The following is a 55,059-nucleotide window of genomic DNA, read 5'->3' as shown; positions in this document are numbered from 1 at the left end:
AGCCGTCGCGGCCGCCGTCGTTGCCGCGGCGCAGGGCCGCGTCCGGGTCGGAGATGCCGGGACCCGCGTCCGAGACCAGCACGATGACGGCGTCGCCCGCGTCGTGGACGTCCACCGAGAAGGGGGTGCCCTCGGGGGTGTGCCGGAAGACGTTGCCGAGCATGGCGTCGAGGGCGGCGGCGAGTTCGGGCCGCGCCACGGGGATCCGTACGGTGCGGTCCACGCCCGCGAGGCGCACCTCGCGTCCCTCGTCCTCCGCGAGCGCCGACCAGAAGGCCATCCGGTCGCGGATCACCTCGGAGGCGTCGCAGCCCGCGCCCGCCCCGGCCCCGGGGCCGGTGGCCGGTCGCTGCTCGCGGGCGGTACGGATGATCGTGTCGACCTCGCGCTCCAGCTGTTCCACGGCGGCGCGGGTCTGTTCGGCGGCCGGACCGTCGCCGAGGGAGGCCGTGTTGAGCCTGAGCACCGTCAGCGGGGTCCGCAGCCGGTGCGAGAGGTCGGCGGCCAGTTCCCGCTCGTTGGCGAGGAGTTCGACGACCTGGTCCGCCATCGCGTTGAACGCGGCGGCCGCCGACCGGAGTTCCTTCGGCCCGTCCTCGGGCACCCGGGCGCCGAGCCTGCCCTCGCCGAGCTGGTGGGCCGCGTCCGCGAGCCGTTCGGCGGGCCGGACCAGCCGGGCGCCGAGCCGGTCGGCGACCCCGACCGAGCCGATGATCAGGGCCAGCCCGACGCCCGCGAGCACCAGCCAGGCGGTCGCGACGCCGTTGCTGACCTCGCTCTCCGGTACGAAGATCTCCACCACGGCGATGTCCCCGGAGCCCAGCGCGGTCGGCTGGAGCAGTGCCGAGCCGCCGCCCGCCACCGATGCGGTCGTGCCCCGTCCCATCCGCTGGGTCTCCGCGACGGCGCGCTCCCCGGCCCGGCCCTGGCCGATGTCCACCGGCGGGCTGTCACCGATCGCGGGCACGTGGACGGCCATCCGCCGGGCGGCGCCCATCTGGGTGGACTCCACCGCCTTGCGCAGCTGCACGGGGTCGGTGGTGATGGACAGCGTCGGCCCGATGCTGGCGGCCTGCCGTTCGGCGTTGGAGAAGGCCCGGTCGCTGGCCATCTCCTGGACGACGAGGCCCAGCGGTACGGCGAAGGCCACGACCACCATGGCCGTGACCGCGAGGCACACCTTGACGAGCGCCCATCTCATCTCGCGCTCACCGGGGCGGCTCCAGCTTGACCCCGACCCCCCGCAGCGTGTGCAGGTAGCGCGGCCGGGCGGCGGTCTCGCCGAGTTTGCGGCGCAGCCAGGACAGGTGGACGTCGATGGTCTGGTCGTCGCCGTACGACTGCTGCCAGACCTCGGCGAGCAGTTCGCGCCGGGCCACGACCACCCCGGGCCGGCCGGCGAGGAAGGCCAGCAGGTCGAACTCCCGGCGGGTGAGGTCCAGTACGGCCCCGTCCAGCTCGGCCTGGCGGCGCAGCGGGTCGATGGCGAGCCCGCCGACGCGCAGGACGCGCGAGGGCGGTTCGGCCCCGGCGGCGGCCCGGGCGCGGCGCAGGACGGCGGACATCCGGGCGGAGAGGTGCTCCACGGAGAAAGGTTTGGTCAGGTAGTCGTCGGCGCCGTCGTTGAGCAGCCGGACGATCTCCGCCTCGTCGTCGCGCGCGGTGGCGATGATCACGGGGACGTCGGTGATGCCGCGCAGCATCTTGAGCGCCTCGGACCCGTCCAGGTCGGGCAGTCCGAGGTCGAGGATGACCACGTCGAAGCGGTGGTGCGCGACCTCGCGCAGGGCCTCCAGGGCCGTGCCGACGCTGCGCACGGTGTGCGAGGCCTCGGTCAGGTGCCGGATGAGGGCGGAACGTACGAACTGGTCGTCCTCGACCACGAGCACACTTGCCATGGCCCGCACCGTAGTCCATCCGGGCGACCCGGCGGGGTGTCGGGCCACTCTTGTGGCGGGTGGTGCAGTATGTGCCCTGATGCGACGAGGACTTCTTCATGCGATGGCCTGGATGCTGGCGACCGGCGCGGCGGTGACGCTGTCGTGGTGGGGCGTGCACACCGTCATGTCGGGAACGGCCTACGATCCGCCGCTCGCGGTACCCCTGACCAACCGTCCGCTGTCCTCGTCGACGCACGGCGCGCAGGCGTCCCCGTCCCCCTCGGAGTCCGGGTCCCCCTCGCCCTCCGGGTCACCCACCCCGGAAGCGTCGCCGACCGCCGGGGCCTCCGCGGAGAAGTCCCCGGAGCCGTCGGCCACCCCCGGCCCGTACCAGCGGACGGAGGGCCAGGACGCGGGCAAGGTGCAGGCCTATCCCGTGTCCGGCGGCCGGGTCGTCTTCTCCCTGGGCGCGTCCTCCGCGGAGCTGGTCTCGGCCACCCCGGCGGCCGACTGGCGGATGCAGGTGTGGAAGCAGGACTTCTGGATCCGGGTCACCTTCACCAAGGACGGCCGCGAGGTGTCGGTCTTCTGCACCTGGCACGACCACCCGCCGATGGTCGAGATCGTCGACCCCTGAGACGGCCCCTTGCGCGGCCCCGGCCCGATCCGGAAGGGCCGGGAGCGTTCAGCGGAAGACGGAGGGCGGCGGCGGCGGCGAGGCCACCGCGGAGGCGTCCGCGACCGGGGCCGCGCCGCCCGCGAAGTCGGCCAGGGCCCGGCCGTGCTCGACCCGGCCCGGGTGCGGGTCGCTCGCCACCCGGCGGGTGAATTCCGCGACGGGCAGTTCACGGTCGGCCGCCACCAGGACGGCGTTGCCGAACCGTTTCCCCCGCCACACCACCGGATCGGCGGCCAGCGCCAGCTCCGTGAACCGGGACGCGGCCGTCGCGATCTGGCTCCGCAGATGGGTCAGCGGCGGACCGTCCGCCAGATTGGCCACGTACCACCCGGTGGGCGCGAGGGCACGGCGTACGTCGTCCAGGAACTCGGCGCTCGTCAGGTGCGCCGGGGTGCGCGCCCCGCTGAACACGTCCGCGATCACCAGGTCCGCCCAGCCGTCCGGGACCTTGGCCAGGCCCGCCCGCGCGTCCACGGCCCGGACCCGTACCCGCGCCTGCGGATCCAGCGGCAGGTGTTCCCGTACGAAGGCCACCAGGGCGGCGTCGATCTCCACGACCTGCTGGGTGGAACGGGGGCGGGAGGCGGCGGTGTAGCGGGCGAGGGTGAAGGCGCCGCCGCCCAGGTGCACCACGTTCAGGGGCTGCCGGGCGGGCGCGACGAGGTCGATCAGGTGACCGATCCGCCGCTGGTACGCGAAGTCCAGGTACCCGGGATCGTCCAGGTCCACGTGCGACTGCGGGGCCCCGTCGATCAGCAGGGTCCAGGCGCCGGCCCGCTCCCGGTCCGGCTCCAGCTCCGCCAGGCCGCCGTCCACCTGCCCGACGACCGCCTCGGCGCCGCCGCGTCCGCGCTGCTTGCCCTTGTTCCTGTCCTTGCCTGCCACCACCCCATTGTGACGGGCGGCAGCCGGGGAGGGCTCAGCGGCAGTTGTCCGCGGCCTCGATCAGCCGGGCCGCCTCGCCGAGCGCCGCCCGCAGCACGTCCGGATCGGTGACCGGCCCGACGGCCTCCGGCGGGAGCAGCCAGCCGGTGGCACCCGCGGCGGGCGAGGCGGCGTCGCCGAAGCGCATGCCGCGCCCGTTGGTCTGCGTACACGCACTGCCCGGCAGGTCCCACGCGTCGGCCGTGCCGGACGGCACGAGGAAGCCGAGGGTGTCGCCGGATCCGTCGTGCAGGACGGGTCCCACCCCGCCGGCCTGGCTGGCGGCGCGGCGGATGATGTCCACCGCCTCCAGCCCCTGCCGGGTGGGAACGGTCACCAGGTCCAGGTCCGGGGCCGCGCCGGGCTCGGACGCGGTATTCGTTCCAGTGCTCTCCATGCCGCCCTCCAACAAGGGAACCCCTCCTCGATCCGTATCCGCATGGGTTCAACGCACGGGAACGTCAACGGGTGCGGCGGCAAGACGCCGCAAAGGATGGCAGTTCATGGCGGATCGCGGGTGAGATATCCGTTTTGTAGCCAAACATCGCATGAACACCCCCTCGCTGGCGGTACGTTCATGCGCGCCGGACCCCCAGTCACAGCACCGGTGCTGCGTTCCTTGCCAGAGAGGTCACGTCCATGGCGGCGTCCCCCCACTCACCCAACTCCACGTTCCGGCGGCTGCGCGGGCAGCACTCCCCGGCCGAGTTCGCGGCCCTGGTACGCCGAGCCGCGAAGGAGATCGGAGAAACGGTTTCCTGCGACGCGCGCTACATCGGCCGGGTCGAGTCCGGCGAGATCCGCTGCCCCAACTACGCCTACGAGCGGGTCTTCCTCCACATGTTCCCCGGCCGCGCCCTGGCCGATCTGGGCTTCTCCCCCCGCGAGAGCGTCCGCGGCCGCTCGGCCCAGCGCGATCCCCTCTCCGTCCCCTTCCACCGTTCCCCTTCCAGTGCCAAGGAGAGCGACGTGCTGCGTCGCGCGTTCATGGCGGGCGGCTCCGCGACCGTGGCGGCCGCGACGCTCAGCCTCACCCTGCTCGGCGACACCCGCCGGCTCCCCTCCCGCGCCGGCGAGTCCGAGGCCGCCGCCGTCGAGGACGCGGTACGCCAGATCCGCCTGCTGGACGACCGGCACGGCGCCGACGCCCTGTACCGGCGGGCCGCCGAACCCCTGCGCACCGCCTACGCGCTGCTCGACGCGGGAGCCACCCGGCAGTCCACCGAGGACCGGCTGCACTCGGGCGCCGGTGAACTGGCCGTCTCCGTCGGCTGGCTGGCCCACGACTCGGGCCGCTTCGACGACGCCCGCTCGCACTACGCGGAGGCCCTGGCGACGGCCCGGGTCGCGCGGGACGCGGGCCTGGAGGCGCACGCCTTCAGCAACATGGCCTTCCTGGCCCGGGACTGCGGCCGCTCCCGCGAGGCGGTACGGGCCGCCCAGGCGGGCCGCCGCGCCGCCCGCTCCCTCGGTTCCCCGCGCCTGCTGTCCCTGCTCGCACTGCGGGAGGCGGGCGGCTGGGCGGGGCTGGCCGACCGCAAGGCCTGCGAGGAGGCGCTGACCCGGGCGCACACGGAGTTCTCCCGCGGCGAGTCGGACGCCGACCCCGAGTGGATGTCCTTCTTCGGGCAGGCGGAGCTGGAGTCCCTGGAGGCGCGCTGCTGGTCGGCCCTCGGCGAACACGCCCGCGCGGCCCGGCACGCCCGCCGCGCCGCCGACCTCCAGGACCCGCACTTCGCCCGGAACGTGGCCCTCTACACCGCCGAGCTGGCCGGCGACCTGGCCCGCGCGGGGGCCCCGGACGAGGCCGCGTGGGCGGGGGGCCGCGTGCTGGACCTCCTGGCGGAGGTCCAGTCGACGCGGGTCCGCTCGATGCTCACGGAAACGGCCGGCACCCTGGTCCCCCACCAGCGCTCCCCCCGGGTGGGCGCCTTCCTGACGAGGCACGCGTCGCTCTGAGCCCGGGTGCTCGGCGGTGCACGGCGGGTCCGGATCCACGCCGGGCCCCTGCGGTCGGCTCGACGGTGTGGCTTCCCTGCCGTGGTGGGTCGCCTCAATCGCCGGCGGGGCCGGTGCCCGGCGGTCGGCTCGGCGGTGTGGCTTCCGTGCCGTGGTGGGTCGCCTCAAACGCCGGCGGGGCTGGGTGGTGTGGGGCGGTGCCCCGCACGAGGGTCTCCTCGGCTCGCGCCAGGCGGCCGTGGTTCTGCCAGACGGCCCGGGTTGCGCGCTCGTCCTGCGGGGACCCTCCTGCGTGTCCCCGCCCCACGGCAGGGCTCCGACAGCGACGCGCCATGCCCCTCCTGCGGGCGTCCGCAGCTGAGGGGTGGGGGGACGGGGCGGGGTGTCCCCGCAGGACGAGCGCGCGACCACCGGGTACAGCCGAGACATGCCCGCACGCGCCGAGCCGAGGAGACACCCCGCCCCGGCCCCCCACCCCGCCCCTGCCGACAGGCCCGCCACCTCCAGCCCCGCCGGCGATTGAGGCGCGGGTCCGGGCAGCGCCCGGCAGACGGCCCGGGCCGAAGCACACCGCCGAGCCGCCCGCAGGGTCCGGGCAGCGCCCGGCAGACGGCCCGCACCGCACACCGCCGAGCACCCCGCAGGGGTACCGCTACGCGAGGTGACCCGTGTCGTTCCAGCGTTCCAGCGCCGGCGCCCCGTACGCCCAGCCCAGCACCGAGAGGGACGTCGGCTCCAGCCGGATGCGGGCACCGAAGGAGGCTTCGAAGCCCAGCCAGCGCGCGGCCAGCGTCCGCAGGATGTGCCCGTGCGCGAAGACCAGGACGTCGCGCTCCGCCGCACGGGCCCAGGCCACCACCTCGTCCGCGCGGGCCGCCACATCGGCGACGGACTCACCGCCCGGGACCCCGTCGCGCCAGATCAGCCAGCCCGGCCGGACGGCCTGGATCTCGGCCGGGGTCATGCCCTCGTAGTCGCCGTAGTCCCACTCCATCAGCGCGTCCCACGGCTCGGCCCGGGCGCCGAAGCCCGCCAGGTCGCAGCTCTCGCTCGCGCGCACGAGCGGGCTGGTGCGAACCTCCACGCCCGGCAGCCCCCGCCACGGGTCACGGGCCAGCCGCTCGCCGAGCAGCTTCGCGCCCAGCTTGCCCTCCTCCAGCATCGGCACGTCCGTGCGTCCGGTGTGCTTGCCGAGCTGGGACCACGCCGTCTGGCCGTGGCGGGCCAGCAGGATGCGGGGGGCCATGTGAATTCTCCCGGTTCGTTCGAGGTCCGTCCATCATCCATCACCCGCCTCCACGGCCGGTTTCCGCACTAGGTCCACGATTGTCAGTGGCGGATGGGACACTTCCGCGGGTGAGCTCCTACCCGCCCAGCAGCCCCGCGCAGCCGACGACTCTGCGGCAGCGGCTCGCCGGTCTGCGCGGCCCCGCCGTGCCGCCCCGTCCGCTCGACGCCCGGGCACTGGCGGCCCTCGCCGCCAATCCCGGCTGCGGCAGACGCGCCCTGCTCGACGGCGCGGGCGTGGACAAGACCGCCCTCGCCTCGGCGCTCGGCTCGCCCGCCTCCTTCGGGCAGTCGCAGTTCGCCATAGTCCGCGGGAACTCCTTCGAGGCCAAGGTCAAGGGCGACGGCGGAGCCGAGCTGCTGCGGCTGGTGCACGCGCACCTCGCGCCCACCGCCGAGCCTCCCGGGTCCCCCGGGGCCGGTGCCCGCGTCCCCGACCTGACCGCCGCCGGCCCCGAGGGCCGCGCCGCCCGGACCGCGCTCGCCCTGCGCGAGGCGACCGCCGCCGGCCGGGACAGCGGGTCCTGGACGCTGCTGGACCACCCGATGCTCGCCCTGGAGGTGGCCGGCTCCCCCGCCTACCTGGAGCCCGACGCCGTCGTCGTCCACCCCGACGGCCGCTGGACGGTCGTGGAGATCAAGTCGTTCCCGATGATCGACGGCGCCGCCGACGCCGCGAAGGTGGGCGCCGCCGCCCGGCAGGCCGCCGTCTACGTCCTGGCCCTGGAGAAGACCGCCGGGAAACTGCCCGGCGCCGAGGTCGGGCACACCGTGCTGCTGGTCTGCCCCAAGGACTTCTCCAACCTGCCCACCGCCTCCCCCGTCGACATCCGCCGCGAGCGCTCCGTGACCCGGCGCCAGCTGGACCGGCTGACCCGTGTCGAGGAGCTGGCCGCCGCCCTGCCCGAGGGCCTCAGCTTCGACCCGGCGACGCGGACCGCCGAGGAGCTCGCCCTGGCGGTGTCCGCGGTCGACGCCGCCTACGCCCCCGAGTGCCTGGCCGCCTGCGAGCTCGCCTTCCACTGCCGTGACCGGGCCCGCGCCGCCGACCAGGTCACCGCGCTGGGCCGGTCGGTACGGGGTGAGCTGGGCACGCTGACCACCGTCGAGGCCGCCCTCGCGGCGGCCGCCGGGGCCGGCTGCGCCGAGGATCCGACCGCCGCCGCGCTGCACCGCGCCGCCCGGCTGCGCGCCGAGGCCCTGGAACTGGCCGCCGCCCGTCCGCCGCACCCCGTCCCGGAGACCCCCGCATGCCCCTGCTGAGCACCCTGGCCCGGCTGGAGGCCGTACGCGCGGGCCGCGCCCAGCCGCTCGCGACCGTGCGGCACCGCCACCTGAGCGAGCGCCCGATGGTCTTCGTGCCGCTGACCACGGCCGGTGAGGCGGGCGCCCCGCTCGGCGCCATGGTCGGCACCGACCGGCACGAGCCGCGGGTGTTCGTGATACCCCAGCCGCGCGACCGCGACCGGCGCTGGGCCTTCCTCGCGGACCTCGCCGTACAGGTGCTGGCCCACATCGACGCGTACGCGGACGCCGTGGAGCCGGCCGAGCGCAGCGAGACCGACCCGGAGACGGGCAAGCGGGTCAAGGTCGAGACGGAGCTGTGCGTGGACGCGCCGCAGCTGATCGTGCCGAGCCGGGCGGGCATCGAGTACGTACGGCTGCTGGGGCGCTCGATGCGGTTCCGGCGCACCGCCGAGGAGGACCCGGACAATCCGTATCCGGCGCCCTCGCAGGTGCCGATGCTCGGCCGCTGGTTCACCCACCTCGCCGAGCGCTCGCGGGTGCCCGGCTCCTCGATGCTGCTGTCGGCCACGGACCTGCTGTCCCGGCACTGGGCGACCGGCCAGAGCAATCTGGAGGACCAGCACCTGGGCGCGCTCCTGGGCTGGATCGACCCGCCCGAGGGCCGGTCGGGCGTCGAGGAGGCCCACCGGGCCGAGCTGGGCCGTGACAAGGACGGTCAGCTGCTGTGCCCGCCCGCCGGTCCGGCCACCGACCCGGCTTTCGACAACAAGCTGCTGGCTCCCGCCATCGCCCGCTACGACGCCGCGCGCACGGCCCTGGCGGCCGGGCCCGGCGACGACGACCGCCATGTCCGGGCGGCCGAGCAGGAGGTGCACCGGCTGGTCGAATCCCAGCTGTCGGGCACCTGGTCGAAGACGTGGGAGGCGATCGACCTGCTGCGCGCCCTGCCGCCGGGCGAGCGTGCGGAGGAACGCTGGACGCGCGACCGCTGGTCCTACACCGGCCACCGGGACCGCGTACGGGCGGGCGAGCCGCCGCAGCCGCGCCGCGACGATGCGGTGACGGCGGCCCAGAAGCTGGCCACGCGGGAGACCGAACAGGTGCGGCTCGACGCCCAGGAGGCCCTGGACGACCCGCTGGTGATGGCGGGCCGGCGGCTGGCGGGCGAGGCTTTCGCCGGTGAGGTCACCGAGGTGGTGATGGAGTGGACGGAGTCGAAGCGGCCGAGTCCGCGCCCGCTGGTGACCGTGGTGACGGAGGACCGGCCGCAGCTCGCCGACGAGGGCGGCGGAAAGGTGTTCCGTTCGCTGGACGGGCGCCCGCAGAGCGCACAGTTCGTCCGCTTCGAGGAGGACGGGCGGCTGGTGCTGCGGCTCCTCGACAAGATGGGCCGCGGCCGGGACCCCGAACCGGGGACAGTCCCGGAGAAGGGCGACCGGCTCTGCTGGACGCTCTTCGAGCACGACGCGCGCGGCGGCCCGAAGCTGCCGGAGCCCGAGCAGACCCCGTGGACGCACGGCGGCCCGCCGGGATCGGCGGGCGCCCTTCCCCTGCCCGACTCCGTGACCGACGAGGACCTGCTGTGACCACGACCGCTCCCTTCGACCCGGGCGCGGCGGCCGCCCGGGCGACCGCCGCGATCCTGGCCGACACCCTGCACGGGACCGAGCGGGGCGTGGTCGTCGACTCCCCGCCCGGTGCCGGCAAGTCCACGCTCGTGGTCCGGGCGGCCCGGGAGCTGGCCGCGGCCGGACGCCGGCTGATGGTGGTGGCGCAGACCAACGCGCAGGTCGATGACCTGGTGCTGCGCCTCGCCGACAAGGACCCGGAGCTGAAGGTGGGCCGGCTGCACAGCAGTGACGGGGACGCCTACGACCCGGCGCTGCGCGAGCTGCCCTCGGTCACCCTCTCGGCGAAGCCGAAGGACCTGGCGGAGCTGCCGATCACCATCTCCACGGCGGCGAAGTGGGCCTTCGTCAAGGATGTGGAGCCCTGGCAGCACGCCATCGTCGACGAGGCGTACCAGATGCGCTCGGACGCGCTGCTGGCCGTGGCCGGGCTGTTCGAGCGGGCGCTGTTCGTGGGCGATCCGGGGCAGTTGGACCCGTTCAGCGTGGTGGGCGCGGAGCAGTGGGCGGGCCTGTCCTACGACCCCTCCGCCTCGGCGGTGAGCACCCTGCTGGCGCACAACCCGCAACTGCCGCAGCACCGGCTGCCGGTGTCCTGGCGGCTCCCGGCGACGGCGGCGCCGCTGGTCTCCCGTGCCTTCTACCCGTACACGCAGTTCCGCAGCGGTACGGGCCCGGGCGAGCGGCGGCTGTCGTACGGGGTGGCCTCGGACGGGTCGGGCCCGGACCGGGTGCTGGACGAGGCGGCCGAGGCGGGCTGGGGCCTGCTGGAGCTGCCCGCGCGGCACACCCCGCGCACCGACCCGGAGGCGGTGCGGGCGGTGGCCCTGGTGGTCCGCCGGGCGCTGGACCGCGGGGCGGTGACCTCGGACGAGCAGTCCCCGGACCCGGCCCCGCTGACGGCGGACCGGATCGCGGTCGGCACGGCCCACCGCGACCAGGCGGCCGCGGTCCGGGCGGCGCTGGCCTCGCTCGGGGTCACGGGGGTCACGGTGGACACCGCGAACCGGCTCCAGGGCCGCGAGTACGACCTCACGGTGGTCCTCCACCCGCTGTCGGGCCGCCCGGACGCGACGGCCTTCCACCTGGAGACGGGCCGCCTGTGCGTGCTGGCTTCCCGGCACCGGCACGCGTGCGTGGTGGTGGCCCGGGCGGGCATAGCGGAGCTGCTGGACGACCATCCGTCGACGGAGCCGGTCCAGCTGGGCGTGACGGTCAAATTCCCGGACGGCTGGGAGGCGAACCACTCGGTGCTGGCCCATCTGGCCGAGCACCGCGTCCCCTGGCGGCCTTAGGGAAGGCCCTCAGGGCGCGGTCACTTCGTCCAGGAGCATCCGCGGCGTAGCCGGGACTGAGCGCCCTGGCCGTGGTGCGTCTCAGCGGTCGCCGGTTGCGTCGCCCTGGAGTTCGGCGACGGACCCTGGCCGTGCCGGTCCGCCCGGCTGGGAGGGTGGATTCGGAGATCCGCCCATTCGGGCGCTTGATCCCGAATGCACTCAAGGTGAGACTCTCCTGGCATGAAACTCACGGAAACCTGGCGTCAGGAGTGGACGCCGGGGTGGACCTCGTTCGTCCGCGTCCAGGTGAGCGATGTGTTGTACCTGCTGTCACACAAGGGCGAGTCGGGCGACGCCGCCCTGGACCGCATCACCGCCTGAGGCGACACCCGCGGCTCACGGTGTCCCGGAAACACCCCTTGCTTGGCCGTCAGCCCCTCGGCCGACGGCGCCGGCCTCCGTATCCCGTCCAGCAGTGCGCGAGACAGCGCCGATACGACCCGGCGCTCCTGAGCAATTGACGAAAGGGTGGCGAACGTCCATGACCATTTCCGAGGACGTTTCCCGTGAGGCCGGTGCACAATTCGACTTCGTGCGCAGCTTCATCCACGGCGACGTCCAACAACAGAGGCTTCACTATCACCTCCTGCGGCTGACCACTGCCGGCCTTACCCAGGAGGAGGTGGAGGACCTGCGTGAGCTCGCTCGCCTCGCCTTCGAGGATGCCGATGTCACGGAGCAGTCAACCAAGATCAAGCAGCGGGCCGGCGCCAGCGCCCTCGCGGTGGCACTCGTGGACATCGTCGAGCGAGGCGACCCCCGACCACAGGTGATGGTTGGCGCAGTTCTCGGCGCATACGCAGGTCTCCGCAGCGTTCCGGGCATGGACGACTCGACCGTGGCTGTTCTCGGGGCAATCGGTGGTGCAATCTCCGGAGCAATCAGTCCCATCGTCTTCGAAAGAATCGAAGCAGTGGGCTGGGAGCGTTACCTCAGCGCGCCGCACTGATACTGCGCCCCGCATGGATCGCCGGCGACTTCCGGTCGAAGGATCGCGCACATTCGTCCAGGGTCCGTAGCCGCACTCCAGGGCTGATGGTGCATCCTCGCTCGATGAGCAGGGGTCGCACCTCACCGATGACCCGGGTCGACATGACGGGGCTCTTCCACTGCACCCGGACAGCGCTGCCCCATCCGGTCGAGGCCGCGACCCGAGGCGCTGCCCCGGGTCGCGGATGCCGTGAACATCGGCCCAGTCTCGGGACGGTCACGCCTTCCGGCGGGCGCCCAGGCGTTCGCGGAGCACCTCGCCGACCTCGGCCAGGGTGCGCAGCTGGTCCGGTGTCAGCGCGTCGATCAGGTGGCGGCGGACGGATTCCACGTGGAGCGGGGCCGCCTCCGTGATCAGGGTGACGCCGGCGCCGGTGAGGACCACCTCCGCCCCGCGGCCGTCGGTGGCCACCTCCTCGCGGCGGACGGCGCCGCGCTGCTCCATGCGGGTGAGCTGATGGGACAGCCGGCTGCGGGACCAGCGCATCAGCTCGGCCAGGGCGCTGATGCGCATACGGTGGCCGTTCGTGGAGCCGAGTACCGACAGGACGTCGTAGTCGGCCTCGGAGAGTCCGCTGTCCTGCGTGAGGTCGCGCGCGATCTCGGCGTTGACCAGCGGGAACATCCGCCGCCACGCGTACCAGGCGTCCTGTTCGGACTCGGTGAGCCAGCGGGGCCCGGGCTCCGGTGCGGGGGTCATGTCCGCCACTCTAGCCAGGTCGGTGACACATCACTTATCTGGTTGACATGTCATTCAGATCCTGGGTTTCATTAGGTGACACATCAACAACTGCACCGAACGGGAAGTCCTGACCATGACCCGCCTGCACGTCATCTCCGCCGCCACCCGCCCCACCTCCGCCGGCCGCCCGCTCGCCCGCTGGGTCACCGAGCAGGCCCGCGAGCGCGGCGGCTTCGACGTCACCTCCGTCGACCTCGCCGAGATCGCCCTGCCCTTCCTCGACGAGCCCGAATACGCCTCCACCGGCAACTACGCGCATCAGCACACCCGCGACTGGAGCGCCCTGGTCGACTCGGCCGACGCCTTCCTCTTCGTCCTGCCGATGTACAACGGCGGCTTCACCGCCCCCTTCAAGAACGCCATCGACTTCCTCTACAACGAGTGGAAGGGCAAGCCGGTCGGCATCGTCAGCTACAGCGCCGGCCCCACGGGCGGCGCTCCGGCCTCCGAGATGCTGCTGCCGGTCCTCACCCGCCTCGGCATGCTGCCCGCCGAGCGCTCCATCGCGATCCCGGGCATCCCCAAGCTGCTCGGCCCCGAGGGCTTCCAGGCCCCGGAGACGCTCGCGGGCGAGCTCGCCGGGGTCCTGGACGACGTGGCCGAACTGGCGGCGCGCCGCGCCGCCGAGGCCGTCACGGTGTGAGCAGACTCCCCACCAGGTGGTCGTACGCGGCGTGCGCGTGCAGCCGTACGCCGGTGAGCAGCGCGTCGGCGGCGGCGTAGAAGGCGGGGTGGTGGTTGCCCACCACCCCGCACCCGCCCCGGCACCGCGACGGGCTCGCCGGCCGCCGGGTCCAGGGCGGTGTCCTGGACGTCGAGCATCACGTACAGCCCGCCGAAACGGGAGACCGGCTCCGAGACGTCGTCGTAGCCGAGGGTGCCGCCCATCCCCACCACCCGGTCCGCGCCCGCGACCCGGGTGAGGGTGAGGAGGTGTGCGACTGACGGCCGGTCAGCGCAATGAAGCTCGGGCTTGCGGTGCAGATGCCGGCGCCAGCCGATCACCTGTGCGACTCCCTCGCCACTGAGCCTGTCGATCTGCTCGTGCGTCTCATCGGCCGTACGGGTGTTCCAGCCCATCGCGCAGGGGTCTTGCGCGGCGTTGGACAATGGACGGTGGCCCGGAATCACTTCGCACGCGCAGCAGGAGGACACGCATGGCAGAGCCCGAGCGGACCGAGCGGCGGCTGCGGCCGGCGCCTCTGCTCTTCGAGCCCTCGGAGGCCGTGGCGGACCCGGAGCACTTCTTCGACCTGGAGTCGATCGAGGACCCGCGGGAGCTGCTGGCCCGTGCGACCGAGCTGACGCTGGCCTTCCGGGCCGCGCAGGAGCGGGCGGTGGAGTTCCAGGCGCTGGCGGCGGCTCAGCTGGCGGATCCCCGCCGGTTCGACCGGCTCTCGCCGGCCCTGATCGCCGAGCAGGCGGAGTGGACCGAGGACTACGCCCGCAAGATGATCGAATTCGGCGAAAGCCTCCAGCGCGGCGCGGGTACGCCGTAGACCCCGGAGGGGCTGGACATCCAGCCCCGCCCGGCGTGCGAGGAGCGCACCATACTCCGGTGACAGCCCTGCCGTCCCCGTTTTCGGTAACTCGCGGATACTGCTTCGCTACGGCGGGTAGACAGTGGCATATGACGACGCTGACGAAGGCTCCCGGCTGCACCGCCCTCCACGCGCGCGGCGAGCGCACCCGCACCGCACCCGCCACCCACGTCACGCCTCAGGGCGCCGCCTGGCTCACCTCCGCGGCCTCCCACCCCCGGCGCACCCTCGCGGTGTGGGAGGCGCGGCCCGGGCTGCCCGCCACGCTGCCCTGCGGCGACCCCTTCGATGTCGTCAACGTCCCGCTCGTCCTCGGGCGCCGCATCCTCGACCTGCTGTGGGCCGAGGGCCCCGGCTCCGGGCCGGTCGCCGTGCACCGCGGCCGGATGCTGCTCTTCGCCGCCCCCGGCACCGCGCACCGGCTGCCCGCCCTGCTGGCGTGGGAGGAGTGGGGCGGCTCCCGCACCGCCCCAGCGCCGCTGTGCCACGGCCGCGGCGACGCCGTCACCGTGCCGCCGCTGGCCGCCACGCCCGGGCAGTCCCGGTGGCTGGTGGCCCCTGACGCGCGCGAGCCCTGGCTTCCCGGGCCCGAGGCCCTGCTCTGGGCCTTCGTACGGGCGGCCCGCAGCCCCGCACCGACGGGACCTGGGGATATCGATTTTTCGTTCCGCGGATCCTCCTGCTAATGTCTTCCTCGTCAGCAAGCGCCGCTAGCTCAGTTGGTTAGAGCAGCTGACTCTTAATCAGCGGGTCCGGGGTTCGAGTCCCTGGCGGCGCACAGCGAGGCAAACGTCAGAGGCCGCTCTTCCTTCGGGAAGGGCGGCCTTCGGCGTTCCTGCGGCCGTTGCCGGCGAGAGGCCGTGGCCGACCTTCAGGAGCCCGCATGGTCGGATCGGGTTGTGGTCTACGTTGTACGGGTCGCGCGCACCAACCGAGGAAGCACTCATGACTGGCAAGAGCGATCTGTGGGAAGCCCTGGCCGGTGAGCATGCGGCCGCTCTTCGAAACCTTGGCGTCCAGGTCCGGTACGCGGCAGGAGACGTGATCCTGCGCGAGCACGAGCCGTCGTCGCACGCGGTCCTGCTGCAGGAGGGCATCGCCAAGATCGTGGTCACCGCGGAGACCGGCCACGAGGTCATCCTGGGGCTCCGCGAAGGCCCCGACATCGTGGGCGAGATGGCGGCGCTGGACGGCCAGCCGCGGTCCGCCTCGGTGATCGCGAAGACCGACGTCACGACGACCATCGTCACCGCCGCCCAGCTCAACGGCTTCCTGGAGACGCACCCGGAGGTCCTGCGCACCTTGGTGCGCATCCTGATGACCCGTCTGCGCCAGTCGGACCAGGCCCGCTTGGACATGGCGTCCCAGAACGTCCTGCAGCGGATCGCAACGCAGCTCGTCACCCTCGCCGAGCAGCTCGGTACGCCCTCGGGCGGCCCGGATTCCCCGTCGCTGACCTTGCCCGTGACCCAGAGCGAACTGGCGGCGATGATCGGGGCGTCCCGCGAGGCCGTCGCCAAGGCCCTGAACCTGCTGCGCAACCAGGACCTGGTCACCACCAGCCGCGGCCGGATCGCCGTCATCGACCTTCCGGCCCTGCAGGTCCTGGCCGACGACAACTGACCGGACTGGTAATTTTCACACTTCTTCCGTGTAGGACTGACAGTGTGTTAGCGTAACCGTATGCACATGCCCGTGCGCAAGACCTTCCTGGGCCTCGACATCGTGGGCTTCACCCGATCCGATCGCACCGACAGCGCCTGTCTGGCGATGCGGCGGGTCCTGTACGACGCCCTGGCCACCGGACTCCGGAAGGCAGACATTCCACCTGCGGCCTGCGAGATGCTCGACCGCGGGGACGGCATCATGAGCCTTCTCGATGCCGTCGTCGAACCCGGCCTCGTCGTCGACACCGTCGTGCCGGCGCTGGCCGCAGCGCTCCACGACCACAACGCGGCGGCCGTACGCCAGGAACAGATACAGCTGCGCGCCGTCCTGCACACGGGAATGACGCTCCAGGACGAGAGGGGCCACGTCGGCAGGGACATCAGCCATGCCTTCCGGCTCCTGGACGCTCCCGAGCTCCGGCTCGCCCTGGCCGGCGGCCGCGGCGAACTCGTCCTGGCGGTGACCGATGCGACCTGGCTCCGGCTGGGGCCGGATCAGCACCGCCTGCCCCTCGGCCCGTTCCGTCGCACTCTGCTCAGCACGAAGGAAGCCGCCGTTCAGGCCTGGGTGGCGATCGTGTCGCCCGGCCCGCTTCCGGCCGGCTGACCGCTCTCCGCTCTCCGCTCTCCGACCGTTCCGCACGGCGGGTGTGCTGCGCCCCGGCCAAGGAAACGCAGCCCACCTCACCGCTCAGTCACGCCCAGAGATGAGGACACGACGTCATGGACACTACCCCGACCTGGCCTGACGGCCGGCCCCACGACGAGCAGCAGCCCGAGCCGCAGTCCGCCTGGCGGATCGCCAACCTGCCCGTACCGCTTCCCCGCAACGCGACGAAGGCCGTCGCCCATTACCGGGGCATGGCACCCGCCGGCCTCGCCGTCTACATCCCGTTCGGCGATGTCCACGGTGAGAACCTCTGGGCGCTGGTGATCGTGATCGCCATCCTGGTGGTGGCGGACATCGCCGTCACCTGGCGACGCGCCGCCCCCGCATAGCCCCCTGGGGACCGCGCACGGACGGCGAAGAAGGCCCCCACGCGTGTGGGGGCCTTCTTCGCCGTCCCGCGGAGCGCCCGGCAGAGCGCTCCGCGGTCACGTCGTGATCTTCACCGTGTACGCGCCCGACCGGGTGCGGTCCGCCACCTCGATGGTGATCCGCTCCCCCGGCACGGTGTACGTCTCGCCCACCTCCAGCGGCGCGTCCGCCAGCGGCGGGTACACCGAGCGGTCCCAGCACGCCTCCGTCGACGGGTGCGCGTCCAGCACCTCGATCGGGCCGCCGCCCGACGAGGCCTCGTTGCGCACCCGGTAGACCAGGACGCCTTCCGTGCAGGTGTCCCCGTCGTTGCCGGCGGAGCCCCGCGCCTCGACGGCGATCGCACTGCCGGGGCCCGTACGGATCACCGCGAGCCGGGTGCCGCCCGTTCCGCCGCTCGGCGGGGCCTGGGCCAGCGGCTGCAGGGTGTGCAGCGAGGAGCCCGACTGCACGCAGTCGACCTGGGAGGCGTCCAGCCAGCCCAGCTTCCACTTGTGCCAGGCGAAGAGGTCCGGGGCCATGCCGAACTGGCTGCCCATGACGTCCCAGTCCCCGACGTACGTGTCCCAGTCACCCTTGCCGTCCGTGGGCCGGTGGTAGAGGTCGGGCAGGTCGAAGACGTGCCCGGTCTCGTGGGCCAGCACGTTCCGGTCCGGCGGGTGGCGCTCGAAGACGGTGACGATCCGCCGCAGTTCCGTGCCGTCCGCGACGATCGGGTTCTCGAAGTTGACGACCTTCGTGGCGTCGGAGTCCACGCCGGGCGCGTCCGGGTCGGCGACGAAGTAGACGACGTCGTACTTGCGGAAGTCCACCTGGGCGTCGGCGGTGGCGACCGCGTCCCGCAGGTAGGAAGCCCGGTCCCCGGCGGCCCAGTCCCGCTTTATCCCGTACGCGGTGGACGGCTTGGGCATCTGGATCCACTGCTTCTGCGGGTGCGGGACCAGCCGGAACCTCCCGTACGAGGCCTGCTCGAAGAAGTCGCTGGTGGCGGGGAAGTAGTCGCCGACGATCTCCTCGGTCTTCAGGGCGCTGCGGTGGTCGGGGAAGGAGAGGAAGACCATGACGGCGTTGAGTGTGCGCTCGGGTTTGGGGTAGGCGCCGTTCCAGGTGTCCAGGCCGAGGGAGTGGTGCGCCGAGGTACGGGTCAGCGCACAGGGTGCGGATCCCGAGTCGGCCACCGCGGGACCGGCGACGAGCGACATGGCGGCGAGCGCCGTCAGGGAGGTGAGCGCCGCGGCGGTACTTCTGATGGAGCGTTCCACTCCCCCGGGTGTCTGCTGTCGCGCCACATCGACCTCCGGTGGTGGATTCGTGCCTGTTCATCCACCTTGAGGCGATTGTCTTACTAATGCCCTGTTCCGCTGCCCCACACGGGTGAGTAATACGGCAAGTCGGTGACCCTCGAACTTCACGCCTCTGCCTACAGAACGTCACGACCGATCACCTGAGATCAGCAGGGGCCCCCTCATGCTCAGAGCCGTGCAGAAACGATCGCCCGGTCTTGCGCCACCGATCCGTCATCACGCCGAACTGAACCGTCTCAACCGGTGGCGCCGCTGGATAGGGCCTCCCGGCAGCCTCTATGATCGGCACACTTTCCTGCGCGGACACTCACGAACACTGCGGGAGCCAACGGTGAGCGGAACCTCAGAAGGAACCGGTTCGGCGGCCGACAGCAACCGATCGGCCATTACGGAGCGTCACCCGGCAGTGCCGGCAGTGCCGTCGGCATCGGCCACCCAGGCCGCGCCGGCGTCGTCGTACCGCGCCGACTCCGACCTGCGCGACTACCGGGCCGCGTTCAACGCGGCCCACCTCGCCATGGCCGTCGTCGACCGCGAGGGCTACGTGGTCGCCGCCAACCAGGCCTTCGCCGGGCTGCTCGGCAGCGAACCCCACGCGCTCGTCCACCGGTCCGCCGCCGACCTGGTCGACCTGGCCGCGGAGGCCCGCACCTGGGCCGCGTACCAGGAGGTGCTCCGCGGCCGGCAGGCCCGGCTGCGCTGCACCCGCCGCCTCAAGCACCCCGACGGGCACTCGCTCTGGACCGAGGTCACGCTCGGACCCGTCCCCGGCACCGGGGACGTCCTGCTGTCGGTGGCCGACATCAGCGACCGCCGCGACCTCCAGGCCCGCCTGCGCCACCTCCAGATGCACGACCCGGTCACGCGCCTGCCGAACCGCGCCCTGTTCTTCGAGCGGCTCTCCTCCGCCCTGGAGGCCGCCTCGTACGAACACGGCGGCGGCACCGGCCGGATCGGGCTGTGCTACCTGGACCTCGACGGGTTCAAGGCCGTCAACGACACCCTCGGCCACCGGGTCGGCGACCGGCTGCTGACCGCCGTCGCCGCCCGGCTCACCCAGTGCGCCGACCAGTCCGGCTACGGGCGCACCGGCGGGCACCTGGTCGCGCGCCTCGGCGGTGACGAGTTCGCCCTGCTGGTCGAGGACTCCACCGGCACCGAACAGCTCGCCGACCTGGCGCGGAGCGTTCTCGCCGCCGTACAGGAACCTTTCGACCTGGCCGGGCAGCGGCTGTCCGTCTCCGCCTCGATCGGGGTCGTGGAGCGGACGGCGGCCGGCACCTCGGCGACCGGCCTGATGCAGGCCGCCGACACGACCCTGTACTGGGCCAAGGCGGACGGCAAGGCCCGCTGGACGCTGTTCGACCCGGAGCGCAACGCGCACCGGATGACCCGCCAGGCACTCTCCTCCACGCTCCGGCCGGCCGTGGAACGGGGAGAGTTCGAGCTGGAGTACCAGCCACTGGTGGACCTGGAGAGCGGCGCGGTGCGCGGGGTCGAGGCCCTGGTGCGCTGGAACCACCCGCAATTCGGCACACTCACGCCGAATCGGTTCATCGGGATCGCCGAAGAGGACGGGTCCATCGTCCAGTTGGGACAGTGGGTGCTGCGGACCGCCTGCCGGCAGGCCCGCCGCTGGCAGATCGAACAGCCCAGTGACTCCCCCGTCTTCGTGTCGGTGAACGTCGCCGTCCGGCAGGTCTGGGACTCGGATCTGGTCGGCGATGTCGCGGAGATCCTGGCCGAGACGGGCCTCGCCCCACAGCTGCTGCAGCTGGAGCTGACCGAGTCGGCGGTGATGGGCTCGGCCGGACGTCCCCTCCAGGCCCTTCAGGCCCTCAGCGACATGGGCGTGCGGATCGCGATCGACGATTTCGGCACCGGCTACTCGAATCTCGCCTACCTCAGCAGGCTTCCTGTATCAGTTCTGAAACTGGACGGTTCGTTCGTGCGCGGATTCCGCTACGAGGAGGGCACGCACCCGAACCCGGCCGACGAGACGATCGTCGAAGCCCTGGTCCAGCTCGCCCACCGGCTCGGCCTGACGGTGACCGCGGAGTGCGTGGAGACCGCGGGGCAGGCCGCGCGGCTGCGGCGCGTCGGCTGCGACACGGGCCAGGGCTGGCTCTACTCGCGGGCGGTGGCCCCGGAGCGGATCGCCGAGATGATCGGCACCAAGCCGGGTGCGGAGAACCGCCTCTAGCGGCATTCCACTTCCCTGTTCTGCGTTCACTTTGATGCTATTTGGGCGTTGGACAGGCCGAAATCCCCTTGAAACGATCACCGGGCAAAGGCTTTTGACCAACTTCCGTGATCCATGGGGGAACACCAGTATGAAGCTCACCCGTACCGCGCTCGCCCTGACCGCCGGCGCCCTCGCCCCGGCCCTGCTGCTCGCCACCCCGTCCCTCGCCACCGCCGCGCCGGTCAAGGCGTCGGTCACGGCTCCGGCGAGCGCGGTGCTGGGCTCCGACACGGAGAACGCCGTCGCCATCGCCAAGATCCTGGCGGACCCGGCGAGCGGCAAGGCCGTGATCCGCGAGGCCAACGCGGCCCTCAGCGGCACCCCGGCCGACCGCGTGGCCTTCCTGACCACGGGCTTCGCGAAGGCTCAGGACGAGGACAACAGGGTCGCCATCGCCAAGATCCTCGCCGGCAAGCCGGGCAAGGCGGTCATCCGCGAGGCCGGCAAAGCCCTCGACGGCACCACGGCCGACCGCATCGCCTTCCTCGCCACCGGCCTCGCCAAGGCCCAGGACGAGGACAACCGCGTCGCCATCGCCAAGATCTACGGTGACCCGGCCTCGGGCAAGGGCGTCAAGCGCGAGGCCATCAAGGCCTTCAACGGCACCGCCGCCGACCGTGCCGCGTTCCTGAAGACCGGCCTGCGGCTGGCCCAGGCCGAGGACGACCGGGTGGAAGTCGCCCGGATCCTGGCCCGCCCCGGCATCAGCCCGGCCCTGTACGCGGCGGCCCAGAAGGTCGTGGACGGCACCCCGGAGGAGCTGCGCTACTTCATCACGGTCGGCCAGTTCCAGGTCTGACCGCCGCGAGCGGCCGCAAGGACCCGTAACCCGTAGGTGAAGGCCGGACCGCCCATCGGGCGGTCCGGCCTTCACCTACGTGGCCCTCCGGCCCGGCCGGCTATCCGCTCACGACCTTGTCGTAGCGCAGGGCGACGTAGCCCGAGGCGGCGTGGCCGGCGATGCGGCCGTCGGTGCCGCCGTTGAGGTAGTCCTGACCGCGCATCATGTCGTCGTTGGTGTTGGCCTCGTGGATGTACGAGAACTTCCCGGCGGCCTTGTCGACCCACTTCTCGAAGAGCACCACGTGCCCGTCCAGGGTGTTCAGCGCGTCGCCGGGCTGGAGGTCGGACTTGGAGATGGTGGCGGCGACGCCCGGCAGGCTCTGGGTCGTGTAGCTGGTATCGGCGTGCCAGACCATGGAGACGAAGCCGGAACAGTCGGTGCGGTAGGTGTGGTCGCCGTCCGGGTCGCTCGCGTAGGCACCCTGGTTGTAGGGGATGTCACGGCTCAGCCAGTTCGCGGCGCGGCTCATGATCTCGCTGCGGGCGATCTGTCCGCCCTTGGTGGAGGGGGTGGGGGTCGGGGGCGCCGGCGGCTGGTAGGTGCAGTCGTTGGCGAAGGCGGAGAGCAGGCTCTGGGTCCAGCCGCTCGCGTCGACCGGGTCGGCGGGGTGGTAGGCGATGTCGTCGCCCTTGCCGTCGGTGGGGTCGGCGTCGTGGTACCAGTACATCCCGCCGTTCGTACGGCCGTAGTAGAGGCCGCCGCCGGGCGAGACGAGGTTGTCGACCGCCGACCAGCCGGAGCTCTTGAGCACCGAACTCTCCCAGTCTCCGACGCCGTTGATCTGGTAGGAGAGCAGTCGGCCGTCGGCCGTGCTGGCGATCAGGACGTCGTCTCCGGCGGCGGCGAGCGTCTTGAGGACGAAGCCCGTGTCGATCACCGCGTGCTTGGCGATGTGGGCGGGCCCGCTGGGCTTGGCCTGGGAGACGTTGTAGCGGTGGAGCTCGCCGCCGACCGTGCCGTAGAGGTGACCGGCGCCGTCGTAGGTCAGCTTGTCGAAGGTCCAGCCGCTGTCCCAGATCTTGGTGACTCCGGCCAGGGCCAGGGCGCTGTCGTTGGTCTGGATGTCGACGCGGTACAGCTCGCCGGCCGTCGAGGTCACCAGGACGGTGTTGAAGTTGAGGGTGGCCATCGCCTTGGGCGTGAAGCCGAGGTTCGCGCCGATCAGGGTCTTGACGCGGTCGCCGGTGTTGGGGGCTATCGCCGTATAGGTGAGGCGTCCGTCGGGGAGGGTGCCGTAGACCGACACGTTGCCGCCGCAGATCGCGGCGGCCTGGGCCGGCGCCGAGGTGAGGGTGACCATGCCGAGGGTGGTGGCAGAGACGGCCAGGGTGGCGGCGAGGCGGCGCTTGAGGGACGACGAGGACATGGGTGTCTCCGGATTCTGGGCAGCCCTGACGTACGCGCGTCGGGCCGGGGAAGTGAGGGAGGAAGAAGGGGTGAGAGCGCGGGGAGCGGGCGCGGGTGGGCGTGCGCGGCTCGGGGCGCCTCAGTACCAGTTGTTGTTCAGGAAGTGGGTCCAGGCGCCGCAGGGCGTGCCGTACTGGCCATCGATGTAGGACAGGCCCCACTTGATCTGGGTGACCGGGTTGGTGCGCCAGTCGTCGCCGAAGGCGTCCATCTTGGAACCGGGCAGGGCCTGGGGGATGCCGTACGCCGTGGAGTTCGGGTTGTCGGCCCAGTAGCGCCAGCCGCTCTCCCGGTCCCAGAGCTGCTCCAGGCAGTTCCACTGGGTGGGGCTGTTCCAGGCGCCGCCGTCGTACTTGTTCATCAGGTCGCGGCCGGCCGCCTTCACGGCGGGTATGTCCTTGCCGTCGAGCGGGTCCGCGGTGGTGGTGCAGCTGAAGGTCGCAGGCTGGGCGGAGAGCAGCTGCTGCGTCCAGCCGCCGGTGTTGACGGGGGTGTCGTTGTGGTAGGCGATGTCGCTGCCGCTGCCGTCGGCCGGGTTGGCGTCCTTGTACCAGTACATGGCGCCGGTGGTCTCGATCCGGCCGTAGTAGAGGCCGCCGCCGGGGGATACGACCTGGTCGAAGCCGGACCAGCCGGAGGTCTTGAGGTCGTCGCGGTCCCAGGTGCCATCACTGTTGACCTTGTAGGAGTAGAGCGCGCCGGCCGACGTGGTGGCGAGCAGGCGGTCGTCTCCGGCGGCCGTGAGCGTCTTCAGGACGAAGCCGCTGCCCACCTCCCTGCGCTGGCCGATGTGCGCCGAGCCGGTCGGCTTGGGCTGTGAGACCAGGTACTGGAGCAGGACCCCGCCCGCCGTGCCGTACAGGTGTCCGTGTCCGTCGTAGGTGAGCTTGTCGTGGGTCCAGCCGCTGTCGAAGATCTTGACGGGCGGGCGCTCCAGGACGAGGGACTCGTTGTTGGTGAGGACGTCGAGGCGGTAGAGCGCGCCCGTCGTCGATGTCACCAGCACCGTGTTGAAGTTGAGGGTGGCCATCGCCTTGGGCTCGAACCCCAGGTCCGCCCCGACCCGCACCTTCTTCAGCGCGCCGGTGGCCGGGGTGATGGTGCTGAAGGTGAGACGGCCGTCGGGAAGGACCCCGTAGATCGAGGCGGTCCCGCTGCACGTGGTCGCGGCCTCGGCGGCCGGGGCGGTGGCGACGGCCGCGGCGGTGAGCAGGCCGGCGCCGAGGGCGGTGGAGAGGACGGCCACCGCGCTCTTACGGGCAGCCTGACGGAGGGTGGTGGTCACTGCGTTCTCCTGAGGAAGGTTCGCGGTGCGGCTCGGTGGTGCGGTAGCCGTGCGCCCGCAGTGGGGCGCGGGCGCCGTCGAGGATGGCGTGGGCCTGGGTGAGGGCCGCGGCTTCGGAGGCGGCCCGCAGGAAGAGGTAGACGTCCACGCCGTCGCGGGCGGCTTTGGCCCGCAGGTGTTCGAGGCCGTGCGCGGCGGGGGTGTGGGCCCAGATCAGATCGGAGACGAGCGCGAGCACGCCCTCCTGGTCCGGATCGGCAGGAGGCCCTGAGAGGGAGGCTCGGACGACGCGCATCCCGGCTAGTCCCAGTTGATGCTGTCCTCGACGGAGGCGGGCGCCGTGTCCCAGTTGATGCTGCCGTCGGCGGAGGCGCTGATGCGGTGGTGCCCGGCGGAGGCGGTCACCGGGGTGGTGGTGACCGCACCGGCGCAGAGGGCGGTGAAGACGGCGGCGACAGCGGCGAAGCGGGCGGTGCGGGACATGGTTTCCCCCAGGTCACAGGCTCGGAAGCGAGGCGTTCGGTGCGGAGTGCTGCGCGCTGGTCCGGATCGTCCTTGCGGCTCTGGCCTGAGTCGGGGAGTCTCCTCCCCGCCGTCCCGGTGAACACCATGTTGCTGCCCACGGGGCGGGCGCAGAAGAGGTTCCGGCTGTCACCAACAGGCCTGGCACCTTGGTGACAGATTTCGCCTACGATCGCGGAGGCGGCGCTCGCCGGGCGCGGCCCAACTACGGCCGGGGGGCTGGGAGATGCTGCAGACATTGGGTCTCGGGGCGGACGTGGAAGCCGTGTACCGGGGCATGCTGGCCGACCCTTCGGGAGGGATCTCCGAGCTCAGCGCCCGCCTCGGCCTCACCGAGACCCAGGTCCGCGAGGGCCTGGACCGGCTCGTCGACCTCGACCTGCTCAGACCGTCCCGGGACTGCCCGGGCGCGCTGCGCGCGGTGAGACCCGAACTGGGCCTGGAGCTGCTGCTGCGCCGCCAGGAGGAGGAACTGGCCCGGCAGCAGCAGGAGCTGGCCCGGAGCAAGGCGGCCGCAGCGCAGGTGGTCTCGGAATTCGCGGAACTCAGCCCGAACACCGAGGTCGACGGCGCGGAGCGGCTCGTGGGGATGGACGCCATCCAGGGCCGGCTGGAGCAGCTCGCCCACGGACTGGAGCGGGAATGCCTGGCGATCCTGCCGGGCGGCGCACTGTCCGAGGCGAGCCTGGAGGCCTCCCGGCCGCTGGACCGGCGCGCGCTGGCCCGCGGCATCGAGATGCGCTCGGTCTACCAGGACAGCGCCCGCAACGACCCGACGACGCTGGCCTATGCGCGGTGGCTGACCGAAGAGGGCGGCCAGGTGCGGACGAGTCCGCTCCTGCCGCCGCGCCTGCTGATATTCGACCGGGCCGTGGCGGTGGTCCCGATCGACCCCGACCACTCCCGTCTGGGCGCCCTGTGCACCAGCGCGCCCGGGATCGTGGCCTCCCTGACCAACCTGTTCGAGCAGACGTGGAACTCCGCCGTACCGCTCGGAGCCGACCGCCCCCGCCCCAGCGACACCCGCCCCAGCGCGACGGAACTGGAACTGCTGAAGCTCCTGGCCTCGGGCATGACGGACGAGGCCGCGGCCAAGCGGCTCGGGGTGTCCATGCGTACCGTCAGGCGTCAGATGTCCGCCCTCATGGAACGCCTCCACGCGACGAGCCGCTTCGAAGCCGGCCTCAAAGCGGCCCAGCAGGGCTGGCTCTGACGGTCAGAGACTCCGGACGAAGGTCGTGAACGCGGCTGCCGTGACCGCAAAGACCGGCCCACGGGGATTCTTGGAGTCCCGGACGGCCACCTTGCAGGGCTGGGCAGCCACCTCGACGCACTCGCCGCCGGTGTTCCCGCTGTACGAGGCCGTGCGCCAGGCGGCAGTGCCGAGCGGGGCGCACTCGACGCAGTCGCCGCCACTGGAGCCGCTGTAGGACGACTTACGCCACAGCACGCTCGGCAGGTTCTGGATGCTTCCCATAGCGTTCCTCCATTACGCGAGCGATCAAATCTGCCGACGCCCGGGGAGAGAGGGCCTCGGCCTGCAAGCGAGCGTATCCGACCGAACGCTCCTTGATCACTTGCGGGTTGGCGGTCATATGGCCGCAGTCGTAGCTCTCGCTGTAGTGGATGTCCGGGTCGCCGTCGAACCGCAGAAGGTTGAACGAGCCCATCATTGCCGCATGCTGACCCGTCTTGAAGGGCAGCACCTGGATTTCCAGCCACTGCCGGCCCTGAAGGCTCAGCAGGTAGGCGAGTTGGTTGCGCATGACCTCGCGGCCGCCGATCTCTCGGTGGAGCGCTGCCTCGTCCAGCACCACCCACAGCACCGGCGGATTGTCGCGTGCCAGGATGCGTTGCCGATCCATGCGACCCGCCACGGCAGCGTCGAGCGTGTCGGGCTTCTCGACGCCCATGACGGCCCGCGCATAGTCCTCCGTCTGTAGGAGTCCGTACACCAGCTGGCACTGGAACGTGGAGATGAACGTCGCCCGGGCCTCCATCTCCGCGTACGCCTGGAACCACACCGGCAGGACGCTCCGCAGGACCAGGCCCACCAGGCGGGAGAAGTGCCCGTCCGTACCCAGCGCCGCGTCTACCCGTTCCGAGAAGTCCCGCGTCGGCACCCGCTTGCCGTTCTCGATCATGCCGATCAGGGAGCCCGTGCAGAAGATGATCGCGCCCAGCTGCGCCTGCTTCAGGCCCGCCTCTTCTCTCAGCCGGCGCAGCTCGTAGCTGTAGTAGTCCAGCGGCGAGGCACTGGGGTCGATGTCACGGACGACGGCCATGAGAACGGCACCTCCAAGCGGAGAACGAGCTTGTGGCCGAGCGTAGCGATACCGACACGGAGCGATGTCCGGAATCCCGCAACATGTCACACACCTCCGCCCCGCCCCCGGAGAGGGGACAGGGCGGAGGCGTCGCTCGGCGCGGGGTGGGGGGAGATCAGCAGGCGCCGAGGTCCTTCCAGACACCCCACTCACCCGTGGTGCCCGGGGTCTCGTTCTGCGTCCACCACTGGGCCTTGTACTTGCGGCCGTTGTGCGCGACCTCGTTGCCGGCCGTGTAGATCGTGCCCGCGACGTACGCCGGGGTCGAGCCGCAGCCCGTCGGCGGGGTGGTCGGGGGCGTGGTCGGCGGGGTCGTGGGCGGAGTGGTCGGAGGCGTCGTCGGCGGGGTGGTCGGCGGGACCGTGGTGCCGCCGAGGGCGTCCGAGATCTGGTTGAGCAGCGTGGTGTTGTTGTCCAGGCCGAGCAGGGAGTACATCATCGCGCCGGCCAGGCCGCGCTGCTTGCCGTAGTCGACCCGGGCCTGGACGGACTTCTGGTTCAGGCCGGTGAAGAACTCGCCGTCCTTGTAGAAGTACGAGGCCTTGGCCTGGTCGTCCCAGAAGGTGGTCGCCGGGTTGTCGACGAGGCCGCCGAGCTCCTTGTAGTTGGCGATGCCGGCCTGCTGGCTGGTGGGCCGGGCGCCGGAGGCGCCGGTCGCGGACTGGGCGAGGCCGTTGTTCGCCCCGGCGGGGACGCCCTTCCAGCCGCGGTAGTAGAACTCGTAGCCGAGCGTCAGCTTGTTGGCGGGGAAGCCGCCGGTGATGCCGTAGGCCGGGTTGCCGTCGATCCAGGAGTCGATCGCGTTGTCGATGCTGTACTTCTGGGTGCCCGGCGCGATCGGGTCGGTCGGGTCGCCCGCCGGGGAGTAGAGCGGGGACTGGTGGTACGTGGGGCCGTCGCTGTCCCAGGCGCCGTGCATGTCGTACGTCATGATGTTCGCGTAGTCGAGGTACGCGCCGATCTTGTCCGTCTCGATGTACTTGATCTTGTCCTGGCCGGCCGGGAGGGCCGAGGTCAGCAGGTACTTCTTGCCGCCGTTGGCCTGGCCGTAGGCGTCGAGCTGCTCGCGGAACTCCTTGAGCAGGAGCGTGAAGTTCTGCTTGTCCTCGGGGGCGTAGTGGTTGCCGAGGTGGCCGCCTGACGAGCCCGGGTACTCCCAGTCGATGTCGATGCCGTCGAAGATGCCGGCCGCGACGCCCTGGCCGCCGTAGCCGCCCTCGACGGGCAGGTTGCCCTTGATGTACTGGTCGATGCAGGAGGAGACCAGCTTCTTGCGGGAGGCGTCGGTCTTCGCCGCGTCGCTGAAGTACTTGGAGTAGGTCCAGCCGCCGATCGAGATGTTGATCTTCAGGTGGGGGTACTTGGTCTTCAGCTGCTTGAACTGGTTGAAGACGCCGACGATCGGCTGGTCCCACTTGTCGGCGACCCCGCTGACGCTGTCGGCCGCGCTGAAGGACTTCTGGTAGTCGGCGTACGAGTCACCCGCACCGTCACCGGCGTTGGGGTTGTTGTCGTCACCCGCCGCCTTGTTCGCCTCGAAACAGGTGAGGCTGGTGGGGTGGATGTTGCCGAACGAGTAGTTGATGACGTCCAGCTTGCCCGCTATGCCGCGGGTGTCGAGGTGCTTGGGGTAGAAGGCGTTGCCGTACACGCTCCACTGGTCGTAGTAGGCGATACGGACGCCGCCCGCTGCGGCGCCGGCCGAGGCGTCGGCGGCCTGGGCGGTGCCGAGTCCCGCGAAGGAGGCCAGCGCTCCGGCGGCCAGCGCGGCCGTGGCGGCGGCAGCGATGAGAGGTTTACGGATGTGCATGAGCTGTCTCCGTGGGGGTGGGAGGGGAGATCAAGCGGTTCGGGTGAGAGAAGTGATAGCGATCACTCCACCCCCACGTCAATGGTTCGGACCAAAGAAGGACTAGACCACTCAGGCGCTATTTCCCCAAGTCAGAGACTTGAGCGCACATCAGAAACCGCTCGCCACCCCGGGTGACGAGCGGTTTAAGGCTGCCTTCAGGCAGCTCCGCGCAAGGTTTCGGCAACAAACCAGCCAAACGCCGTTCGCACGCCGTCAATCGGCGGCGGGCGCCTCCACCGGCATTCCGTACACGTCTGCGATGAGCTCGTACGAGCGCAACCGGGCCGCCCCGCTGTGGGCGTTGGCGGTCAGCATCAGCTCGTCCGCGCCCGTCCGCTTCGCCAGGTCGTCGAGTCCGGTGCGGACCTCGTCGGGGGTGCCGTGGACGACGTTCGCGAGCCAGCCGTCGACGAACTCCCGCTCCAGCGGGGAGAACGGGTACGCCGCCGCCTCCTCGGGCGTCGGGATCAGGCCGGGCCGTCCGGTGCGCAGGCGCAGCATCGACAGTGCGCCCGTGAGCACCTGGGCGCGGGCCGCCTCGTCGGTGTCGGCGGCGAGCGCGGAGACGCCGATGACGGCGTAGGGGGCGTCGAGGACGGCCGAGGGGCGGAAGCTCTGGCGGTAGAGGTCGAGTGCGGGCAGGGTGCCGGCCGCCGAGAAGTGGTGGGCGTAGGCGAAGGGCAGGCCGAGCTCGCCGGCGAGGCGGGCGCTGAAGCCGGAGGAGCCGAGCAGCCACAGCGGCGGCCGGCCGGCGGGCCCCTGGACTGGGCCCGGCACGGCGTGCACGCGGGCGTAGGGATGCCCGTCGGGGAAGTCGTCGTCGAGGAAGCGGGTGAGCTCCGCGAGCTGCCGCGGGAACTCGTCGGCGGCCTCGTCGAGGCGCCCGGGTCCGCGCAGCGCGGCGGCGGTGCGGCCGTCGGTGCCGGGGGCGCGGCCGAGTCCGAGGTCGATCCGGCCCGGGGCGAGCGCCTCCAGGGTGCCGAACTGCTCGGCGACGGCGAGCGGGGCGTGGTTGGGGAGCATGACCCCGCCGGAGCCGAGCCGGATGCGGGAGGTGTGCGCGGCGAGGTGGGCCAGGATCACGGCGGGCGAGGAGCTGGCGACGCCGGGCATGGAGTGGTGCTCGGCGACCCAGTGGCGGTGGTAGCCGCGGGACTCGGCGAGGCGGGCGATCTCGACGCTCGTGCGGAGGGAGGCGTGGGCGGTGCTGCCCGCGCCGACGGTGACGAGGTCCAGGACGGAGAGCGGTACGGTCGCCCGGCCCGGCGCGGTGGCGCGGATGCCGCTCGCGTGCCCGTTCGTGTTCCGGTTCGCCTGCCCGTTCGCGTTCCGGTTCACCTCGCCGCTCCCGCTCGCGCTGCCCTGTGCGTCGTCCCCTGCGTCACTCATCGTCGCTCCCGTTTCGCTCTCCTGTGTGTGCGGCATCAGTGCGACACCGTACGAAGAACTCGAACCGTGGGCGGCCGCCGGGCATTCCCGGAGGAGCGGGGTGATGATCATGCCGGTGGCATATGCCATTGGAGTAGATCCAGGCAGACAGACATCTTTGAGCCAGCAATCTCACCAACAGGCGCTCCACATCGGCCCCTTGGTGGCTATCGTGGTAGGGCAAGCGGTAACAACCTGCTAGGGGGAAACCGTGGCGCTGAAGCCCGAGCCGACCGCGCCGTTCCACTCGGTGCAGTACGCACTACGCGTACTCGAAACGATCGCACGTCACACCGGCGGTGTGACGGACGTGCAGATCGCGCGTGAGACCGGCCTGCCCGCAGCCCATCTCGCTCCGATGCTGCTCATGCTGCGCCGGGAGGGATATGTCCTGCAGGTGTCCGACGGTGCTTACGCCATAGGGGATTCCCTCGTCCTGCTCGGCTCCGGCATCGACCGGCAGCAGGCGCTCACCGACAAGCTCCAGGAGACCCTGGACCGGCTGCGCGACTCGGTCGGTGCGGCCGTCTACATCAGCCGGTACGTGGACGGCGAGGTCAGGATCACGCAGTTCGCGGACAGTCCCCGCACCCCGAAGGTGCACGAGTGGGTCGACTTCCGCTCCGCCGCCCACGCCAGTGCGGTCGGCAAGTGTCTGCTGACGCAGCTCGACCTCAACGGGCGGCGCGACCACCTGTCCCGGCACAAGATCGCCCGGCTCACGTCGAAGACGATCGTGAACGAGCGGATCCTGTTCTCCAAGCTGGACGCCCAGCCCGCCACCGTGCCCATGCTGGACCTGCAGGAATACGCCGTGGGCACGGTCTGCGCGGCGGTCCCGATCACGGCCGGGGCCTCGGTGGGCTGTCTGGCCCTGTCGATGCCGGTCGAGCACGCGCACCGGCTGCGGGCCGCGGCGGACACCTTGAACCGGAAGGCCGCACCGCTGCTGCTGTCGCTCACGCTCTAGGGCGGATGGCGGAAGCGGCGGGCGTGCCAGTGGGCCGGTGGGTCCGTGGGCCAGTGACCCCGGAAAACACTTCGGGCGGTTCCCGGTGAAACCGGAAACCGCCCGAAGGACAGGTGCGCCGCCAGGGACTCGAACCCCGGACCCGCTGATTAAGAGTCAGCTGCTCTAACCAACTGAGCTAGCGGCGCCTGCTGACAGAGAAAATACTACCTGGTCCTCAGGGGTGCTCAAAACCATGAGCCGCGGAGGTGGGCGAGGACCGCCAGGACACGGCGGTGAGTGTCCTGGCGGGCGGCAGGTCGAGCTTTCCCAGGATGTTCCCGATGTGTTTGCCGACGGCCGCCTCGGACACCGACCCGGTCCTTCAGCAGGTAGCCGACGCCGCTGCCGTCCCCGGAATCCAGCAGGTCGGCGGCGTACGAGCGCTGCACGTACTGGCTGAGCACCGCCGCCGGCAGGTCCGGGCGGGCCGCCCGGAGCTCCACGGCGGCGCGCAGTCCGTCGTCGGACAGGCCCGGGGGCATCCGCACGTCGGTCACGACGATGTCCGGGGCGTGGACGGCCACGGCGTCACGGAGCTCGTCCGCGTCCCCGACGGCGGCCACCACCCGGTGGCCGAAACGCGTCAGCAGGCCTACGAGCCCTTCGCACAGCAGGACCCCGTCCTCGGCGAGGACGATGTTCAGGGACTGCTCGTGGGGCTGATCACCGGGCACGGGATCTTCAGGCTCAGAACGGTCGGGCCGCCGGGCGGGCTGGTGATCGTCAGTCTGCCATCGAGGACCGCGATCCGGTCGGCCAGTCCGGTCAGCCCGGACCCGGCGGCCGGATCCGCGCCGCTGTGCCTGCCGATGTCGGCGAGGGCCTCGCGGACCCCGAAGCAGGCGGCGGCCTCGACGGACTCCGGGAGGCGCGGCAGACCGGTACCCAGATCGGCGTCCACGGGGACGGCAGAACGCTCGGCGACGTCGGCGAGGGCGCCGGTGAGGCCGTAGTCGGTGAGCACCTGGGGGTGGATGCCGTGGATCAGCTCGCGCAGTTCCGCGAGAACCTTGCCGGCCTCGTCGTGGGCGGTCGCGAGCCGGTCGGCGAGCGGGCCCGGGAGTGCGTCGAGGCGGGCGAGGCCGAGGGTCACGGCGAGGGCGACGAGCCGCTGCTGGGCGCTGTCGTGGAGATCGCGCTCGATCCGGCGGCGCTCGGCCTCGAAGGCGGCGACGAGCCGGGCCCGGGAGCGGGTGACCTCGGCGAGCAGACCCCGGAGCTCGCGCTCGCGGGGAGCGAGCAGCGCGCGGGTGAGGGCGGCGCGGGCCCCGGCGAGGGCGCCGAGCGGATGGAGGAGGACGGGGATCCCCGTGAGGGCGCTCCCGGCGAGGTACCCGGCGGACCGCCAGGGCCAGGCGGAACGCAGGTACCGGCCGCGGTCCAGGGCGTGCCAGGGGGTCGGGGTGATCGTCCGTGCGGGCACGCTAGCCGCGGGCCGCCCGGACCATGACCCCCGGGGGCGTCCGCCGGGCATACCCAGCCCCACCCCGGGGGCCCCGCCCGGCCCCGCGCCTCAAAGCCCTGGGGCGGAGCCCGGCAACGGCGGGGCGGGGGTCAGTGGGTCAGGAGGTCCGTGCGGCCTTGGGCTTCGTACGCGGCGAGAAGGGTGGTCAGCGCCGGGGCGTCCAGGGGGGTGTAGGCGCCGGACGGGGAGCGGTGCCAGACCGGGTCCGCGCAGCGGAAGCCCTCGCGGCGGAGGGAGACGCGGTGGATCTTGTTCGTCGCCGTGGTCGGCATGGCCTCGACGATGCGGACGTAGCGCGGGGCCATCTTCGTGCCCAGGTCCGGCTGGCGGGAGAGGAAGGTCCCGAAGGCGGACGGGTCGAAGGCCGCGCCCTCCCGGAGGGAGAGGGCCGCCATGACCTGGTCCCCCGCCACCTCGTCCGGGACGGCGTAGACGGCGACCGCCGCCGCGTCCGTCCAGCAGGCCAGGATGTTCTCGATCATCGCCGCGGCGAGGTTCTCGCTGTCGACGCGGAGCCGGTCGTCGGTGCGGCCGGCGAAGTAGAGGAAGCCCGCCGCGTCGCGGAAGAAGAGGTCTCCCGTCCAGTACCAGCCGTCGCGGGTGCGGTCGGCCTCCGCGTCCGGGTTGCGCCAGTACCCCTCGAACAGGCTGCGGCCCCGGTTGACCAGTTCGCCGATCGCCGCCGAGCCGTTGAGCAGGCGGCCGTCCGGGGCGAGGGCAGCGGGCGGGCATTCCGCGCCGGTGGCCGGGTCGATCACCGCCAGGTCGTCGCCCCCGCCCGCCCGGCCCAGGGCGCCCGGCGGGGTGTCCGGGGTGCGCTGGACTGACGCGCCGCCCTCGGTGGCCCCGTAGCCCTCCACCAGCCGGACCCCGAACCGCTCGGCGAAGCGGGCCGCGTCCACCGCCCCGGCCTCGGTGCCGAAGCCGAGGCGCAGGGTGTGGGCGCGGTCGTCGGGGCGGGGTTCGGTGGCCAGGAGGTACTGGACCGCCCGCCCGACGTAGGTGAAGTACGTGGCCCCGTACGCCCGTACGTCGTCCAGGAACCCGGAGGCCGAGAAGCGGCGGCGCAGCGCCACCGGGGCCCCGCCGACGAGCGCTGGCAGCCAGTCGGCGATGACGGCGTTGCCGTGGAAGAGCGGCATGCAGATGTAGTGGACGTCGTCCGGGGTGACGGTGAACTGGCGGGCCAGCGCGGCTCCGGCGGCCGCGAGCCGGCCCTGGGTGCAGATGGCGGCCTTGGGGGCGCCGGTGGAGCCGGAGGTGAAGTAGAGCAGGAGGCGAGAGTCGGGTGCGGGGGCCCGCAGCGCGGCTTCGCCGGGTTCGGCGGCGGCGTAGGGGGCGAGCAGGGTCTCGTACTCCTCGGTGCCGGTGACCAGGACGCGTACGCCGGGCAGGTCGAGGCCGCGCAGCAGCGGCAGGTGGGCGCGCTCGGTGATCAGGATCCGGCAGTCGGTGTGGAGGATGTCGCGGGCCAGTTCGGGGCCGCGCCGGGTGGGGTTGATCCCGGCGACGGCGGCCCCGGCGAGGGCCGCCGCGCCGAGCCAGAACGGGAACTCGGGGGTGTTGTCGAGCAGGACCCCGAGGTGCGGCTCGGCCCCCGGAGGCATGAGATCGACGAGGAGCGCGGCGCGCGCGGCGGCCTCCTGGGCGGTCCGGTGGTGGGTGAGGACACCGTTCTCGTGCTTCAGCCCGGGCCGGTGGTCGCCCCATTGGCGCGCTATGAGCTCCGCGACGGTTTCGGGTGCAGTCGTCGTCCGCATGCCGCCGGAGGTTAGCTGACGTAGCGTCAGAACTGAACGTCGGAGCAGGCGTAGAAGGCCATCGGGGTGTCGTTGACGGTCCAGACGGCCAGGATCAGGTGCCGGCCCGTCTTGCCGCTCGGCATGGCGCCCTGGTGGACGGTGGTCATGGCGGGGCGGGCGCCGTTGTAGGCGACCGTGAGGAAGGGCTGGGGTTCGAGGTCGGCGCGGGTGAGCGCCTTGGTGCCGGTCCAGCCGTTCTTGGTGACGTAGTACTTGAAGTCGGTGGTGGAGTGGTTGGCGGTGAACTGCCACCGGAAGGAGTAGCTCTGCCCGCTGGTCACCTTCGTGGTGGGCCAGGCGCCGCCGCGCGGGTCGTCGAGCTCGGAGAACTGGGAGAGTCCGCCGGAACATATCTTGCCGTCGGCGGGGCCGGCGGCCGGGAAGCCCTTGAAGCCCTCGACGCTCTGCGGCTCCCACTGGATCGCGCCGCAGTCGGAGACGGTCCGGTTGGCGCAGAGCTTCTGGCGGCTGATCGGGGTGTCGGTGTAGCCGTGACTGCTGGCGGTGGGGGCGCTGACGAGGGTGATCCCGGCGACGAGGCCGAGGCCGAGCGCGGCGACGCCGGCCCGTTTGGGCATGCGGATGGGACGCATGATGCTCCTTGAACGTGGGGGGAGTTCGGTGAGAGCGCGCGCGTGCGGGGATTAGGTCTAGACCAAGTCCCAGATTATTGACGAGAGTTGGCCATGTCCATACCAATGGGAAAACGGGTGGTCCGGTAACTTCCGGCCACCCGCTCCCGTACCGCTGGACCCTCCTGAACCCCTCCGGACTCCTCCGGACTCCCCCGGTCGCCCTTTACTCGGAGCGGCCCGTGTAGAAGGCGACCGTGAGGTCCTTCACCAGCGCCTTGCGCTCGTAGTCGTCGAGCTCGACCAGCCCGCGCGACGTCAGCCGGTGGACGGTGTCGTCGACGGCGTCCACGACCGAGGTCAGCACGGTGTCCCGGTGCTTGGCGTCGATCGCCGCGACCCGGCGGCGGCGCATGGCCTCGGCCACCTCGGCCGCGTACTCGATCCGGGTCGGCTGGGCAGAGAACACCTCGATCCCGACCGCCTCGGTCTCGGCCGCCAGCATCCGGGTCAGCGCGTCACCGACGGCCTCGGCGTCGCGCAGGGTCGGGGCGTCCTCGTGGAAGGCGTCGGCGGGCAGCTGCGACAGCACGCGGGCCATCGCCGATTCGACCTGCTCGGCGAGGTACTCCGTGTGGTCCTCGACGGCGAGGGTGGCGCGTGCGGTGTCCCTGACCTGCCAGACGACCTGGACGACGACCTGGAGGGCGAGGCCGCCCGAGTCCACGGCGGGCATCGGGTCGCTGCGCCAGTGGCGCAGGCGTACGTCGACCCGGCGGCGCAGGAGCAGGGGACTGACCCAGGTCAGGCCGGTACGCCGGACCGTGCCGCGGTAGCGGCCGAAGAGGGTGAGCACCCAGGCGTGGCCGGTGCGGGACCGGCCGAGTCCGCCGAGCGACACGAGGGCGACGATCCCGAGGAAGGCGAGCGGCGGCCAGTGGGTGGCGCGCAGGCCGTGGTAGGCGCGGGGGGTCGCGCCGAAGGCGGCCACGAAGGCGGCGGGGACGACCCCGGCCCGCCAGAGCACGGCCGCGCAGCCGGCGAGGGCGAGCCCGCCGACGGCCACGCCGACCCAGCCGGGCAGCACCGGGCCGCGGTGTTCCCGGAGCCGGTCGTCGCCGCGGGGGACCCGACGTCCGGGGGCGGGGCGCGGGGCGCGGGCGGCGGGCGCGGTGGGTGCGGGTGCGGGTGCGGATGCCGGCACCGCCGGGAGCTGCTGCGTCCCGCGGAACGGGAGGTGCACCGGCACCTCGGTGACCGAGGCGCCCCGGCGGGCTCCGGGGCGCGGGAGGTCCGGCGCGGCGCGGCCGTCGTCCAGGCCGCGGGCCACGGCCTGGGCGACGATCTCGACCGGTCCGGGCCCGGGGATGCCGGAGTGCGGCGGCGGCAGCGGCAGCGGCAGCGGCAGCGGCGCCATGTTCGCGGGTTCGGGTTCGGGTTCGAGGGCGGTGACGGTCTCGTGCTCGTACTCGGGCTCGTACTCGGGCTCGTACTCGGGCTCGGGCTCGGGCTCGGGCTCATACTCGGGCGCGGCCACCGCTTCGGGCGCGGCTCCGGCTTCGGCTTCCGCTTCGGGTGCGGCTTCGGGCTCGGCTCGGGTGTCGGCCTCGGCTTCGACCTCGACGGTCCGCAGGCGCACGGTGGCCACCCCGGCGGGGGCCTCCGCGTCCTGCGGGTGCGGGATGGCCGCGGCGCCCTGGTCCCCCTCGTCGTACGGATGGGCCCGGGCCGCCGGCACCTCCCACCCGTGCGGCAGCTCGGGAGCCGGGCGGGCGGCCCGCGCCGCGGCCCAGCCGAACGAGGTCTCGGCAGCGACGGCGTGCTCCGGCATGGCGGGCCTGCCCACCAGGGCGGGCGGCGGGCTCGGCGGGGCGGCCTCGCGCGGCGCCGCGACGGCGACGGCGGCGTGCACCGGCTCCGGCACGGGCGCCGGCTGCGCGGCCCACACCGGGTGAGCTGCCGGCATGACTGCGGGGGCAGGGGCGGGCTCAGGCGCGGGCGCGGGGGCAGGCGCGGGCGCGGGGGCAGGGGCAGGCGCGGGTGTGGGATCCGCCGCCCGGACCGCCACCGGGGCGGCCAGCGGCGGCACTCGGAGGGTGCCCGTCGTCGAGGTGGTGCGCGTGGGGAACATCGTTACCTCCGTCATGCGAACAGCCGGCGCCAGGTTTCCGGGCCCGGGTAGCCGTTGGCCGATGCGCCGGTCCAGCCCTGCGCACGCTGGAAGGCCTCGACGTTGCGGCGGTCGGCCTCGCTCCAGCGCAGGCCCGGACCGGATGTGTAGTACTTGCCGAAGCCCTTCTTCACCAGCTGGCGGCCGAGGGCCCTGATGGCCTCGTGCGACCGGCCCGGGCGGAACACCGCGGCGCCCGGGTAGGCCCGTACCCCGCCCGGCCCCGGCGCGCCCGCCACCGTCGGCGGGATGTTCTTGCCCTGCTTCTCGACCAGCAGCTTCCAGGTGTGGGTGCCCGGAATGCCGTCGGCGTCCGCGCCCGTCCAGCCCTGTGCGCGCTGGAAGGCCGCGGTGGCGAGCTTGTCGTGGTCGCTCCACGTCCGGTCGGCCACGCCCTTGGGGTAGAAGCGGTACGCGCCGCGCTCGATCAGCATCCGGCCGAGCTGGGCCACGTGGTCGTTGGTGACGCCGGGGCCGAACTTGTCCGCGCCCGGGAAGACCGTCGCGTCCCCAGGCTTGGCGCCCGCCGGCGGCTGGTCGCCCGGGACACCTGGGACGTCCGGGATGTCCGGGACGTCCGGGAGGATTCCGCCTGGTACCCCGTTGAACCGGTACGGAACGTACTTCGTCGCGTTGCTCCAGTACCCGTAGGGCGTGGCCAGCTTCCGGGTGTTCGGGCGCGTCTGCTCGTAGGCGACGTAGTGCGTGTGCGTCGAGTCGACCCAGCCACCGAAGATGACCACGTGCGAGCCGTTGTTGGGGTCGGCCGGGTTGTGGAAGAGGAGCATGTCCCCCGGCAGCAGCTCATCCTTGGTGATCTTGGTGGCGAACTTGTCGAGGCTGCCGGTCCATTCGTTCGACCCGAGGTTCCAGACCATGGAGACGTAGCCCGAGCAGTCCTGCCGGTACCCGTCCATCCAGTACTCGGACATGCTGTACGGGACCTGCGCGTCCAGCCACAGCTTCGCCCGGTTGATGATCGTCGCGCGGTCGATCCGCCGCACCGCGCCGGGCATGGCCGGAGCGCCGGGCTTCCCCACCGGCCCGCCCTTCGGGCCGTGCAGCGGGGTCCGGCCGCCCTGCGGAGAACTCGGGTCGTCCAGGGCCACCGGTCCGGGGGCCGGGGTGGTCACGGCCACCGCGGTCGTACTGCCGCCGCCGAGGACCACTCCCGCGGCGGTGGCCAGCACCAGCGCCCGGCGGGCGCCGCGTGCGGCCGGGTGCCCCCCGTCCCGGAGCGGTATGGCCCGCGCGCGGGCGAGGGCGCGGCGGCGCTGGGCACAGCCCCGGCACACGCAGTCGCCCGCGGGCTCGTACTCCTCGAAACCGGGCATCGGCATCTGCACATGCGTCGGAGGCTGCATCGTCATGCGGTTCCGTCCACTCCCCTGCTCGTCCACTCGTCCACCGGTCGGCCGGAGCCACAGCTGATGAAGCATCAGATGTGGCACGCGCAGACATATGGTGCATGATGAACCCCCCAAACATGGGTTAATCGGACAAGGTGGGCGTGGCTGGTCACGGGCACCCCTGGAGGTGGGGTAGAGTTTTCCCTGTCAGCAAGCGCCGCTAGCTCAGTTGGTTAGAGCAGCTGACTCTTAATCAGCGGGTCCGGGGTTCGAGTCCCTGGCGGCGCACAGACGGAGGAAGCCCCTCGCAGCGAAAGCTGCGGGGGGCTTCTTCGTTTCCCGTTCGTTTCCCGCCGACGGCGCAGGGCCTCAGGCCGCGGTACCCGGCGCGCCCGGGCGGGCTCCCACGCCCGTCAGATAGGCGGACACCACCACGTTAGCCGTGTACTCCTTGGCCACCTTGTCGTACGAGCCCCCGCAGGTCACCAGCCTCAGCTCGGCGCGGCCCCGGACCCGCTGGCCGTAGGCCTTGTGGGCGTCGAAGGCCGCGCGCTCGTAGACCCGTACGTCCTCGACCGTGAACTCGGCGACCGAGCCGTCCGTCCGCACCACCCGCACCTTGTCGCCCGGCTGCGCGGAGCTCAGGCCGTAGAACACCGCCGGCTTGGAGCGGGTGTCCACGTGCCCCACCATCAGCGCCGTCCCGGCCGTCCCCGGCTGGGTGCCCCGGCCCCACCAGCCCACCGTGCCCGGCCGGTCGTACGGGGGCGGCTCGATCGCCCCGTCCTTGTCCAGGTCCCGGGAGATCACCGGGGCCTGGATGCCTATGGAGGGCACGTCGACGCGCTGGGGCGGAGCCGCGGAGAGCGGGGCGTGCGCGACCGGCAGTCCCGGACCCACCGTCCCGCCGGCCTGACCGGCGGGCGGGGCCGGCGCCACGGTGAGCTGGCGGCCCCACAGCCACAGGCCGAGCACCAGTACCGCCCAGGCGGCGAAGGTCAGCAGCCGGCCGCCGGCGCAGGCCCTGTCCTCACTCACCGGCACTCACCGGCACTCACGGGCGCTCACGGGCGCTCACGGGCGCCCACCGGCATCCACCGGCGCTCACCGGCATCCACCGGCCTCACTCCCCGCTGCGGCGGCGGCGCAGGGCCAGCGCCCGGCCTGCGACGGCCAGGGTCGCGACCGCGGCGAGGACGGCGCCGATCACCGTGTGCGGCAGCCCCGGTCCGTCGGCGCCGTGGGTCTTCTTGGCCGACTGCGCCGCGAGTTCGGCGGACATGCCGCCGCCGCCCGCGTGCACCGGCCAGACGGGCGAGGCGTGGTGGGACGGGCGGTACTCGGAGATCTGGACGGAGCCGCTGACCTTGTCGTGGCCATCGCACGTCACCCGGACGGAGTGCCAGCCGGGCGAGGCGTGCGAGCTGATCATCGCGTCGCCGTAGAGCGGGCTGCGGCCGCCGTCCCGGCCGTAGAGGTCGACGTCCGACACGAAGGCGGCGGACTTGGCCGCTCCGCGGGTGCCGTCACAGCCCTGGACGCGCAGCTTGACCTGCGCTCCGGGATGAGCCGGATTCGGGTCGACCGTGACGCTGCCGCGGTCTCCGCGGTCACCGCGGTCCTCCTCGCCCGCGAGGGCGATCGGCGCGGTCACCGCCGAGAATGCCGCCAGGGCGACGGCCATCGCGGTGGCGCGGACAGCGATCGGAACACTGCGCATGGTGAACCTCCTCGACAAGGAGATTCACGCGCGGCGCGCCGCCGCGCATCCGGAGCGGCGCCGTCCGTGTCGGCCGTACGCCCCAAACTCGGTACGCCCGTTCGGCCGTACTCGGGTACGCGGGTACGCGGCGGGCGGGTGCGATACGCCGTACGCGGGTACGGCGTACGGCGTCAGACCAGGTCGACCAGGTCCGCGATCGAGGCGACCGTCTTGGTCGGGCGGAACGGGAACTTCTCGGTGTCCTGCTCGGTGGTCAGGCCGGTGAGGACGAGGAAGGTCTGCATGCCCGCCTCCAGACCGGCCAGCACGTCGGTGTCCATCCGGTCGCCGATCATCGCGCTGGTCTCCGAGTGCGCGCCGATGGCGTTCAGGCCGGTCCGCATCATCAGCGGGTTCGGCTTGCCGGCGAAGTACGGCTTCTTGCCGGTCGCCTTGGTGATCAGCGCGGCGACGGCACCGGTGGCCGGGAGCGGGCCCTCGGTGGAGGGGCCGGTCTCGTCGGGGTTGGTGCAGATGAAGCGCGCACCCGCGTTGATCAGGCGGACCGCCTTGGTCATCGCCTCGAAGCTGTACGTCCGGGTCTCGCCCAGGACCACGTAGTCGGGCTCGTGGTCGGTCAGGATGTAGCCGATGTCGTGGAGGGCGGTGGTCAGGCCGGCCTCGCCGATGACGTACGCCGTGCCGCCCGGACGCTGGTCGTCGAGGAACTTCGCGGTGGCCAGCGCCGAGGTCCAGATGTTCTCGACGGGGACCTGCAGCCCCATGCGGCTCAGGCGGGCCTGGAGGTCGCGGGGGGTGTAGATCGAGTTGTTGGTCAGCACCAGGAAGGGCTTGCCGGACTCGCGCAGCCGCTTGATGAAGGCATCGGCGCCGGGGATCGGGGTGCCCTCGTGGATGAGGACCCCGTCCATGTCGGTGAGCCAGGATTCGATCGGCTTGCGCTCTGCCACTGGACTGTTCTCCGCTCTCGGTGACCTGCGACCTCTGGTCTGTACCACCCTATCGGGGCCGGGCCGCGGACGTCCTTGCCGTCCACAGCCCGGACCCGGACCACGGGGAGGTGCGATCGGCCCAGGTGATCGCCCAGGTGATCGCCCAGGAAATCAGCCCAGGCGGACGTTGTCGACGGTCCAGAACCAGTTGTTGGTGCCGCTGTAGCGGAAGCGGACCTGGACGTCGGTGGCGCCGGCCGGGACCTGGAGGGCGAGGGACTCGGACTTGGCGACGGCGTCGGCGGTGTAGGTCTTCACCACGGCCGGGGCGGCGCCGTTGTAGGAGACCAGGACCTGGGCGGTCTGGCCGGCCTCGTGGCGGTAGTGCGTCTGGAAGGTCAGATTCCGCGTGCTGCCGCCGCTGACCGCCCACTTGGGGGTGACGAGGGTGGAGTCGAAGGTGCCGGTGTGGCTCTTGTCGTCCCACTCGTCGGAGTCGGCGACGGCGAAGACGTCACGGGAGCGGACGTTCAGCTCGCGCCACTGGTCGCGCTGCGACTGGCTCCAGAACTCGTCGGTCGCGAACGCCCAGCCGACCCACTCGGTGACACCGCCCGTGCCCATCCTGGAGTTGTCGACGGACCAGCCGGCGGGCGGGGTGTGCGTGAAGCCCTTCACTCCGGCCGGGATGCCCGTCTCGTCCACCCGGGCCTGGAGGTTCGGGCGCAGGGTGTCGAAGGGGTCGTCGTCCGGGGCGTTCAGCGGGACGCCGTCGAGGCCGGAGCCGCTGACGCCGACCTGGGCGAGCGCGGTGGCGGCGACGTCGGCCAGCCGCACGTCGGCGCGCACGGAGCCGGCCGGGATGCCCGCGCCCTTGGCGATGGCGAAGGTGCCGCGCTCCTGGATGGTCGAGCCGCCGTGGCCCCCGGAGTCGGTGTGGCCGTGGTCGGTGGTGACCAGGATCTTCCAGTTCTCCTGGGCGTACGTCGGGCGGTTCTTGACGGCGGTGAGGAGCTGGCCGACCAGGGTGTCGACGCGGGCGATGGTGTCGAGGTACTGCTGGCTGGCCGCGCCGTAGGAGTGGCCGGCCGCGTCGATCTCGCCGAGGTAGACGAAGGCGGCGTCCGGGTTCTGGTCGCGCAGTTCGGCGGCGGCGGCCGCGGCGATCTTCGGGTCCTCGGTGCGGTAGCCGTCGCGGTCGCCCTTGAGGGAGAGGCGCTTGTCGACCTTCGAGGAGAAGATCGGGCCGTTCTGGTCGGTGGAGGTGATGGGCTCCCAGTCGGCGGCCGCGTACGTGTTGAGCGCCGGCTTGGCGTTCTCGATGCGGGTCAGGAAGTCCGGGTAGGCGGCGTAGTTCTTGCCGGTGAAGGAGTTGTCCTTCACGCCGTGCTTGTCGGGCCAGACCCCGGTGGCGATGGTGGACCAGCCGGGGCCCGAGGAGGTGGCGGCCATCGGGCTCGCGTAGAGAGTGCTGCGTGCCGTCAGGCCCTGGGCCATCAGGCCGTTCAGGTGGGGTGCGGCGGCGGCCTTGACGCGGTCCAGGACCGCGCCGTCGATGCCGATGACGAGGACCTTGTCGGTGTTGACCGCGGCCCCGGCGGCGCCGGCGGAGGTGGAGGTGGCCAGGGCGGTGGCGGCGATCAGGGCGGAGGTGACGGCGGTCGCGGCGATGGCACGACGTCCGGGCAGGACAGGGGACACGTACTCCTCCTGGGAGCAGGTGAGCGGCGAAAGGAGCGGGGGAGTTTCGACGTTCGACGTACGTTCCGGTGTTCCGGTGTGAGCCGGGTCCGGACCGAAGGTGCGGTCTTCGGTCCAGACCCGTTATGCAAAGGTCACTCTGCCGGTCGGGGGTGGCCGGCAAGTAACCGGTCAGCTTCCGGTTGCCGACTTCCACGCGTCGACGTAGCCGGTGAGGTTCTTGTCGATGTCGGCCCAGTCCGGCTCGAAGATCTCCACGCCCGTCATGAGCTTGGTGAGTTCGACGGCGTTGGCGTCGGTCGGCTTGATGTCGGTGCGCGCCGGGAAGCCGCCGCCGACCCCGCTGACCAGCTGCTGGGCCTCCTCGCTGAGCAGGAAGTCGAGGAGCTTCTTGCCGTTCTCGGTGTGCGGGGCCTTGTCGACCAGGCCGGCCGCGTACGGAAGGGCGAAGCTGGTGGGCTTGCCGCCCTCCTTCGCCGGGAACCAGATGCCCAGGTTCGGCATGGACTTGGACTGCGCGAAGTTCATCTGGACGTCGCCGTTGGCCACGAGCAGCTCGCCCTTGTCGGTCTTGGGCGCGAGCTTGCTGGTGGAGGAGGACGGGCCGACGTTGTTGGCCTGGAGCTTCTTCAGGTACTCCATCGCCGGCTCCTTGCCGCCGAAGTCGTGCATCGACTTGATGAGCACGGCGGTGCCGTCGCCCGCGACACCCGGGGTGGAGTACTGCAGCTTGCCCTTGTACTTGGCGTCGAGCAGCTCCTCCCAGGTCTTGGGCGCCTCGGCGAGCTCCTTCTTGTTGTAGACGAAGCCGAAGTAGTTCTTGACGACCGAGGTCCACTTGCCGTCGGCGGCCTTGTCCGCGCCGTTGACCTTGTCGGAGCCCTGCGGCTTGTAGGACTGGAGCAGGCCCTTGCCGTCGGCCTGCTGGATGAAGGGCGGAAGGGTGATCAGTACGTCGGCCTGGGTGTTGGTCTTCTCGCGGACGGCGCGCTGCACCATCTCGCCGGAGCCGCCCTCGACGTACTTGACCTCGATGCCGGTCTTCTTGGTGAAGTCGGCGAAGACCTTGTCGTACCAGCCGTCGCCCTTCTCGCTCTTGAGGCCGTCGGCGCTGTAGACGGTGACGACCTTCTCGCCGCCCTCGGAGTCGGCGGCGGAGGAGCCGCCGCCGCAGGCGGTGAGGGAGCAGGCGAGGGCGAGGCCGCCGGTGACGACGGTGGCGGTGCGGAGGAGTCTCTTGCCGGTCATGGAACTTCCTTACGGGGAAAGGGAGTCGGAAAGGGAACGCAGAGCGGGGCGGTTCAGGCGGTTCGGGCGGTTCGGGCGGTTCAGCGGTAGGAGGCCCTGGTGCGGACGCGGGAGACGGCCAGGAGGACCAGCAGGGTGGCGGCCATCAGGACCACGGCGACGGCGGAGCCGCCGTAGAGCGAACCGCGGTCGGTGGCGGTGAAGATGCGGACGGGGAGGGGCATCCAGTCCGGCGGGTAGAGCATCATCGTGGCGCTCAGCTCGCCCATGGACAGGGCGAAGCAGAGACCGGCCGCGGCCGTGAGGGACGGCAGCAGGAGGGGGAGTTTGACCCGCCACAGGACGTACGCGGGACGGGCGCCCAGGGAGGCGGCCGCCTGCTCGTACGCGGGGTCGAGCCGTACGATCGCCGCCGAAACCGACTGGTGGGCGAACGCCGTGACAAGGATCGTGTGCGCCAGGATGACGATCGAGCTGGTGCCGTTGAGCAGGACCGGGGGCCGGCTGAAGGCGACGAGCACGGCGAGGCCGACGACGACGGACGGCACGGCGACGGGCAGCATGAACAGCGCGTCCAGGATTCGCTTCGCGCGCTTCCTCAGCGTGGCGGCGGCCAGCGCGGCCCAGGTGCCGACGGCGAGCGCGAGGAGGCTGGCGACGAGGGCGGTGACCAGGCTGGTGGTCAGGGCCTGGAGGGATTCGCCGCGCACGGCGGCCGCGTAGTTCTCGGTGGTCGGACCGGAGGGGAAGGCACCGGACCAGTGGGTGGCGAAGGAGGCCGCGACCACGACGAGCAGGGGCAGGGCGAACAGCGGCAGGAAGAGGAGGCCGAAGAGGCCCCAGGCGGCCCAGCGGCCGCTCTTGCTATGCACCAGCACGCTTGCCCACCACCCGGTAGAGGCCGAACAGGCCGACGGATATCGCGATGTTGACGACGGCGACCACGCAGGCGGCCGCGTAGTCGGATTCGAGGATGGCCTTGCCGTAGATGAGCATCGGGAGGGTCGTGACGTCCTTGGCGCCGGTGAACAGGACGATCCCGAACTCGTTCAGGCACATGACCAGGACGAGGCTGCCGCCGGCGGCGAGGGCCGGCAGGGCTTCGGGCAGGATCACCTGCCGGACGATCCGGGCGGGCCGGGCGCCGAGGCCGGCGGCGACCTCCAGCTGGGCGGTGTCCAGCTGGGAGAAGGCGGCGAGCAGCGGGCGCATCACGAAGGGCGTGAAGTACGTGATCTCCGCGAGCAGGACGCCCCAGGGGGTGGTGAGGAAGTGGAAGGGCCCCTCGGCGGCGCCGGTGAGGTCGGTGACGAGGCCGTTGGCCATGCCGACCGTTCCGTAGACGAAGAGGAGGGCGAGGGTGATGAGGAAGGAGGGGAAGGAGAGGAAGACGTCGATGAACTTGGCGACGGCGCGGGCCCCGGGGAAGGGCACGAAGGCGATGATCAGCGCGAGCGTGAAGCCGAGTACGAGGCAGCCGGCGGTCGCACCGACGGCCAGCCAGACGGTGGTCCCGAGGGCCTCGCGGAAGCTCTGCGAGGCGAAGACGGAGGCGTACGCGTCGAAGGCACCGCCACCGTTCTCGGGGCTGAGCGACTGCTGGACGACCAGCGCGAGCGGATACAGGAACACGAGCGCGAGCACGGCGACGGGCGGCAGGGCCCATAGTGCCGAATTCAGCCTCGGCGGCATTTGAGGCGCGGGGTCCGGGGCGGAGCCCCGATCTTTCAGCCCCGCCAGGGGGCACCTCCCAGCGGTAGCTGGCGGAGTCTGAGACGCGGGGTCCGAGGCGGAGCCCCGGTCCTGAGCCGGCACGGCCGCCCGCCGCGTGGCCTCAGCCATCCGACACCCCGGCGGCCAGCAGCACGGCGTCCCGCGGCTCGAAGTGCAGCGTGACCCGGTCCCCCAGCGCGGGCGTCTCCCGCAGCTCGGGGAGGTCCGCCTTCACGCGGTGGCCGCCGACGTCCACGTACAGCCGGTGCGTCGAGCCGCGCCACTGGACCTCGGCGATGGTGCCGCTCAGCGCGTTGGGGCCGGTGCCGAGGCCGAGCAGGTGCGGCCGTACGCACAGGGTCGCCGTCGAGCCCGGCGCCGCCCGCCCGCGGTCGAGGGTCAGCGTCCGGCCCTCGAAGACCGCGCCGCTCTCGGCGACCGTCACCGGCAGCAGGTTCGCGTTGCCGACGAACGAGGCGGTGAACTCGGTGCGCGGGGCCCGGTACAGCTCCTGCGGGGTCCCGCAGTCCCGCAGCCGGGCCTGGTCCATGACGGCGATCCGGTCGGCCAGGGTGAGTGCCTCCACCTGGTCGTGGGTGACGTACAGAATCGATACGTCGGGCAGTTCGCGGTGCAGGCGGGCCAGCTCGGTGAGCATCCCGGAGCGCAGCTGCGCGTCGAGTGCGGACAGCGGCTCGTCGAGCAGGAGCACCCCGGGGCGGATGGCGAGGGCGCGGGCGATGGCCACGCGCTGCTGCTGGCCGCCGGAGAGCTCGCGGGGGTGGCGCCGCGCGTAGGCGGCCATGCCGGTGAGTTCGAGGGCCTCGGCGACCCGGCCGGGGATCTCGGCTCTGGGGGCCTTCTGGGCCTTGAGGCCGAAGGCGACGTTGTCCTCGACCCGCATGTGCGGGAAGAGCGCGTACTGCTGGACGACCATGCCGATGCCGCGCTTGTGCGGCGGGAGCGCGGTGACGTCCCGGCCGCCGATCAGTACCCGCCCCGCGACGGGTCGTACGAAACCGGCGACGGCGCGCAGGGCCGTGGTCTTGCCGGAACCGGAGGGGCCGAGCAAGGCCATCACCTCGCCGGGTTCGACGGTCAGGTCGAGGGAGTCCAGGACGGTGTTGCCGCCGTAGGCGACGCTGACCCCGTCGAAACGGATACCGCTCACGGCGACTCCACGGGCGGGGTGGGGAGGGCGGGGAGGGCGAGGAGGGCGGGGAGTTCGGCGACGGAGGCCAGGACGTGGGTCGCGCCGTGTCGTGTGAGCGCCGTGCGGTCGTGGGCGCCGGTGAGGACGCCCGCCACGGTCCCGGCGCCGGCGCGGCGGCCGCTGAGCATGTCGTAGGCGGTGTCGCCCGCGACCACGACGTCGCGTACGCCGGCCACGGCGCCGGTGCGCAGGAACGCGGTCAGCACCATGTCCGGGTACGGGCGGCCGCGTCCGCCCGCGTCGGCGGGGCAGAGGGTGAGGTCGGCGAGGTCCTGCCAGCCGAGGGCGTCGAGGATGGCGTCCTGGGTGACCCGGGCGAAGCCGGTGGTCAGGACGACGGTGCGGCCGTCGGCGCGGAGCTGCTCGATCGCGGCGCGGGCGCCGGGGAGCGGGGTGACGAGACCGCCGTCGACGAGGGCGCCGTAGGCCTCCTCGAAGGCGGAGTTGGCGCGGCGGGCCAGTTCCTCCGTACCGAAGAGGTGGCGGAAGACCGAGATCTTGGACTCGCCCATGGTGTCGAGGACGTACCGGAGCTTCTCGGCGTGGTCGGGGGTGCCGGGCTCGACGCCGAGGCGTTCGGCGGCCTGCTCGAAGGCGCGCTCGACGAGGCCGCCGTCGGCGACGGTGGTGCCGGCCATGTCGAGGACGACCAACTTGCCGCGGGTGGCGTCGGTTTCGTGTGTGATGTCGCTCATCTGACTTACCAGCCCAGTTCGTTCGCGGTGGTCTCGGCTATGGCGGGCGAGCAGGTCATGCCGCGCCCGCCGGGTCCGGTCACCAGCCAGACGCCGTCGGCCACCTGCTGGCGGTGGACGACGCGGGTGGTGTCGGCGCACTGCGCGTACACGCCCGCCCAGCGGTGGCGGATCCTCGGCAGCGGGCGGCCGAGGAAGGATTCGGCCACGGCGGCGACGTGCTCGTAGGGGTCTTCGAGGGTGTCGAAGGCGAAGGGGTGCTCGTACTCGTGGGTGTCGCCGATGGTCAGTCCGCCGTCGCGGCGCTGGACCATCAGCAGCTGCATCTTGTGCTCGGCGGCGATCGGGGCCTGTGCCTGCTCGGCGTTGAGGGTGTCGAGCGCGGGGGACTTGTAGGCGGGGTAGTAGCGGAAGCTGTCGGCGTCCGCGACGGAGGTGGTCAGCGGCTCGCCGAGCGGGTCGGTCTGCATCATCTGGAGGCGGACGCGGCGCACGGGCAGGTCGGGGACCAGTTCGCGGACCAGGCCGGACAGCCAGGCACCGGTCGCCAGGACCACCGCGTCGGCGCGGTGGACGTCGCCGTGGTCGTCGCGGACGGCTGCGGGGCCGGCCCCGGGGGCGGCTCCGGCTCCGGCGCTGAGGCCCGCCCCGAGGCCGCCTCCGAGGCCGGCCACCTCGCGGACCTCGCGGCCGGCGAGGAAGGTGTAGCGGCCGGCGGCGCGGGTGCGCAGGGCCTCCCGGAGGTGCAGCTGCGCGGTGCGCGGCTCGACGGCCGCGTCCCGCTCGCACCACAGTGCTGCCTCGAACGCGCCGCGCAGGGCCGGGTTGATCTCCCGCGCCTCGGCCGCGGTGAGCAGCTTGTAGCCGCGGGCGGCGGCGTCCGGGCGGGCCAGGGCCGCCTCGGCGACCGCGAGTTCGCGAGCGGTGCGGACGGGGGTGAGGGAGCCGTTGGCGCGGAAGCCCAGGCCGGGCACCTCCGCGCCGATGCGCTCCCAGAGCTCGCGGGCCCGCAGAGCGGTGTCGAGCTCTTCTCCCCCGGCCCGTCCGCTGACCCAGATCTGGCCGAAATTACGCAGGGACGCGCCGCGGGCCTCCGCTTCTCGCTCGATCTGGACGACCTCGTGGCCGCGTTCTACTGCTTGCCAGGCGTGCATGGTGCCGACCACGCCGCCTCCGACGACTATGACTCTCACGCCGCCAACGGTGGGTCGGCTCCGTGACCCGGGAAGGTCGGCCCGGCGACGACCCAGTGAACAGCCCCCGACACTTGGACTAGACCCGTTACCTTTTTGTGATGAGAATGCGTCCCGTTCTGCCCGGTACGGACCGATAGCTCCTGGGCTATTCGGCACGCAGGCGGGTCGTGAAGCTGAACCGGTCACCACGGTAGAGCGAACGCACCCGTTCCAGCGGCCGGCCGTCCTGGTCCCGCGAGAAGCGGTGGATGAGCAGCATGGGGAGAGCGGGCGGGGTGCCGATCAGCAGGGCTTCGCGCGGGGTCGCCAGGACCGTCTCCAGCTTCTCGTCGGCCTCGCCGAAGGAGATGCCGAGGCTGTCGCGGAGGTACGCGTAGAAGGAGGAGTCCGGCTGGAAGTCGCTGTCCAGGCGAGGGGCCCGGGCCACCCGGATGTACGTGCTCTCCAGGCCGACGCGCTCGTCGTCGGCGAGCAGGACCCGCTCCAGGTGCCAGACGGGCTCCCCTGGCTCGGCCCCGATGCCGGGAGCGACGTCGGGCGGGCAGGGGAACTGCTCCAGGCCGATGAGATGACGGCCCGGGCGGCGGCCCTGGCGGCGCACGCCCTCGGTGTAGCTGGCGAGGGAGAGCGGCTGCTCCAGCTTGGGGCCGGCGACGACGGTCCCGCGGCCGGAACGGCGCAGCCGGCCCTCCAGCAACAGCTCGCGCAGGGCCTGGCGGACGGTCTCGCGGGACACCTCGTACCGCTCGGCGAGATCGCGCTCGGTGGGCAGCGTGCCGCCCTCGCCGAGCTCGTCGAGGAGCTCGGCGATGCGGGCCTTGACGGCGTAGTACTTGGGGATGCGGCCGTGCTCGGGAATGCCGGAACGCACGGGTGAGCCGGGGCGGTGCCGCTGGGTCTGTTCTTCCACGGTGGGACTCTATGCGGGGCGGCCGGCGCCACGAGGTGACGGGGGCACGGACGGTGCGCGGGCGGTGCGCGAGCGTTCCCGGGCGTTCCCGGGCGGTTCACGCACGGCTGACGGAGGGTCGACGGGCGGCTGACGGACAGCCGACGGACGGTCTACGGACGGCCGACGGACGGTTCACCGTGCGGTCTGCGGACGGTTCAGCGTGCGGAACGGCGGACGGTTCAGCTTGCGGTCTGCGGACGTCAGCGTGCGGAACGGCGGACGGTTCAGCGTGCGGAACGGCGCAGTCGGCGGGCCCCCAGCAGCAGGCCGCCACCGGCGGCGAGCGCGGCCACGGCACCCGTCCCGTACGCCCACTCGCGCGGGCCGGTGTGGGCGAGGGAGCCCGCCTCGACGGGATCCTCCGGCCCCTCGACCGAGAACCGGTAACCGCCCGCCTCGCCGATCCAGTCGCCGTCGTCACCCTTGCGCTGGACGAGGGCGGCATCGGCGACGACCTCGCCGACGGGCGCATCGGGGGCGAAGGAGAGGCCCACCTTGACGGTCAGGGAACCGCCGGGGCCGACGGTGAAGCCGGGAAAGGCGTCGCCGCCGTCGAAGACGGCGATGATCTCGTCGCGGTCGCTGCTCTCCAGGCTGACGGGGAAGGTGCCGCCCGGGGCGTCGAACTCCATGCGCAGGTGCGCGGGGCGCAGGACGCGGGCCTTGTCCGTGAAGACGACGATCGGGTGGATGGCCGTGCACTCGGAGTTGGTGGTGTTGGTCAGGTCCAGGTACCAGGTCTGCGGCCCGGCGCCGGTGCGGTACACGGCCGGGCCGCCGCGGATCCGCGCCCCGATGGGGAAGGCGGTGGTCTTCCCGTCGCCGCAGGTGGCCTGCGCACGGGAGGGCAGTGCGGGTGCGGGGCGTCCGCCGCCCGCGCCGATGTCGGCTCCGGCGGTGGGCGCGGTGGTGGCGACCAGTGCGGCGGAGAGGGCTGCGGTGAGGGCAAGGGCTTTGCGCAGTCGCATGGAAGACCTTCGCTGCTCGCCGGACGGGACGATGATCGGACGAGGTGACAATCACCCCGGCTCTGCCCGCACCCTGCCACCCCCGCGCGACCCCTCATCGGGAGCCACGCCTGAGTTGTTCCGGTTTACGCCCGAATGGTGGATGAGGTCAAATCCGTCACCGCCGTTCGAGGCGCGGGGCCGGGGCGGAGCCCCGCCATTGCGGCCCCGCCGGCGTTCGAGGCGGGGGGCCAGGCCCCCGGCAACGGCGTGGCGCCACACCGGTCACCCCGCCTCGCTCACCCCGCAGCCTGCCTCACTCACCCCGCACGCCCGAACAACGGCGCCAGCGCCAGCTCCGCCGCCCCCTCCGCCACACCCGCCCCCGCCAGGGCGACCACCGGCCGGGCCGGATCCAGCGCGCGGGCCGCGAGAACGGCCCCGACCCCGGCCACGAAGACCTCCGGGGCCGCCTCCACCACACGCCCGCCGAGCAGCACACGGTCCACGTCCAGGAGCGCGACCAGGTTGGCCGCACCCTCGCCCAGGATCCGTGCCGCCTCGGAAAGATCGCCTCGGGCCACCGCCCCCAGGCACAGCACCTCCACGCAGCCCCGCGCCCCGCACCGGCACGGCGGGCCGTCCAGCAGGAGCACCTGGTGGCCGAACTCCCCCGCCGCCGAGCGGGCACCCCGGTAGACCCCGCCGCCCAGCCACAACCCCGCGCCGAGCCCGGTCCCTACGTGCAGGTACACGCAGGTGCGGGACCCTCCGCCGGCATACGCAGCCGAAGCCGAAGCCACACTCGCGGCCTGCCCGGCGTCCGCGTACCGCCCGGCATACGCATCCACACCCGCGCCCGCGCCCGCATCCTCATCCTCATCCGCGTCCGCGTCCGGCCAGGCGGCCCGGAGCCATGCCCCGGCGGCCGCGGCCGCACCGGCGTTCGTGTCCTTGTCCAGCAGCACCGGCAGGCCCAGCCGCCCTTCCAGCACCCCCCGCAGCGGAAAGCCCTTCCAGCTCGGGAACCCCGTCACCCGCCCCATGGCCCCGGCCCGGTGGTCGAGCGGCCCCGGTGCGGCCACGCCGACGCCCAGGAGCGGCAGCCCGGTCGGATCCCCGACCCTCGCGACCGCCCGTACGACCGCCTCCACCGCCGCCTCCGGGCCGGCCCCGAAGTCCAGCGGGCCACCGCTCTCGGCGACGACGCGGCCCGCCAGGTCCACCCGTACCGCACGGAGCTCGTCGCGGTCCAGGTGCACTCCGACGGCGTGACGTGCGTCCGGCACCAGCCGGAGCAGCGTGACCGGCTTGCCGCCGGTGGACGCGGCGCGGCCGGCCTCCACGACCAGCCCGTCCGCGCCGAGCCGGGCCGTGATCTTGCTGACGGCCTGTGGGGTGAGACCCGTACGGGCCGCCAATTCGGCGCGGCCCAGGCCCGCCGGGCCTGCGCCGCGCAGCAGATCCAGCAGCAGCGCCTCGTTGTACCCACGCAGCGCCGGCAGGTTCACCCCGCCCCGACTCTCTCCGCTACCCCTGTTCACTCGCCCATTGTCCACCCTCCTTGCACTTTGACAACACTGTCGCCAAAGTGGTCCCCATGAGCACCCCCGCCCCCTCCGCCCCCCTCCGCGTCGGCCTCATCGGCTACGGACTCGCCGGCTCCGTCTTCCACGCCCCCCTCGTGGCCGCCACGGACGGACTCACCCTCGACACCGTCGTCACCTCCGACCCGGCCCGGCAGGCCCAGGCCCGCGCCGAGTTCCCCGACGTACACATCGCCGCCACCGCCGCCGAGCTGTGGAACCGGGACCTCGACCTGGTCGTGATCGCCTCCCCCAACCGGACGCACGTCCCGCTCGCCACCACCGCTCTCGAAGCGGGCATCCCGGTGGTCGTGGACAAGCCGCTCGCCGCCACCGCCGCCCAGGCCCGCGCGCTCGCCGCCCTCGCGGACCGCAGCGGCACCTTCCTCTCCGTCTTCCAGAACCGCCGCTGGGACAACGACTTCCTCACCGTGCGCCGCCTCATCGCCGGCGGCGAGCTCGGCGAGGTCCAGCGCTTCGAGTCCCGTTTCGAGCGCTGGCGCCCGCAGCTGAAGGGCGGCTGGCGCGAGTCGGGCGCCCCGGAGGAGATCGGCGGCCTGCTGTACGACCTCGGCAGTCACGTCGTGGACCAGGCGCTGGTGCTGTTCGGCCCGGCCGTACGGGTCTACGCGGAGGCCGACCTGCGCCGCCCGGGCGCCGAGACGGACGACGACACCTTCATCGCGATCACGCACGCGAACGGGGTCCGCTCCCACCTCTACGTCAGCGCGACCACCGCGCAGCTCGGGCCGCGGTTCCGCGTCCTGGGTTCGCGCGCCGGATACGTGAAGTACGGCCTGGACCCGCAGGAGGGCGCCCTGCGCGAGGGGCTGCGTCCGGACGGGGACCTGCCCTGGGGCGAGGAGCCCCCGCACCTGTGGGGCGTCCTCGGCTCCGGCGAGTCCCCACTGACCGGCGGCGGGATCCCGGTTCCGACCGAGCAGGGCGACTACCCGGCGTACTACGCGGCGGTGGTGGCCGCGCTGCGCACGGGCGGGCCCGCGCCCGTGACGGCGCACGAGGCCGCGAACTGCCTCGACGTACTGGCGGCGGCCCGCCGGTCGTCCGAGGAGGGCGTGATCGTGGAGATTCCCGCCACAGCGTCCGCTTCTGACTGAAAATCGAAGGCTTGGCGGACGATGATCATTCTATTCTTCTCGATGATTAAAGATCATTAAAAGATCGTCGACGTCGTGAAGAATGGATGACCTTTGAAGCTGACCCGGATCGCGTCGGTCGCCGCCGCCGCCGCGATGGCCCCGGCCGTCCTGCTCTCCTCCCCCGCCTTCGCCGCCGACGCGGTGTCACCGGCCGTGCCGTCGGGACCGACCGCACCCGACCAGGCCCCCGACGCCCCGAAGGCCGGTGCCGACAAGGCCGGTGCCGACAAGGCCGGTGCCGACAAGGCCGGTGCCGACAAGGCCGCGGACCAGAAGGCCGGGGACGAGAAGGCCGGGGACGAGAAGGCCGGGGACGACGAGCAGGCGGCGAAGGACCGGGCCGCGATCAAGGCGATCCTGGCCGACCCGGCCAGCGGTCCGGGCGTGCGCGAGGCGGCGCAGAAGGCCCTCGACGGGACCGCCGCGGACATGCGGCGCTTCCTCGACGTCATCTGGCAGAAGGAGCAGTACACCGACGACCGGGTCCGGGTCGCCCGGCTCCACAGCACCGGCGGTGTCGCCGTGAAGCGCGAGGCCGAGAAGGCCCTGCGGGCGAACACCCACGCAGCGCTGAAGGAGTTCCTGACGACCGGGCAGCACACGGCCCGGTACGAGGACGACCAGGTGGAGCTGTTCCGCATGCTGAACGGCGCGGGCCGGGGCATCCGCGAGGCCGTCGTGAAACTGCTGCGCGACGGGACGCCGGAACAGGTGCGCCAGTTCGTCGCGGTGGGCCAGCACTCGGTCCGCGCGAGCGACGACCGCGTCGAGCTCTCGCGGATGCTGCTCGATGCCGGACCGGGCCTGAAGGCCGCCGTCGAGGCGCTCCTCGACGGGCACCCGTCCAACGCCGAGCTGCGGGAGTTCGTGAAGAACACCCAGCACGCGCTGCGCGACACGGACAACGAGGTGCTGATCTCCTCGATGCTGAACGGAACCCCCGGACCGGAGCTGAAGAAGGCCGCCCTCGCCGCGCTCAAGGGCACGGCCGCGGACCGCGCCGCGTTCCTGAAGACCGGCCAGCACGAGGCGCGGGCCAAGGACAAGGCCGCCGAGGAGTCGGGCACGGGGACCGGCACGGGCACGGGTACAGGAACCGGCACGGGCACCGGCACGACCCAGGTCGTGACGACGGGCACGAGCACCGGCACCGGCACCGGCACCGGGAGCAACAGCAACCTGACCGTGGCGGGCGGGTCCGGCCGACTCGCCAGCACGGGCGCCGACGACGCCGAGAACGCCTGGCTCGCGGCCGGCAGCGCAGCCGCGCTCGCCGCGGGCGCCGCCCTGGTGCTCGCCAACCGCCGTCGCCGCATGTCGGCCGAGGGCTGAACACCCCGCACGCACGGGTAAGGGGCGGGGGGGGGGGGGGGGGGGGGGGACCCACCCCCTTCCCCCCCCCCCCCCCCCCCCCCCCACAAGCCCCTGGGGGGCCCGCGGCCACTACAACGCTCCCCCCCGCCGCCCCAGCCGATCCCCACAAAAAAG

Annotated in this window: 51 protein-coding genes, 3 tRNA genes and 3 pseudogenes (1 of these 57 only partly in view); 22 read left to right on the top strand and 35 right to left on the bottom strand. The window is 72.4% G+C overall.

Features of this window, described 5'->3' with window-relative positions:
• On the bottom strand, positions 1-1,201 hold the 5' portion of the coding sequence (locus ACZ4YL_RS04060; RefSeq protein WP_468113619.1) for a sensor histidine kinase. Its footprint begins 206 nt before the window's first position; only the first 1,201 of its 1,407 coding nucleotides appear in the window; the start codon lies at positions 1,199-1,201; its stop codon lies off the left edge, out of view.
• Between the two features lie 7 nt (positions 1,202-1,208).
• Positions 1,209-1,898, bottom strand: coding sequence for a response regulator transcription factor (locus tag ACZ4YL_RS04055; protein WP_030010722.1), 690 nt, complete (start codon positions 1,896-1,898; stop codon positions 1,209-1,211).
• Between the two features lie 79 nt (positions 1,899-1,977).
• Here ACZ4YL_RS04055 and ACZ4YL_RS04050 point away from each other — a divergent pair, with 79 nt between their 5' ends.
• Entirely contained in the window at positions 1,978-2,517 is a 540-nt protein-coding gene (locus tag ACZ4YL_RS04050) for a hypothetical protein (protein ID WP_468113618.1), read from the top strand.
• A gap of 48 nt (positions 2,518-2,565) precedes the next feature.
• On the opposite strand, the gene ACZ4YL_RS04045 is transcribed toward ACZ4YL_RS04050, so the two are convergent.
• Together ACZ4YL_RS04045 and ACZ4YL_RS04040 are read right to left on the bottom strand one after the other, a co-directional pair.
• Positions 2,566-3,444, bottom strand: coding sequence for a spermidine synthase (locus ACZ4YL_RS04045; protein WP_468113617.1), 879 nt, complete (start codon positions 3,442-3,444; stop codon positions 2,566-2,568).
• 34 nt (positions 3,445-3,478) lie between these two features.
• Positions 3,479-3,880: a hypothetical protein gene (locus ACZ4YL_RS04040; RefSeq protein ID WP_301370923.1), complete on the bottom strand. Its 402-nt coding sequence runs from the start codon at positions 3,878-3,880 to the stop codon at positions 3,479-3,481.
• 242 nt (positions 3,881-4,122) lie between these two features.
• Here ACZ4YL_RS04040 and ACZ4YL_RS04035 point away from each other — a divergent pair, with 242 nt between their 5' ends.
• Complete coding sequence (locus tag ACZ4YL_RS04035; protein ID WP_468113616.1) at positions 4,123-5,442, top strand: tetratricopeptide repeat protein; 1,320 nt, start codon at positions 4,123-4,125, stop codon at positions 5,440-5,442.
• 652 nt (positions 5,443-6,094) lie between these two features.
• Here ACZ4YL_RS04035 and ACZ4YL_RS04030 read toward each other — a convergent pair.
• The gene (locus tag ACZ4YL_RS04030) at positions 6,095-6,688 is read right to left on the bottom strand and encodes a histidine phosphatase family protein (protein ID WP_376162635.1); all 594 of its coding nucleotides are present in this window, start codon (positions 6,686-6,688) and stop codon (positions 6,095-6,097) included.
• 110 nt (positions 6,689-6,798) lie between these two features.
• Between ACZ4YL_RS04030 and ACZ4YL_RS04025 the strand changes: the two genes are divergently transcribed.
• From ACZ4YL_RS04025 to ACZ4YL_RS04005, 5 genes are all read left to right on the top strand, one after another.
• Positions 6,799-7,992: a hypothetical protein gene (locus tag ACZ4YL_RS04025; RefSeq protein ID WP_468113615.1), complete on the top strand. Its 1,194-nt coding sequence runs from the start codon at positions 6,799-6,801 to the stop codon at positions 7,990-7,992.
• Entirely contained in the window at positions 7,980-9,563 is a 1,584-nt protein-coding gene (locus tag ACZ4YL_RS04020; RefSeq protein WP_468113614.1) for a hypothetical protein, read from the top strand. The genes ACZ4YL_RS04025 and ACZ4YL_RS04020 overlap by 13 nt, the downstream gene beginning before the upstream one ends.
• On the top strand, positions 9,560-10,900 hold the full coding sequence (locus ACZ4YL_RS04015) for an AAA domain-containing protein (protein WP_468113613.1): 1,341 nt from the start codon (positions 9,560-9,562) through the stop codon (positions 10,898-10,900). The genes ACZ4YL_RS04020 and ACZ4YL_RS04015 overlap by 4 nt, the downstream gene beginning before the upstream one ends.
• A gap of 222 nt (positions 10,901-11,122) precedes the next feature.
• Entirely contained in the window at positions 11,123-11,263 is a 141-nt protein-coding gene (locus ACZ4YL_RS04010; protein WP_468113612.1) for a hypothetical protein, read from the top strand.
• Between the two features lie 160 nt (positions 11,264-11,423).
• Positions 11,424-11,891 (top strand): hypothetical protein, encoded by a 468-nt coding sequence (locus ACZ4YL_RS04005; RefSeq protein WP_468113611.1) that lies wholly within the window; start codon positions 11,424-11,426, stop codon positions 11,889-11,891.
• A gap of 258 nt (positions 11,892-12,149) precedes the next feature.
• Here ACZ4YL_RS04005 and ACZ4YL_RS04000 read toward each other — a convergent pair whose 3' ends face one another.
• Positions 12,150-12,632: a MarR family winged helix-turn-helix transcriptional regulator gene (locus ACZ4YL_RS04000; RefSeq protein ID WP_468113610.1), complete on the bottom strand. Its 483-nt coding sequence runs from the start codon at positions 12,630-12,632 to the stop codon at positions 12,150-12,152.
• 115 nt (positions 12,633-12,747) lie between these two features.
• Between ACZ4YL_RS04000 and ACZ4YL_RS03995 the strand changes: the two genes are divergently transcribed.
• The 8 genes and pseudogenes from ACZ4YL_RS03995 (at position 12,748) to ACZ4YL_RS03960 (ending at position 16,881) form a co-directional block, all read left to right on the top strand.
• A complete protein-coding gene (locus tag ACZ4YL_RS03995) occupies positions 12,748-13,317 on the top strand; it encodes an NADPH-dependent FMN reductase (protein ID WP_468113609.1) in 570 nt (189 codons plus the stop codon).
• Between the two features lie 95 nt (positions 13,318-13,412).
• Entirely contained in the window at positions 13,413-13,619 is a 207-nt protein-coding gene (locus ACZ4YL_RS03990; protein WP_468113608.1) for a hypothetical protein, read from the top strand.
• Positions 13,620-13,831: 212 nt separating this feature from the next.
• The gene (locus tag ACZ4YL_RS03985) at positions 13,832-14,173 is read left to right on the top strand and encodes a hypothetical protein (RefSeq protein WP_301370906.1); all 342 of its coding nucleotides are present in this window, start codon (positions 13,832-13,834) and stop codon (positions 14,171-14,173) included.
• Between the two features lie 131 nt (positions 14,174-14,304).
• Positions 14,305-14,929, top strand: a pseudogene (locus tag ACZ4YL_RS03980) (bifunctional DNA primase/polymerase).
• Positions 14,920-14,993, top strand: a tRNA-Lys gene (locus ACZ4YL_RS03975). The pseudogene ACZ4YL_RS03980 and the gene ACZ4YL_RS03975 overlap by 10 nt, the downstream one beginning before the upstream one ends.
• Positions 14,994-15,160: 167 nt before the next feature.
• A complete protein-coding gene (locus ACZ4YL_RS03970; RefSeq protein WP_468113607.1) occupies positions 15,161-15,838 on the top strand; it encodes a Crp/Fnr family transcriptional regulator in 678 nt (225 codons plus the stop codon).
• A 60-nt stretch (positions 15,839-15,898) separates the two neighbouring features.
• Entirely contained in the window at positions 15,899-16,489 is a 591-nt protein-coding gene (locus ACZ4YL_RS03965) for a hypothetical protein (protein WP_468113606.1), read from the top strand.
• A 116-nt stretch (positions 16,490-16,605) separates the two neighbouring features.
• Positions 16,606-16,881 carry a hypothetical protein gene (locus tag ACZ4YL_RS03960; RefSeq protein WP_468113605.1) on the top strand — a complete coding sequence of 92 codons (276 nt, stop codon included), beginning with the start codon at positions 16,606-16,608 and terminating at the stop codon, positions 16,879-16,881.
• A 96-nt stretch (positions 16,882-16,977) separates the two neighbouring features.
• Here the strand turns inward: ACZ4YL_RS03960 and ACZ4YL_RS03955 are convergent, their stop codons facing one another.
• On the bottom strand, positions 16,978-18,183 hold the full coding sequence (locus ACZ4YL_RS03955; RefSeq protein ID WP_468113604.1) for a M6 family metalloprotease domain-containing protein: 1,206 nt from the start codon (positions 18,181-18,183) through the stop codon (positions 16,978-16,980).
• Between the two features lie 373 nt (positions 18,184-18,556).
• Between ACZ4YL_RS03955 and ACZ4YL_RS03950 the strand changes: the two genes are divergently transcribed.
• Entirely contained in the window at positions 18,557-20,428 is a 1,872-nt protein-coding gene (locus ACZ4YL_RS03950; RefSeq protein WP_468113603.1) for a putative bifunctional diguanylate cyclase/phosphodiesterase, read from the top strand.
• Positions 20,429-20,558: 130 nt separating this feature from the next.
• Positions 20,559-21,269 carry an ALF repeat-containing protein gene (locus ACZ4YL_RS03945; protein WP_468113602.1) on the top strand — a complete coding sequence of 237 codons (711 nt, stop codon included), beginning with the start codon at positions 20,559-20,561 and terminating at the stop codon, positions 21,267-21,269.
• A 100-nt stretch (positions 21,270-21,369) separates the two neighbouring features.
• Here the strand turns inward: ACZ4YL_RS03945 and ACZ4YL_RS03940 are convergent, their stop codons facing one another.
• The 4 genes from ACZ4YL_RS03940 to ACZ4YL_RS03925 all read right to left on the bottom strand — a co-directional run bounded on the left by ACZ4YL_RS03940 (position 21,370) and on the right by ACZ4YL_RS03925 (position 24,489).
• Positions 21,370-22,680, bottom strand: coding sequence for a tachylectin-related carbohydrate-binding protein (locus tag ACZ4YL_RS03940; RefSeq protein WP_468113601.1), 1,311 nt, complete (start codon positions 22,678-22,680; stop codon positions 21,370-21,372).
• A gap of 120 nt (positions 22,681-22,800) precedes the next feature.
• Entirely contained in the window at positions 22,801-24,006 is a 1,206-nt protein-coding gene (locus tag ACZ4YL_RS03935; protein WP_468113600.1) for an aggregation-promoting factor C-terminal-like domain-containing protein, read from the bottom strand.
• Complete coding sequence (locus ACZ4YL_RS03930; protein WP_468113599.1) at positions 23,975-24,301, bottom strand: hypothetical protein; 327 nt, start codon at positions 24,299-24,301, stop codon at positions 23,975-23,977. Before ACZ4YL_RS03930 ends, ACZ4YL_RS03935 begins: the two co-directional genes overlap by 32 nt.
• A gap of 5 nt (positions 24,302-24,306) precedes the next feature.
• Positions 24,307-24,489 carry a hypothetical protein gene (locus ACZ4YL_RS03925; protein WP_468113598.1) on the bottom strand — a complete coding sequence of 61 codons (183 nt, stop codon included), beginning with the start codon at positions 24,487-24,489 and terminating at the stop codon, positions 24,307-24,309.
• Between the two features lie 265 nt (positions 24,490-24,754).
• On the opposite strand from ACZ4YL_RS03925, the gene ACZ4YL_RS03920 reads away from it, so the two are divergent.
• Positions 24,755-25,741 (top strand): helix-turn-helix transcriptional regulator, encoded by a 987-nt coding sequence (locus ACZ4YL_RS03920; protein WP_468113597.1) that lies wholly within the window; start codon positions 24,755-24,757, stop codon positions 25,739-25,741.
• A 3-nt stretch (positions 25,742-25,744) separates the two neighbouring features.
• Here ACZ4YL_RS03920 and ACZ4YL_RS03915 read toward each other — a convergent pair whose 3' ends face one another.
• From ACZ4YL_RS03915 to ACZ4YL_RS03900, 4 genes are all read right to left on the bottom strand, one after another.
• The gene (locus ACZ4YL_RS03915; protein WP_468113596.1) at positions 25,745-26,005 is read right to left on the bottom strand and encodes a DUF397 domain-containing protein; all 261 of its coding nucleotides are present in this window, start codon (positions 26,003-26,005) and stop codon (positions 25,745-25,747) included.
• Positions 25,965-26,813: a helix-turn-helix domain-containing protein gene (locus ACZ4YL_RS03910; protein ID WP_468113595.1), complete on the bottom strand. Its 849-nt coding sequence runs from the start codon at positions 26,811-26,813 to the stop codon at positions 25,965-25,967. The genes ACZ4YL_RS03915 and ACZ4YL_RS03910 overlap by 41 nt, the downstream gene beginning before the upstream one ends.
• Positions 26,814-26,970: 157 nt before the next feature.
• Positions 26,971-28,665 (bottom strand): glycosyl hydrolase family 18 protein, encoded by a 1,695-nt coding sequence (locus ACZ4YL_RS03905; protein WP_468113594.1) that lies wholly within the window; start codon positions 28,663-28,665, stop codon positions 26,971-26,973.
• Between the two features lie 255 nt (positions 28,666-28,920).
• Positions 28,921-30,096 carry an LLM class flavin-dependent oxidoreductase gene (locus ACZ4YL_RS03900; protein WP_468113593.1) on the bottom strand — a complete coding sequence of 392 codons (1,176 nt, stop codon included), beginning with the start codon at positions 30,094-30,096 and terminating at the stop codon, positions 28,921-28,923.
• A gap of 250 nt (positions 30,097-30,346) precedes the next feature.
• Between ACZ4YL_RS03900 and ACZ4YL_RS03895 the strand changes: the two genes are divergently transcribed.
• A complete protein-coding gene (locus ACZ4YL_RS03895) occupies positions 30,347-31,105 on the top strand; it encodes an IclR family transcriptional regulator (RefSeq protein ID WP_030012142.1) in 759 nt (252 codons plus the stop codon).
• A gap of 114 nt (positions 31,106-31,219) precedes the next feature.
• Here the strand turns inward: ACZ4YL_RS03895 and ACZ4YL_RS03890 are convergent.
• The 7 genes and pseudogenes from ACZ4YL_RS03890 to ACZ4YL_RS03860 form a co-directional block, all read right to left on the bottom strand.
• Positions 31,220-31,293, bottom strand: a tRNA-Lys gene (locus ACZ4YL_RS03890).
• Between the two features lie 39 nt (positions 31,294-31,332).
• Positions 31,333-31,821: pseudogene (locus tag ACZ4YL_RS03885) on the bottom strand (response regulator).
• Positions 31,788-32,477: pseudogene (locus tag ACZ4YL_RS03880) on the bottom strand (sensor histidine kinase); the annotation flags it as partial. The pseudogenes ACZ4YL_RS03880 and ACZ4YL_RS03885, both read right to left, overlap by 34 nt.
• Before the next feature lie 224 nt (positions 32,478-32,701).
• Complete coding sequence (locus tag ACZ4YL_RS03875; protein WP_468113592.1) at positions 32,702-34,372, bottom strand: AMP-binding protein; 1,671 nt, start codon at positions 34,370-34,372, stop codon at positions 32,702-32,704.
• 26 nt (positions 34,373-34,398) lie between these two features.
• Positions 34,399-34,992 carry a lytic polysaccharide monooxygenase auxiliary activity family 9 protein gene (locus tag ACZ4YL_RS03870; protein ID WP_468114083.1) on the bottom strand — a complete coding sequence of 198 codons (594 nt, stop codon included), beginning with the start codon at positions 34,990-34,992 and terminating at the stop codon, positions 34,399-34,401.
• 220 nt (positions 34,993-35,212) lie between these two features.
• The gene (locus ACZ4YL_RS03865; protein ID WP_468113591.1) at positions 35,213-36,952 is read right to left on the bottom strand and encodes an SPFH domain-containing protein; all 1,740 of its coding nucleotides are present in this window, start codon (positions 36,950-36,952) and stop codon (positions 35,213-35,215) included.
• Between the two features lie 176 nt (positions 36,953-37,128).
• On the bottom strand, positions 37,129-38,496 hold the full coding sequence (locus ACZ4YL_RS03860) for a peptidoglycan-binding protein (RefSeq protein WP_468114081.1): 1,368 nt from the start codon (positions 38,494-38,496) through the stop codon (positions 37,129-37,131).
• Between the two features lie 223 nt (positions 38,497-38,719).
• On the opposite strand from ACZ4YL_RS03860, the gene ACZ4YL_RS03855 reads away from it, so the two are divergent.
• Positions 38,720-38,793, top strand: a tRNA-Lys gene (locus ACZ4YL_RS03855).
• 81 nt (positions 38,794-38,874) lie between these two features.
• Here ACZ4YL_RS03855 and ACZ4YL_RS03850 read toward each other — a convergent pair.
• The 13 genes from ACZ4YL_RS03850 to ACZ4YL_RS03790 form a co-directional block, all read right to left on the bottom strand.
• The gene (locus ACZ4YL_RS03850) at positions 38,875-39,543 is read right to left on the bottom strand and encodes a class F sortase (RefSeq protein WP_468113590.1); all 669 of its coding nucleotides are present in this window, start codon (positions 39,541-39,543) and stop codon (positions 38,875-38,877) included.
• 85 nt (positions 39,544-39,628) lie between these two features.
• Complete coding sequence (locus ACZ4YL_RS03845) at positions 39,629-40,225, bottom strand: hypothetical protein (protein WP_468113589.1); 597 nt, start codon at positions 40,223-40,225, stop codon at positions 39,629-39,631.
• 173 nt (positions 40,226-40,398) lie between these two features.
• Positions 40,399-41,178: an HAD-IIA family hydrolase gene (locus ACZ4YL_RS03840; RefSeq protein ID WP_030016791.1), complete on the bottom strand. Its 780-nt coding sequence runs from the start codon at positions 41,176-41,178 to the stop codon at positions 40,399-40,401.
• A 153-nt stretch (positions 41,179-41,331) separates the two neighbouring features.
• Complete coding sequence (locus tag ACZ4YL_RS03835) at positions 41,332-42,861, bottom strand: alkaline phosphatase family protein (protein ID WP_468113588.1); 1,530 nt, start codon at positions 42,859-42,861, stop codon at positions 41,332-41,334.
• 171 nt (positions 42,862-43,032) lie between these two features.
• A complete protein-coding gene (locus tag ACZ4YL_RS03830) occupies positions 43,033-44,109 on the bottom strand; it encodes a 2-aminoethylphosphonate ABC transporter substrate-binding protein (protein ID WP_468113587.1) in 1,077 nt (358 codons plus the stop codon).
• Positions 44,110-44,189: 80 nt separating this feature from the next.
• Entirely contained in the window at positions 44,190-44,987 is a 798-nt protein-coding gene (locus tag ACZ4YL_RS03825; protein WP_468113586.1) for an ABC transporter permease, read from the bottom strand.
• On the bottom strand, positions 44,974-45,801 hold the full coding sequence (locus ACZ4YL_RS03820) for a 2-aminoethylphosphonate ABC transporter permease subunit (protein ID WP_468113585.1): 828 nt from the start codon (positions 45,799-45,801) through the stop codon (positions 44,974-44,976). Before ACZ4YL_RS03820 ends, ACZ4YL_RS03825 begins: the two co-directional genes overlap by 14 nt.
• Positions 45,802-45,943: 142 nt before the next feature.
• The gene (locus tag ACZ4YL_RS03815; protein WP_468113584.1) at positions 45,944-46,993 is read right to left on the bottom strand and encodes an ABC transporter ATP-binding protein; all 1,050 of its coding nucleotides are present in this window, start codon (positions 46,991-46,993) and stop codon (positions 45,944-45,946) included.
• Positions 46,990-47,730 carry a phosphonatase-like hydrolase gene (locus tag ACZ4YL_RS03810; protein WP_468113583.1) on the bottom strand — a complete coding sequence of 247 codons (741 nt, stop codon included), beginning with the start codon at positions 47,728-47,730 and terminating at the stop codon, positions 46,990-46,992. The genes ACZ4YL_RS03815 and ACZ4YL_RS03810 overlap by 4 nt, the downstream gene beginning before the upstream one ends.
• Positions 47,731-47,735: 5 nt before the next feature.
• Positions 47,736-48,923, bottom strand: coding sequence for a TIGR03364 family FAD-dependent oxidoreductase (locus tag ACZ4YL_RS03805; protein ID WP_468113582.1), 1,188 nt, complete (start codon positions 48,921-48,923; stop codon positions 47,736-47,738).
• 148 nt (positions 48,924-49,071) lie between these two features.
• A complete protein-coding gene (locus tag ACZ4YL_RS03800; RefSeq protein WP_468113581.1) occupies positions 49,072-49,836 on the bottom strand; it encodes a GntR family transcriptional regulator in 765 nt (254 codons plus the stop codon).
• A 266-nt stretch (positions 49,837-50,102) separates the two neighbouring features.
• Positions 50,103-50,846: a hypothetical protein gene (locus tag ACZ4YL_RS03795; RefSeq protein ID WP_468113580.1), complete on the bottom strand. Its 744-nt coding sequence runs from the start codon at positions 50,844-50,846 to the stop codon at positions 50,103-50,105.
• 299 nt (positions 50,847-51,145) lie between these two features.
• A complete protein-coding gene (locus tag ACZ4YL_RS03790) occupies positions 51,146-52,369 on the bottom strand; it encodes an ROK family transcriptional regulator (RefSeq protein ID WP_468113579.1) in 1,224 nt (407 codons plus the stop codon).
• A 56-nt stretch (positions 52,370-52,425) separates the two neighbouring features.
• Between ACZ4YL_RS03790 and ACZ4YL_RS03785 the strand changes: the two genes are divergently transcribed.
• Positions 52,426-53,529: a Gfo/Idh/MocA family protein gene (locus ACZ4YL_RS03785; protein WP_468113578.1), complete on the top strand. Its 1,104-nt coding sequence runs from the start codon at positions 52,426-52,428 to the stop codon at positions 53,527-53,529.
• Positions 53,530-53,622: 93 nt separating this feature from the next.
• Positions 53,623-54,903 (top strand): ALF repeat-containing protein, encoded by a 1,281-nt coding sequence (locus ACZ4YL_RS03780; protein ID WP_468113577.1) that lies wholly within the window; start codon positions 53,623-53,625, stop codon positions 54,901-54,903.
• Positions 54,904-55,059 lie beyond the last annotated feature (156 nt).

Source organism: Streptomyces sp. NPDC030021 (assembly GCF_055574035.1).
This window is presented reverse-complemented; position numbering and strand designations above follow the sequence as displayed.

Coding starts and splice junctions, on each gene's coding strand:
- ACZ4YL_RS04055 (WP_030010722.1), bottom strand. CDS start 1,898: ATGGCAAGTGTGCTCGTGGTCGAGGACGACCAGTTCGTACGTTCCGCC.
- ACZ4YL_RS04050 (WP_468113618.1), top strand. CDS start 1,978: ATGCGACGAGGACTTCTTCATGCGATGGCCTGGATGCTGGCGACCGGC.
- ACZ4YL_RS04040 (WP_301370923.1), bottom strand. CDS start 3,880: ATGGAGAGCACTGGAACGAATACCGCGTCCGAGCCCGGCGCGGCCCCG.
- ACZ4YL_RS04035 (WP_468113616.1), top strand. CDS start 4,123: ATGGCGGCGTCCCCCCACTCACCCAACTCCACGTTCCGGCGGCTGCGC.
- ACZ4YL_RS04030 (WP_376162635.1), bottom strand. CDS start 6,688: ATGGCCCCCCGCATCCTGCTGGCCCGCCACGGCCAGACGGCGTGGTCC.
- ACZ4YL_RS04020 (WP_468113614.1), top strand. CDS start 7,980: ATGCCCCTGCTGAGCACCCTGGCCCGGCTGGAGGCCGTACGCGCGGGC.
- ACZ4YL_RS04010 (WP_468113612.1), top strand. CDS start 11,123: ATGAAACTCACGGAAACCTGGCGTCAGGAGTGGACGCCGGGGTGGACC.
- ACZ4YL_RS04005 (WP_468113611.1), top strand. CDS start 11,424: ATGACCATTTCCGAGGACGTTTCCCGTGAGGCCGGTGCACAATTCGAC.
- ACZ4YL_RS04000 (WP_468113610.1), bottom strand. CDS start 12,632: ATGACCCCCGCACCGGAGCCCGGGCCCCGCTGGCTCACCGAGTCCGAA.
- ACZ4YL_RS03995 (WP_468113609.1), top strand. CDS start 12,748: ATGACCCGCCTGCACGTCATCTCCGCCGCCACCCGCCCCACCTCCGCC.
- ACZ4YL_RS03985 (WP_301370906.1), top strand. CDS start 13,832: ATGGCAGAGCCCGAGCGGACCGAGCGGCGGCTGCGGCCGGCGCCTCTG.
- ACZ4YL_RS03970 (WP_468113607.1), top strand. CDS start 15,161: ATGACTGGCAAGAGCGATCTGTGGGAAGCCCTGGCCGGTGAGCATGCG.
- ACZ4YL_RS03965 (WP_468113606.1), top strand. CDS start 15,899: ATGCACATGCCCGTGCGCAAGACCTTCCTGGGCCTCGACATCGTGGGC.
- ACZ4YL_RS03960 (WP_468113605.1), top strand. CDS start 16,606: ATGGACACTACCCCGACCTGGCCTGACGGCCGGCCCCACGACGAGCAG.
- ACZ4YL_RS03945 (WP_468113602.1), top strand. CDS start 20,559: ATGAAGCTCACCCGTACCGCGCTCGCCCTGACCGCCGGCGCCCTCGCC.
- ACZ4YL_RS03940 (WP_468113601.1), bottom strand. CDS start 22,680: ATGTCCTCGTCGTCCCTCAAGCGCCGCCTCGCCGCCACCCTGGCCGTC.
- ACZ4YL_RS03930 (WP_468113599.1), bottom strand. CDS start 24,301: ATGCGCGTCGTCCGAGCCTCCCTCTCAGGGCCTCCTGCCGATCCGGAC.
- ACZ4YL_RS03925 (WP_468113598.1), bottom strand. CDS start 24,489: ATGTCCCGCACCGCCCGCTTCGCCGCTGTCGCCGCCGTCTTCACCGCC.
- ACZ4YL_RS03920 (WP_468113597.1), top strand. CDS start 24,755: ATGCTGCAGACATTGGGTCTCGGGGCGGACGTGGAAGCCGTGTACCGG.
- ACZ4YL_RS03915 (WP_468113596.1), bottom strand. CDS start 26,005: ATGGGAAGCATCCAGAACCTGCCGAGCGTGCTGTGGCGTAAGTCGTCC.
- ACZ4YL_RS03910 (WP_468113595.1), bottom strand. CDS start 26,813: ATGGCCGTCGTCCGTGACATCGACCCCAGTGCCTCGCCGCTGGACTAC.
- ACZ4YL_RS03905 (WP_468113594.1), bottom strand. CDS start 28,665: ATGCACATCCGTAAACCTCTCATCGCTGCCGCCGCCACGGCCGCGCTG.
- ACZ4YL_RS03900 (WP_468113593.1), bottom strand. CDS start 30,096: ATGAGTGACGCAGGGGACGACGCACAGGGCAGCGCGAGCGGGAGCGGC.
- ACZ4YL_RS03875 (WP_468113592.1), bottom strand. CDS start 34,372: ATGCGGACGACGACTGCACCCGAAACCGTCGCGGAGCTCATAGCGCGC.
- ACZ4YL_RS03870 (WP_468114083.1), bottom strand. CDS start 34,992: ATGCCCAAACGGGCCGGCGTCGCCGCGCTCGGCCTCGGCCTCGTCGCC.
- ACZ4YL_RS03865 (WP_468113591.1), bottom strand. CDS start 36,952: ATGCCGGCAGCTCACCCGGTGTGGGCCGCGCAGCCGGCGCCCGTGCCG.
- ACZ4YL_RS03860 (WP_468114081.1), bottom strand. CDS start 38,496: ATGCCGATGCCCGGTTTCGAGGAGTACGAGCCCGCGGGCGACTGCGTG.
- ACZ4YL_RS03845 (WP_468113589.1), bottom strand. CDS start 40,225: ATGCGCAGTGTTCCGATCGCTGTCCGCGCCACCGCGATGGCCGTCGCC.
- ACZ4YL_RS03830 (WP_468113587.1), bottom strand. CDS start 44,109: ATGACCGGCAAGAGACTCCTCCGCACCGCCACCGTCGTCACCGGCGGC.
- ACZ4YL_RS03820 (WP_468113585.1), bottom strand. CDS start 45,801: ATGCCGCCGAGGCTGAATTCGGCACTATGGGCCCTGCCGCCCGTCGCC.
- ACZ4YL_RS03810 (WP_468113583.1), bottom strand. CDS start 47,730: ATGAGCGACATCACACACGAAACCGACGCCACCCGCGGCAAGTTGGTC.
- ACZ4YL_RS03795 (WP_468113580.1), bottom strand. CDS start 50,846: ATGCGACTGCGCAAAGCCCTTGCCCTCACCGCAGCCCTCTCCGCCGCA.
- ACZ4YL_RS03785 (WP_468113578.1), top strand. CDS start 52,426: ATGAGCACCCCCGCCCCCTCCGCCCCCCTCCGCGTCGGCCTCATCGGC.